This is a genomic window from Neobacillus sp. NPDC093182, assembly GCF_044754045.1.
In genome coordinates this window covers 57,070-101,991 of record NZ_JBIVOI010000022.1, presented here as the reverse complement: position 1 = coordinate 101,991, position 44,922 = coordinate 57,070, and the positions used below count along the sequence as shown (strand labels likewise).

The following is a 44,922-nucleotide window of genomic DNA, read 5'->3' as shown; positions in this document are numbered from 1 at the left end:
CAATGAACTACATCCCCAAAGGGGATAAAGTGGAGGAGCCGTATGCGATGACCCGCACGTACGGATCTGTGAGAGGCGCATGAAATATTTTCATGGCCTACTCTATTGCCATTTTTCAAAAAATAGACAATAATTTTTTGAAAAATTTAAGCTACTTTTAGGTTGAATAGATTAATATGTTTATATAAGTACTAATGTTTAATTTAGGAGGGGAAACTTTGGGAGAAGCTAATCTTGTCAAAACTATTTGCGGTTATTGCGGCACAGGCTGTGGTTTAGTGCTTGAAGTAAAAGATAACCGGATTATGAAAATTCGCGGTGACAAAGAGGCACCTGTAAACAAAGGGCAAACCTGTGTGAAGGGTGCATTTGCCTATGAATATGTACATTCGAACAATAGACTAATGAATCCGCTCATCCGAAAAGCCGGGCAATTAGTTGAAACAACATGGGATGAGGCGTACCAATTTATTGCAGACAAATTGTCTGGCATTAGAGATACGTGGGGATCAAATGCGATTTCGATGTTTGCTTGTGCGAGAACAACAAATGAGTCTAACTACATTACACAAAAGTTTATGAGAACAGTTATTGGCAGTAACAATATAGACGGATGTAACCGTACTTGACACGCTCCGAGTGTTGCCGGTCTGGCGACTGTATTTGGAAGCGGTTTCCCAACGAATACGTTAGAGGATTTTGATAGAGCAGAAGTATTGCTGCTAATGGGATCGAATACGACAGAGGCACATCCAATCATAGCAAACCGAATTAAAAAAGCTATAAAAAATGGTTTAAAGGTAATTGTTATTGATCCCAGAAAAATTGACATGGTTAAATTTGCTAATCGTCATTTGCAAATCAATGTCGGTACAGATATAGCACTGATTAATGCGTTCCTTCGAGTGATTATTAAAGAAAACTTATATAATGAAGAGTTTATTAAGCAATTTACAATTGATTTTGAGTCATTAAAAAAACATGTTGATCGGTACACACCTGAATATGCTGCTTCCATTACTGGCTTGAATGCAGAAGATATTGTAACGACAGCAAGGGAATATGCGACAGCAAATGGTTCGATGATCGCTTATACACTAGGAATTACAGAACATCATTGTGGTGTTAATAATGTCTTTGATATAGCGAATCTTGCACTATTGACAGGCAATATAGGTAAGCAGGGGACAGGTATTATGCCGTTACGCGGACAAAATAATGTACAAGGCGCAGGTGATATGGGATGTCTGCCAAACCAATTGGCAGGTGCGATGAGTTTAGTCAATGATGAGTTCCGTGAACGTTATGAGAAAGAATGGAATGTCACGCTAAATCCTAATGTAGGTGATACACAAACGAGAACCTTTGACAGACTCGAAAATGGTGAACTTAAGGCGCTTTATATCATAGGTGAAAATCCATTACTTGCGGATGTTCATATGAATCATACGAAGGAGTTAATGAAAAAGCTAGACTTGCTAATCGTTCAGGATATTTTCCTAACAGAAACTGCTAAAATGGCAGATGTTGTTCTTCCGGCTTGTTCATGGGGAGAGGTTGAAGGAACTTACACGAATACGGATAGGAGAATCCAAAGAGTCCGCAAAGCCGTTGAGCCTGGGCCAAATGTAAAAGAAGATTGGGTTATTTTATGTGAACTTTCAACGATTATGGGTTACCCAATGAACTATTCAAGCAGTGAAGAAATCTGGAATGAAGTGAGAAAACTTGCTTGGGAGATGTATGGCGGTATTTCTTATGAAAGACTTGAGAAAGAATACAGCATCCATTATCCATGTCCAACGGAGGACCATCCAGGGACATTTGTCATGCATGAGAGGTTTCACAATCAGGAGTCTAATGCTAAAAAATCACCATTTGTTCCAGTTGATTTCACACCGCCATTGGAGCTTCCGGATCAAGAGTATCCATTTACATTAACAACTGGAAGACGTTATGAGTCCTACAATACACATTCACAGACTCGCTATTATGCAGCAGGAGTTAAGGTGAAACAAACAGAAGAAACCGTTGATATTCATCCTGACGATGCACAGGCACTTGGGATCACTGACGGTGATGTGGTAGAAGTTCGATCAAGAAGAGGAGAGCTGAAGGTAAAGGCGAAAATTACGGATCAAGTCGTTCCAGGCCTTGTATTCATGAGCTTCCACTGGAGTGAAACACCTACGAATGTTCTAACATTAAATGAATATGACCCGATTTCAGGCACTGCTGAATATAAAGCATGTGCAGTAGCAATTTCAAGGGTCTAAGAAAGCACGGGATATTATGTCCTGTGCTTTTTGGTTGTGGGTTTCAGAATAGTAAATCAATTAGAAATACTATCGTAATATAATTCATAAAGGTGTAAACCAAATAACATATGCCTGTTCTTTGTTTTCGAAGTATCCATGATATGATGGACACAAGTTAGACTTCGGAGAAAAATCAGGAGGTACACACATAATGAATAAGTTTAGAACATTCATTGCAGTTGCTGCACTTTCTGTAACTGTAGGCGCTAATGTATTGGCAGCAGAAATTGTCGATGAAAAGAAGAATCCATCTAACATTTCTACTGAAAAAGAGAAAGTTATAAAACCTTTAGATATAACCATGGAGCAACCTACTGTTGAACAGGTTGTCCCAAAAGAAGAAAACTACACTGTAAAACCAAATGATACATTATCGGATATCGCTGCGACTAATCGAGTATCAATTGAAGATATAAAAGAGTGGAACGACTTGAACACGGATATCATTCATCCAGGTAAAGAGTTAATAATCGCAAACGGTAGTGATCGTAATGCAGTTGAGACTGAAATACTTGCTGATAATGAAATGATCTTAGCTGAAAAATCGGAAGCATCTAATGAGGGACAAGCTGTTGAAACCGCTGATCCGGTTATTCAAGAAGAACCTGTATCGCAAGAACCTGTTCCAGTTGACAGTCCAGAAGAAACAAAGGAAATTACCGTTACGGCTACTGCTTACACGGCTTCTTGTGAAGGATGTTCAGGGATAACTGCAACAGGAGTTAATATAAAAGATAACCCAGAAAAAAAGGTCATTTCGGTTGATCCATCTGTCATTCCGTTAGGAACAGAGGTATATGTCGAAGGTTATGGCTACGCAGTTGCTGCAGATACAGGCGGTGCGATTAAAGGAAATAAAATTGATGTATTTATCCCAGATAAACAAGACGCAATCAACTGGGGAAAACAACAAGTAGAAGTAAAAATATTAAACTAACCTGCCTTTACAAAGGCAGGTTTTCTTTTTTAATAAAACAAGCCGGGGATTAACCGGCATGTTTAACCAATTGCTTAACTTCTGTTGTTTTTCTTTGGTAGTAGAAATAGTTTAGTGCAAACGCAATGACATAGAATCCAATGAAGAAATAGAATGCTGTTACGTATGAACCTGTTGTATTAATACTCCATCCAAAAAGCTTAGGAATTAAGAAAGAACCATAAGCTGCAAATGCTGCAGAGAAACCAATAACAGGTGCTGCTTCTTTAGGTATGAAAATGGTTGGAATCATTTGGAACGTTGATCCAGAACCAATACCTGAAGCAAGGAATAAAACAAGGAATGAACCTAAGAAACCAGCAAACTCATTAAGGTTTAAGAAGTAAATAACTCCTGATGCACCAATGGCCATAACCACAAATACATAAGCTGTTACTCTAGCTCCGCCGAACTTATCAGCCAGCCAGCCGCCCACTGGTCTTGCTGCAGCTGCAACTAAAGCACCAAGGAAGGCAAGTGAAATATATTCAGGGAACTGTGATTTTAGCAGCAGCGGGAATGCCGCTGAATATCCAATAAAAGAACCAAATGTAGCGATATAAAGAACCGTCATAATCCATGTGTGTTTACGTTTAACGATAACAAACTGATCTGCAACGGATTGTTTCGCACCTGGTACGTTATCCATTTTAAAGTAAGCAAGTAATGTCATGATGACAATCGGTATTACCCAGATAAACGCTGCATTTTGTAACCATATTTGTTGACCATTTGCCAATACTTGACCTTTACCGGCAAATGCGAAAGCACCAGTTGTAACGATTAATGGTGTAACAAATTGTACAACTGAAACACCCATGTTTCCTAAACCGCCGTTAATTCCTAGAGCAGTACCTTTTTCTTTTTTCGGGAAGAAAAAGCTAATATTTGCTGAAGAAGAAGAGAAGTTACCTCCACCAAGACCACATAGTGCTGCTAACAATAACATAATTGAAAATGGAGTATCAGGGTTTTGAACGGCAAAGCCAATACCAATAGCTGGAATAGCTAATACGGCTGTAGAAATGACCGTCCAATTTTTCCCGCCTATTGAACCGACTGCAAAGGTATAAACAAATCGAAGGGTTGCTCCGACAAGTCCTGGGATTGCTGCTAACGTGAATAATTGTTCATCTGTAAAAGCGAAGCCAATATCATTTAATCTTATTGCAACTACGGACCAAATCTGCCAAACAATAAACGCAAGCATTAAAGAAGGAACGGAAATCCATAGATTACGCTTAGCGTGTTTTTTTCCTTCTGCATTCCAAAACTTTTCATCCTCAGGATTCCAATAATTAATTCGTGCCATTTTTAATCTCTCCCCTAAATTCACATTTGTTTTTAAAGTGGATGTTCTTTATGTTTTTACTATAAAACAGATGGTAACATCATTTTTGTGACGTACGTCACAAAAATAGTGAAGGAACTGTGAACTTGGGGTGAAAGTCAAAAAGTTGTAATAATTTACGGTTGGAATCAGCACTTTTTGAAAAAAAATAGACCCTCCGAAGAAGGTCTTATTTCTTTTGATCATCAACTTCATGAAACATAGCTACATAATTCTTTGTTTCACCGCTGTCATCTTTAATGGCAGTAATGGTTAACCATTCTTGATAGATTTCTTGATTTTTTCGTTTGTTCCAGATGAATCCTTCCCAGTAACCAGCATTGATCAAACTGTCCCACATCTTTTTATAAAAAGCATTATCATGTTCCCCTGATTGAAGTACACTAGGTGTTTTACCAACCACCTCAGCCATTGTGTATCCTGTGATTTTGGTAAAAGCCGGATTCACACTTTGGATAATTCCATTTTTATCTGTAACCGTTATACCATCGGTAGCATGATTGACAATTTTCGCAGAAATTTCCTGTTTTTCTCGATAGTAAAGCCAGACAACTAATATTGAACTTGCTAATGAAAATTCCGATAGCGACATGAAGCCAATTGCGTAGTGTCCAGTCCAATTAAAGAGAATGGTCAAAATGATTGGCGGAAAAAAGCCTCCAAGTCCGCCCATCGCTGAGACAATACCATTTACTATTCCTGCCTGTTTCGAAAAATACAGAGGGACTAATTTAAATATGGTACCATTTCCGAGTCCCGCACAAATAGCCACGAATAAACAGCCAAATGAATAAATTGGAAGAGATGGAGTAAAGGCCAATAGAAAACCAGCGAAAGTAAGTCCTGTAAAAACACCCATTAAAATAAAAAATGGATTTAATTTATCTCCAAGCCACCCGCCAATTGGCCTAAAAGCTGTGGCTAAGGCAATAAATCCTGCTGTCCGTAAACCAGCATCCACTTTCTCTAAATCAAAATGATTGACTAAGAAAGAAGGCAAATAGATCGTGAAGGCCACAAAGGACCCAAACGTTATGAAATAGAATAAACTTAAAAACCAAAGCTTTTCATTTTTATAAACTTCTTTAATTTGTTCTGTTAATGAGTTGTTTACCTTTCTCTCATTCTTATCACCAAAAAGAAAATTCAAGATAGCAAAGACCAAAACAACAATAAGGAATATTTGTATCGTCGTTCTCCATCCAAATGCATTTGCCAGGACGGGTGAAGCGAACGATGTAAGTGCCGTTCCAATATTCCCCGCACCATAAATTCCATTTATAAAGCCATGTTTTTCTTTTGGATAATATTTAGGCAGGGATGTTACTCCGATAGAAAATACTGCTCCGCCAATACCGAGCATTAATCCACCTAAAATCAACATGAATAGTGAGTTAGCAATGCTAAGAATCCCGATAGGCAGTAATAATATAATAAAGCTAATCGTAAAAATTGTTCTAGCACCAAACCGATTTGTCCAATATCCAATTGGAATTCTAAGTAAAGACCCAAGGATTACAGGTACTGCAGTGGCCATGGATATTTGCGTTGATGATAGCTTAATATCTGCTTGAATATATGGCATAAGCGATGAAATAAGCACCCAGACCATAAAACCAGCAACAAGGCTTGTGGTTTGAAGATATAATTGTTTTGCACCTTGAGACATTCGGAATCCCCCTTCATTTCCAATATGTGTAGTAGTTCCACAACAGTGGTATACAACGGAAGTTTTTCATACAAATAAGCTAATTTTGGTGAATTTTTCTTAGTGTATTATAGAACGATTTTGGATATTTAACTGTGAGTTATGACACTAAACTAATAATCTTGTATAAAATTGTTTTAAAAATGGAAAATAACTCCTCATTCGTGTAATATCATACTAAAATGACAAAACAAAGGGATGGTTTATAACATCAATAGGATAGGAGGGGAGTTTATGAAATTTCAAGAAAAAAAAACATTTGATGATCAGTTAGAGCTAATGAACAATCTATCAAAACGATTTTTCTCAAGAGCTCATCAGGTTGATATTGATGGAAGTTTTCCATTTGAAAATATTCAAGATTTAAAAGATACAGGGTATACCTCGTTAACCGTTCCTAAGAAGTATGGCGGGAAAGAAATTTCTCTATATGACATGCTGCGTTTTCAAGAAAAAATTGCTGAGGGGGATGGAGCGACGGCGCTATCCATTGGCTGGCATATGGGGATTATCAAAAACCTCTCAGAAAAAAATTCTTGGAAAGAAGATATTTTTAAAAAAATCTGTGAAGACGTTTTAAATGGTTCTTTGATCAATAGTGCAGCAACAGAGCCCAAAACAGGAAGTCCAACCCGTGGCGGCAGACCGGAAACTACTGCTCATAAAGAAGGAAATCAGTGGATTATAAATGGCAGGAAAACTTTTACCACGATGGCACCTGTTTTAGATTATTTCATTGTTAGTGCCACTTTAAAAGATACAAATCAGGCAGGAAACTTCCTTGTCCCCAGATCTACAAAGGGGATTGTAATTGAAGAAACGTGGGATAGTATTGCCTTAAGAGGGACAGGGAGTCATGATTTAATCTTGAAAAATGTATCCGTACCTGAAGAATATTATGTGGAACAGATTGGGATTGAAGGAAAGAAAGCAAGCGGATGGCTCCTGCATATTCCAGCTTGTTATCTTGGAATTGCAAAAGCAGCAAAAAAATATGCGATAGAATTTGCGTTAGACTATTCTCCTAATAGTATCGAGGGTTCAATCATTGAATTACCGAACGTTCGACAAAAGATAGGGGAGATGGAATTGAAATTGATGGAATCAGAGTATTTCCTGCATTCTGTTGCGAAGCAATGGGATGAATCTGAAGAGCAGGGCAGAGCGATGATGGGTCCCATCCTAGGAGCAGCAAAATTAACAGTTACAAATAACGCTATCACAGTAGTGGATTTGGCAATGAGATTAGTTGGGGCGAGAAGTTTATCATTGAAAAATCCTCTGCAGCGGTACTATCGTGATGTGAGAGCAGGACTTCACAACCCGCCGATGGATGACATGACCATCCAACTCTTAGCAAACAACGCCATCAACGCCATACGTAAATCCAAGTAATATTTTTTGATTAAATTGACCTCACCTTGAACATTTTAACTATAAGGGGTGAAGACAATGCCAAGAGGTAAGGAATTAAGTCAGCTTCCTAAGTCTAATACCAAAATAGACGTAGGCACAAATACGAGAGAGGTCCTTAGTAAAGGTTTTGACCAGCAAATTAAACCTCAGCCAAAAGACGTAGATAAGGAAAACGAAGACATGATATAGGCAGAATAGGACCTGCATAAAAAAATACCCCGCCTTTAGAGAAAAGGCGGGGTATTTTTTATTCTTCGATAAGTTCTCCAATTTCAACGACGGTTCGTTCTTCAAGCGGTCCTCTTAAGTGAACTGTTGCAGTTCTTCCATCCTCATTTAACTGGTCAATCCAAACAGAAGCTCCATTATATTTCACTTCAATATCTGCAGAAGACGATAGAATTTGCTTTACACGATTTACATTCATTTCTTTCACTCCTCTTTTCAATGTCATTTTATTTTTACCTTTTTGTGGGATTTAATGCGTTTAAATTGTAATCGCTATCTTCTATTATAAATAGTTCTAAAAGGATAACTTGTATTATATTCTGTAAAAGATAAGACTAAAATCATATTGCATGCTCGAAATTAACGGTTTATGATTACTTAGAAAAAGAATCCCTCAAAAAAATGAAACTTAATGAGCTTCTCACCGTCTTATATAAAAGAAGTTCAAATCATTCTGATGCTGAATGAAATAAATTTTAAGCTTTCAGATGAAATTGACCAAGCTTCCATAATATTAATTTCCTAGCTAACTATAGTGAAAATTGACGAAAAAAATTGGTTATTAATGGTAAGGGTTTTGTTTTTATTTTTATAGAAATGTGATATAGTTATTGAGGTTCGTTTACCGAAGGTTATTGGTAAGTGAGAGGAGAAATAGAAATGAAAAAGATTAGACTGCCAAATATAAAAAATAATGGATCAATTGCTTTCTTTGCAATTGCTGTTGTTTTATTCTGGCTAAAAACATATGCCGCTTATCAAATTGAATTTACACTTGGAATTGATAATAACTTACAAAAGTTTCTTTTATTCATTAACCCATTAAGTTCGGCACTGTTCTTTTTTGGTTTAGCATTACTATTCAAAAAGCGTATGAAATTAGTAATAATTATAACAAACTTTATTTTGTCGTTTTTATTGTACGCGAATATCGCTTATTACAGATTCTTTAGCGATTTTATTACGGTTCCAGTATTGATGTCGACGAAAACAAATGCAGGACAGCTGGGAGATAGTGCCCTTTCATTAATGTCTCCATTTGATTTCCTATACTTCTTAGATTTCTTTATTTTAATTGTTCTTGCTGCTACCGTTTTTAAGAAGGCAGCGGTAGAACATAAAAAGTCATTTAAAGTGGTCCTATTGTTTGCAGTAACTGTATTCTTATTTAATCTTGGTTTGGCTGAAAAGGATCGTCCACAGCTATTGAGCCGTTCTTTTGATCGAAATTACTTAGTAAAATATTTAGGTGCCTATAACTTTACCATCTACGATGTTATTCAAAACATTAAATCTTCAGGTCAGCGTGCACTCGCAGACAGCAGTGATATTACGGATGTTGAGAATTACCGGAAAGCTAATTTCGCAGCACCTAATCCTGAATATTTTGGTAAGGCCAAGGGAATGAATGTACTCTATATTGCAATGGAATCACTTCAGAGCTTTGCAATCGATTATAAAATGCCAGATGGTCAGGAAGTAACACCATTCTTAAATTCCTTAGTACATGGGAATGAGGCTTTTTACTTTGAAAACTTCTTCCATCAAACCGGTCAAGGGAAGACATCGGATGCAGAGTTCTTGATGGAAAATGGATTATATCCAATGGCTCAAGGTGCTGTATTTGTTAACAAAGCACAAAATACCTACCAGGCTATGCCGGCGATTTTAAAAGGCAATGGTTACTATTCTGCTTCGTTCCATGGAAATTATAAAACGTTCTGGAACCGAAACGTCATGTACAAGGCATTAGGATACGATCAATTTTTTGATGCGGAATATTATAATATGACTGAGGAAAATACAAAGAATTACGGTTTAAAGGATAAGCCATTTTTTACAGAATCAATGCCATTACTTAAGAGCTTACCGCAGCCGTTCTATACAAAGTTTTTAACCCTTTCAAACCACTTTCCATTTGAAATGGATCCAGAGGATACTGATTTTCCTGCTGGGGATACAGGCGATAAAGTGGTTGACCAGTATTTCCAAGCAGCGCACTATATGGATGAAGCGATTGAACAGTTCTTTAATGACCTAAAAGCCTCAGGTTTATACGATAATACAGTTATTGTTATGTACGGTGACCATTACGGTATTTCGGAAAATCACAACGAGGCAATGGCAAAAGTACTTGGTGTTGAGGAAATTACCCCAACGTTAAATGTGGGCTTACAGCGTGTTCCTTTATTTATACATGTTCCTGGAGTAAAAGGCGGCGTTCAGCAGCAATATGGAGGTCAGGCAGACGTTCGTTCAACCATCCTTCATTTATTAGGAATTGATACTAAGGACTATATGGAACTTGGCTCTGATTTATTATCTCCGGACCACAGGAACTGGGCATTATTTAGAAATGGTGATTTTGTTTCACCTGAGATTGTTCAAGTAAAAGGGAAATGCTACAGTAACGTTACAGGAGAATTACTCGAAGGTACTGATGCATGTAAGGAAATAGCGGATAAAGCTGCAGCAGAGCTCCAAATATCGGATGAGATTGTTTATAAAGACCTTTTACGCTTCTACCAGCCGGAGGGATATACTCCTATAAATCCAAACGACTTTGAATATTTAGCTCCAAAGGCTAAAAAAGAGGGTAAGGACACCGAAGGTACGACTGATACTGACAGTACAGAAGGTACTAGTGGAACAGAGACTGAAACAGAAGGTATAAAAACAAGCGAAACTGCAAATGAATAATAAATGAATATAAAAATAAAGAGGGGCTTTCATTGCTGATGAAAGCTTCTTTTTTTTATAAATTTGGTTGAATAAATATGTATCTTAAAGATTATGTTTATAATATAATGAATAGTAAAAAATTGCATGCTGCATGGAGTGGAGGAGATTGATATGAGGGATGTAAGGTTAATTAACATATTTGAACATCATATAGCACAAAAATACTTGAATCGATCTGGAATTGCCCATGCAATTGCTGTTGCCTATCATGCCTTTCATTTAGCGAAAGAACATCAGCTGGATATCGATACAGCGGCAAAAGCGGGGCTTCTGCATGATATGGGGCATTACACGTGGTATAAGAATGGAAAATGGGATTATGATTTATATAAACAAAATGACATACACCCGATAAAAGGGGCAGAGAGAGCACACAAATTATTAATCCGTCTCGGTGAAAATCCAGTAAAGGCAAAGAGTATTGCTCTAGCGATACTGTTTCATACCGATTCATTTTTACCATCAAACGATATTGTACGTACACCACTGCAGCAAATTGTAAAATGGGCTGATGAGAAAGACGAAGAAGAGGGTGGAATGCACCATTATCGAAGCATAGATTATGATCGTGCAAAACAAAGTATTATCCGTTTAGATGACTGGATTGATACTGAACAAGAAAATATGGCTGAACTTGATTGAATCAAACAAGCTGTGCTTCTGCACAGCTTGAAATTAGATATGTATTTATACTCGACGGAATCCTTCCTCTTGTAGAAACTCTTCTGCTTCACCGTAGGTATCAAAGCTTTCTTCAAGGTTAAGTCCAAAGTAAATATTCCAAGTATCGTTTTCATTGATTAAGATAAGATGATTTTTTTCCTCGTCTATCCAGCGTTCTTCAACCTGATTACCAATAATCGCTTCTTCTGCAGTTGACCTTTCTACAGGTAATAGGGATTCAATCGACTCCTTAATCAATTCCTTTAGTTCATCTGCAGAAAAGTCACGGATATTCACCATTCCTTTGTCATCTGTTTGATAAGAATCTAGGTTTCCTGCATAAACAAATCCGTTTCCATTTGGATGAAGATGATAGACGACATTTTTTTTGTCAGATGCGCTGTTTGGCAGCTGGAAATTAACACGTTTAAGTGAGACGTCTTTTCGTTCTAGTTCAGGAAATGTTCCAATTATCGCTAATTTTTCGTTAAAAGTAAGCATAGGTGCCTCCAATATTTTTCGTAATGTTACTATCATACAGATAGTTTAACTGAAGATACAACAAATTATTTAAAAAATGCTTCAGCGTATAGGCGCTGAAGCATTTTTAATTGAAGATAATTATTTAATTACCGCCACCAATGTAAGCTGATCCGACAATTATTAAAAGAATAAACAAAACAACAATTAAGACAAATGTGCTGTTGTTACCGCCACGTTGACCCATTCCTTCTCCACCTCCACCCTATACTACTTCAATTTATGAAAGAGCACGTTTGAAAGCTTGGACGAAGTTCATGGTTGTATTATTTTTTAATAAAAAAACATTGAACAGAAACTAAAGTCATGTTACCATTATGTAAATAAATAAAAACGATTTTTGGAGGAGCCTGTCACCAAGGGATAACTATGTCCCTAAGTGACAGGCTCTTTTTGTATTTTCAAAAATTGAAATGGAAAACAAATGAAAAAATCGAGAGGTGGAATGATAATGAAGAGCTGCACTTGAAAAACTAAAAGTTAATTGACAACCGAAGGGTTGGTATCTCAGAAATAAGGAGGTTTTGGTATGTCTTCTCTGCACTTAGCGATTGTAGCACCATTGATCCTTTCTATTTTTATTCCGCTATTTTACAGAATATTTCGTCATCTTCATACAGGATGGTTTGTGCTGCCGTTACCTATTATATTGTTCGTCTATTTCCTCACTTTCCTGCCAGAAACGATGAGGGGAAGATCATTAATTGAGATTATTAACTGGATCCCGACTTTAGGGATTAATTTTACAGCAAAAATCGATGGACTTGGGCTTTTATTTGCCCTGTTAATCACTGGTATTGGAGCCTTGGTTGTGCTTTATTCCATCTATTATTTAGCAAAGAATAAAGAAAAGCTCAACCACTTTTATGTATATTTACTGCTCTTCATGGGTGCCATGCTAGGAGTTGTCTTATCGGATAACTTAATTGTAATGTATGGATTTTGGGAGCTGACAAGCTTTTCATCTTTTCTATTAATCGGTTACTGGTACGAACGAGATAAATCCCGCTACGGTGCACAAAAATCGATGCTTATAACGGTATTTGGCGGGCTCGCGATGTTAGGAGGAATCATCCTTCTGTACATTATGACAGGAACCTTTAGTGTTACAGAATTGATATCTCAGACTAATGCTATTTATAACCACCCATTATTTGTACCTGCACTAGTTTGTATTTTACTTGGTGCTTTTACAAAATCTGCCCAATTCCCATTCTATATTTGGCTTCCGGATGCCATGGAAGCTCCTACACCCGTGAGTGCTTACTTACACTCTGCAACGATGGTCAAGGCAGGAATTTATTTAGCAGCACGATTTACTCCGGTGTTTGGAGAACATTTTCTTTGGTTCTGGCTAGTAACTGGTGTCGGAATACTTACCTTGATATGGGGTTCCGTATTTGCGGTAAAACAGACAGATTTAAAGGCGATTTTAGCCTTCTCCACCGTCAGCCAATTAGGTCTTATCATGTCATTGCTCGGTGCTGGAGCAGCAGCTCTTCATTATGAATTTTTGGATGAAAACATCTATACGGTTGCTGTAACGGCAGCTATTTTCCACTTAATCAACCATGCAACCTTTAAAGGAAGCCTGTTCATGGCAGCTGGAATCATCGACCATGAAACAGGGACAAGGGATATTCGTAAATTAGGCGGGTTAATGCATTTTATGCCGATTACGTTTACGATTTCTATTATTGGTGCATTCTCAATGGCAGGACTTCCGCCATTTAATGGGTTCTTAAGTAAAGAGATGTTTTTTACAGCGATGGTACATGTGACGGAGATGGATCTATTTAATCTTGAAACATGGGGGATATTATTCCCGGTGCTTGCTTGGATTGCCAGCATCTTTACTTTTGTTTATAGCATGATTCTTGTTTTCAAAACTTTTACTGGTAAGTATCAGCCGGACAAACTTGATAAAAAACCACATGAAGCTCCAATAGGATTACTGATTTCACCGGTTATATTAGTTTCACTAGTGATTATTTTCGGTCTTTTCCCCAACCTTTTATCTGATAGTCTCATCTCCCCAGCTATGGCTTCAATTCTACCAAGTCTACTAGGGGCGGGGGAAGAATATATGGTTCACATTTCATTCTGGCATGGACCTAACATTGAACTGTTTATGACACTTGGGGTAATTATTTTAGGAAGCGTCCTTTATAAAACGCAATCTAGATGGAAAAAAATCTATAAAGCGATTCCAGAGAGGCTCGCTCTTAATCGATTTTATGACTACTTAATAGAAGGGATACAATCAGCCTCCTATAAGTTAACAAAAACCTATATGAATGGATCGATCAGGTCATATCTCGTATATATCTTTGCATTCTTTATTGTTATTCTTGCAGCTGCGCTTATTGGAAAGAATGCCTTCTTGTTAGATACAAGCAATGTCTCCTCGATAGGAGTATACGAAGTCGCCCTAGCAATTCTTGTCGTGTTGGGATCGATTTGCATTCTTTTTGCTAAATCAAGAATGACTTCTATCATCCTGCTAGGTGCTGTTGGTTATACGGTTTCTTTATTCTATGTTCTCTTTAGAGCACCGGATTTAGCCTTAACTCAGCTTGTTATCGAAACGATTTCGGTCGCGTTATTCTTGGTGTGCTTCTATCATTTACCTAAATTGAGAAGGTTTGAGACAAGAATGAGATTTAGATTTACGAATGCGCTTATCTCTGTTGGGGTAGGTGCAGTGGTAATCTTAATCGCACTTTCAGCTCATAGTAATAAATTATTTGACTCAATATCACAGTACTATGTGGAGAATACGTATACAGAGGCTGCGGGTAAGAATATGGTAAACGTTATTTTAGTAGATTTCCGAGGCTTTGATACGCTCTTTGAAATTACGGTATTGGCCATTGCTTCTTTAGGAATCTTTGGCATGATCAAATTAAGATTGAACAGGAGGAAAGAAGAATGAGAAAAACAAACAATATCATACTTGAAACAGCCATAAAAGTTCTTCTTTTCTTTATTTTCCTGTACTCAGTCTACATTTTTACAGCTGGTCATTATTATCCCGGCGGCGGGTTTATAGGAGGGCTAATGACGGCCGGGGCGATTGTACTCTTATTAATTACGTATGATATCAAAACAGTGGAGGAATTATTGCCAGTAAACTACCGGATTCTCACGGCGATTGGGCTGCTATTTGCCATTGGAACAAGTGCGGGATCTCTCATTTTTGATGTTCCGTTTTTAACGCATGCATTTGGTGATGTTCATTTACCGCTTCTTGGTGAATTATCTCTTCATACAGCAACGCTTTTTGATTTAGGGGTGTACTTTGTTGTTGTCGGAGTGACAATGACCATTATTCAAACGATAGGGGAGGATGAATAATGGAAATCTTAATGGCATTTGTAATTGGAATTCTATTTATGACCGCCACCTATCTAATGCTTTCAAAAAGTCTATTACGTATTATCGTCGGTACTGGACTATTAAGTCATGGTGCTCATCTTCTTATTCTAACGATGGGTGGTTTGAAACGAGGAGCTGCTCCTATTTTAGGGGGAAATGCGGAGAACTATACAGATCCACTGCCTCAGGCCTTAATATTGACAGCGATTGTAATCAGCTTTGGTGTAACAGCGTTTTTCTTAGTATTGGCTTATCGAACCTATCAAGAGCTGGGGACTGATAATGTAGAAGAGATGAGGGGAACCGAGAAAGATGACTAACTTAATCATTTTACCTATATTAATCCCCTTATTTACTGGGGTAATATTAATTTTTCTGAATAAAAGAATTACAGCTCAGCGAGTTGTTTCAGCGATCTCTTCCATAAGTACAATGATTGCTGCTGGATTTATTGTACAAAAGGTACGCACTGATGGGATTCAATCGCTTAATGTGAGCAGCTGGGACGCTCCGTTTGGGATTACATTAGTATCTGACATGTTTTCAGCACTTTTAGTACTTACAACAAGCCTTATTTCGTTTGTTTGTTTACTTTACTCCTTTAAGTCGATAGGGGAAGAACGTGAAAAATATTACTACTATGCTGTGTTTAACTTTTTATTAGTAGGAGTGAACGGGGCTTTTACAACTGGAGATATCTTTAACCTTTTTGTATTTTTTGAGGTTATGCTTATGTCTTCCTATGTTTTGTTAGTACTGGGAGGAACTAAGTTACAACTAAGAGAATCCATTAAATATTTACTTGTCAATGTCATATCATCGGCATTATTTGTTATTGCGGTTGCCTATTTATATTCCGTAGTCGGCACGTTAAATATGGCTCATATTTCTAGTCGAATCAATGAAATTAGTGTAAATGGGATGCCAGGGATATTAACAGTTATTGCTGTCTTATTTTTAATTGTTTTTGGTTTAAAAGGAGCCATTTTTCCACTCTTCTTTTGGATGCCGGGATCCTATTACGCACCGCCTTCCCCTGTATTAGCACTTTTCGGTGCTTTATTGACAAAAGTAGGAGTTTATTCGATTACAAGAACATACACGCTATTCTTTTATCATGATATGGATACCTTTGGAATACTTTCCATTTTAGCGATTCTTTCCATTGTTTTCGGTGTTATTGGTGCAATTGCTTACTGGGATATCAAGAACATTATTATTTATAATATCATCATCGCTGTAGGTGTGATTCTTTTTGGGGTTTCTGTCTTGAATACAGCTTCTATAACAGGTGCTGTTTACTATTTGATTCACGATATGATTATTAAAGCAGCATTATTTCTGCTAATAGGGATTGTCATTTCGATTACGGGAACTAGTAATTTAAGAAATATCAGCGGGCTAAATACCCGTTATCCAGGTCTTGGCTGGACTTTCTTTATTGCTGCTTTAGCTCTAGCAGGAATTCCGCCATTGAGTGGTTTTGTTGGAAAGCTGCTTATTGTGCAAGGAGGATTTGAGGGAGAGAGCTTTATTGGCGGTTTCATTACATTGATGTCCAGTTTGCTCGTGCTTTTTTCGGTTATGAAAATCTTTATTAACGGTTTTTGGGGGAAGGACCGCACCTATCGTGGAGAGGAAAAAGCCCCTGTAAAACAACTGCTTATTGCTCCTGTCATTTTAATAGTAATTTCTGCTCTTTACGGAATTGGTACTGAATCCATATTGCCGTATATTTCTCAGGCAGCAGATACCTTATTAGATCCTAATTTATATATTGATGCTGTCTTAAAGGAGTGAATAAGTTTTGGCATTTCAAATTTTATTGAATGTGGTGTTAGCCTTTTTATGGATGTTTATAAAGGTTTCCTACGATCCCATTAGTTTTATAAAGGGCTATCTTTTTGGACTGCTTGTCATATTTGTGCTAAGACGTTACTTCCATAGCCGTTTTTATTTATTTCGATTATGGTCCTTTATAAAGCTGATTTTTATTTTTATAAAGGAACTAATTTTGTCCAATATAGCCATTGTGAAAATTGTATTAAAACCTAGATTAGATATGAGGCCAGCTATTTTTGCAATGGACACAGTTTTAACAAAGGATTGGCAAATCACTTTACTCTCAAGTTTAATAACATTAACGCCAGGTACATTAGTCATCGATGTTTCAGATGATAATAAAACTCTTTTCATTCATGCGATGAATATTGGGGAAGTAGAAGATGAAATTAACAGTATTAAAAAATCCTTTGAAAAGGCTATTTTGGAGGTGAGCAGGTAATGATTGAGGTTATTATTCGATTAGCTTTGTTATTCTGCTCCCTTTCGATGCTTGGATTAATTTATCGGGTTATAAAAGGTCCCAGTACAGCCGACCGAGTGATTGCATTAGATGCTATCGGTGTGAATCTTGTTGCCATTACAGCATTGATATCAATCGTTTTAAACTCTCATGCTTTTCTTGAAATCATCCTTTTAATTGGGATTCTTGCCTTTATCGGAACAGTGGCATTTGCTAAGTATTTGGAAAAGGGGGTTATTATCGAACGTGAGCGTAATCATTGATTTTTTCATTGGATTCTTTATCTTAATTGGATCTCTTTTTTGTCTCATTGCTACGATTGGAGTGATTAGACTTCCTGATGTTTATACGAGAAATCATGCTGCCTCAAAAGCTGCTACATTAGGGGTAATGTCTATTCTATTGGGAACATTTTTGTACTTTTATGCACTTGAAGGTCATTTTAATTCCAGGCTCCTCTTAGGTATTATCTTCCTTTTTATGACTTCTCCCGTTTCCGGCCATTTAATTAACAGAGCAGCCTATAATTCAGGAGTAAAACTTTGGGATAAAAGTGTAAGAGACGACTTGAAAGAATATAATAAAAAGGCAATGGAGAAATCATCTGTTGATTAATAACATTAAAAAAGTGTTCCGGATAATTGTTCGGAACACTTTTTTAATACCGATTTTCATTTTCATTTTGTACTTACACCAAACGATTCATTTCACATAACAATTAAACTATTAATAATGAATAAAAAATGAATTTAAGCATACCTATACTAACAACAACGATAGGGACTAGGTTTTTTGGGCTGTCTTTTCTTGTACCCCCACAAAATGTCCACTATGGTACGAATACTTTGGTAAATAAACCAAAACAATGGAGGTTAGATAATGACAACAACACTGATTGATATCGATAAGTTACTAGAATCTACAGAAAATCTAACATCTGAGAAAATCACAAAAAAATTAAAAAAAATAGAAATCGATAAATTATTAGCTCAAACAGAAGAATGGTCAAGATAAATAGCTAGGAAATAGAAAAAGCTCTCGGAAATTCGAGGGCTTTTTACTTTATTCTGATGAACCATTTTCATTTAAGTACCATTAAGAAATTTGTCGCTTTAAAGCGGAAAAATAATTTTATGTAATTCTATTGACTTTTAGTATGAAAAAATACTAGAATAACTTTTATAATATAATAAATTTTTAGAAAATTAAATGTAAAATTGGGGGATGTAATAATGAAAAAAGGTGCAAAAGTATTATCCTTTGCCTTAGCAGGGATGATGTTGCTTGCTGGGTGCGGCAGTAAAGAATCGGCGGGAGGAACGGAAAAAGAGGGGGAGAAGGTATTTAAAATTGGTATAAGCCAGTATGCAGCCCACCCTTCATTGGACGCAGCAACAGAAGGGTTTAAAAAGGCATTAGAAGAAAAAGGCCTTAAAGTGGAATTTGACGAACAAAATGCGCAAGGTGAAACCGCTAATGTTCAAACCATCTCTAATAATTTTGTTGGGGATAAAGTTGATCTTATTTTTGCAAATGCAACGCCAAGTGCCACTGGTGCTTTGAATGCAACAAAGGAAATTCCTATCATCTTTACTTCGGTAACTGACCCTGTGGGTGCGGGTTTAGTGAAGTCATTTGATCAGCCAGGTGAAAATATTACAGGTACAACGGATAATCATCCTGAAGGAACAGCAAAAACGATTAACTTCATTACAGAAGAAGTGAAAGCGAAAGAAATTGGTGTTATTTATAATTCTGGTGAACAAAACTCTGTTGTTCAAGTGGAAGAAGTGAAAAAGTTAGCAGAAGCAAAGGGCGCTAAGCTTGTGGAAGTTTCAGTCTCAACCTCTGCTGAAGTGAAACAAGCAGCTGAATCTTTAGTTGGACGTGTAGATGCTATCTATATTCCGACTGATAACACAGTTGTTTCTGCTCTTGAGTCAGTTATTTCGGTTGCAAACAGCAAGAAAATCCCTTTATTCGTTGGCGAGCTCGATTCAATGAAAAAAGGTGCAGTGGCAGCAAGTGGCTTTGATTATTTTGACCTAGGCTATCAATCAGGTTTAATGGCTGTTGAAATCCTAAGTGGAAATAAAAAGGCTTCTGAAATTCCAGTAGAATTGCCAAGCAGCTTAGCACTTATCATTAACAAGCAGGCTGCAGAAGCACAGGGACTTGAAGTAAAAGAAGAATGGAAAGAGCTTGGTGAGTTTTACGAAGGCGAATAATAAACATTAGTTATGCTAGGAGTCAACCCCCCAAATGGTTGACTCCTTCATAACTGTATAGGATTCAATTATTTTAGAACAAAGACTTAAAGAAAGGATGATCTCAATGTTTACAGCCATATTTGGATCATTTGAAGCAGGTATCATCTACGCGATTATGGCACTGGGCGTCTATCTTTCCTTTCGTATTCTGGATTTTCCGGATCTAACGGTAGATGGGAGTTTTGTTACAGGTGCAGCACTATCAGCAGTGTTAATTGCTGGTGGGGTTAACCCGTTTTTAGCCACCATACTGGCATTATTTGCAGGCTTTGCAGCAGGGTGTATGACGGGACTGCTGCACACCTTTGGAAAGATTAATAATTTACTATCAGGTATTTTAATGATGATTGCCCTTTATTCTATTAATCTTAGAATCATGGGTAGATCCAATATTCCTCTTTTGAATACAGAAACGTCTTTTACAAAAATTGGAGAATTTTTCGATAGTCTCGGTATTGATTCCTTTTTTAACAGCCTTTTAACAATGGTTGGTCTAGGAGACAGCCTTCCGGGCACATGGGGAATATTAATTTTTATGATTATCGTTACCTTTGTAATCAAAGGGCTTACGGATTTATTTTTACAAACGGAAATTGGTCTTGCTTTAAGAGCAACTGGTAACAATAAACAGATGATTCGCAGTTTCTCTGCCAATACAAATCTTCTTACCATCCTAGGTCTTGGGTTATCCAATGCACTGGTTGCCTTTTCTGGTGCCTTAATCGCACAGCAAGGTGGTTTTGCGGATGTGGGCATGGGAATAGGGATGATCGTCATTGGTCTAGCCTCTGTGATTATCGGTGAAGCCTTGTTTGGTACTAAGTCAATTGCAAGGGCTACTCTTGCGGTTATCGGAGGAGCCATCATCTACCGTATTGTTGTTACACTTGCATTAAGGGTGGAATTCCTTGACCCGGGTGATATGAAGGTAATTACAGCATTAATTGTTATTATTGCTTTAACTGCACCAAAATTAATTGAACACTCTAAAGAGAAAAAGCGTAAAGCCAAGAGAAGACAAGAAAAGATGAATATGTTACAGGCATCGGCTGAGCGAAAGGGTGAGAATCATGCTGCACTTAAATCAGATTCATAAGATTTTTAATGAAGGAACTCCTGATGAAAAAATTGCGATTGACCATATTAATCTAACATTAAAACCAGGTGATTTTGTAACCGTTATTGGCAGTAATGGTGCGGGAAAATCAACCTTAATGAATATCATTTCAGGTGTTTTAGTACCGGATGTGGGTGAAATCCACATTGACGGCAAAAACGTAACCGCGATGTCAGAATTCAAGCGTTCGAAAATGATAGGGCGTGTTTTTCAAGACCCAATGGCGGGAACGGCTCCTAGTATGACGATTGAAGAAAATTTGGCGATGGCATACTCACGTAATAAAACGAGGACCTTCAGAAGGGGAGTCACGAAAAAAAGGCGAGATTACTTTCGGGAGGTGCTTGAATCGTTGCACCTTGGTTTAGAAAACCGGTTAAGTGCAAAGGTAGGGCTGTTATCTGGAGGAGAACGGCAGGCATTATCTCTATTAATGGCGACATTCACAGAACCTGCCATACTATTGCTTGATGAACATACAGCGGCGCTGGATCCTTCTAGAGCGGAATTAATCACCAATCTAACACGTGAAATTGTTGCGAAATACCAACTGACGACCTTGATGGTCACTCATAATATGCAGCAAGCTATTGACCTTGGAAATCGCTTAATCATGATGGATAAAGGTCAAATCATATTAGAAGTAGATGCGGAAAACAAGAAAGATCTAACCATAGAAGGATTATTAGAGGAATTTAAACGAATTCGCGGAGTACAAATGGCCAGCGACCGTGCAGTTTTATCCTAAATATGAGTAAAAAACAGAAACAGTCATCAATGGCTGTTTTTTTCTTTATCAGCTAAAAGCGGTATTGCTTTAACGCCTGCTCTTGAGAGGACAGGTCTGTATCACTTAATATATATTCTGAATATTATTAATTAAACGATAATAGGAGGAATATAAATGAAAGAAAAACGCATAAAAGCCGAAGAACTTGTTAACGATTTTTTTCCTGTTAGGGATGTTGACTATATCGAAATATACACAAATAATGCGAAGCAAGCCTGTCACTTTTTTTGTACAGCATTTGGATTTAAGCCAGTTGCTTATTCCGGTCTTGAAACGGGAAATCGTGAAACCGTTTCCTATGTCCTCCAGCAAAGAAATATCCGTCTAGTCCTCACAGGCTCCTATAAAGAAGATACTCTGGTTGCTCAGTTTGTAAAAAAACATGGTGACGGTGTAAAAGACGTAGCTCTCTTAGTAGATGATGTGGATAAAGCATATAACGCTGCTGTAGAGCGTGGCGGCATTGCCCTCGTACCGCCATTTGAACTGAAGGATGAGAAGGGGACCATAAAAAAAGCCGTTCTCGGTACATATGGAGATACCATCCATACGTTAGTAGAACGCAAGAATTATCAGGGTGTTTTCATGCCAGGTTTTGACCCTTATTCCGTTTATCTGCCTATTGAAGATGCCGGCTTGATTGGGATTGATCATGTGGTCGGTAACGTTGAACATATGGAAGAATGGGTCGAATATTATTCTAAAGTAATGGGCTTTGTAGAGATGAAGCATTTCACAGATAAAGATATTACCACAGAGTATTCTGCGTTAATGTCGAAGGTTATGCACAATGGCGGCAGAATCAAGTTCCCAATTAATGAACCAGCCGAAGGGAAACGTAAATCACAAATTCAAGAGTATTTAGAATTCTACAATGGTCCTGGGGTACAGCACCTTGCGATTCTAACAGAGGATATTGTTTCAACTGTTTCGACCTTGAAAAAGAATGGAGTTGAGTTCCTAAATACACCAAGTACGTATTATGAGGATTTGGGGCAGCGAATCGGCAAAATTGATGAAGAGATCGAGAAGCTTCGAGAATTAAACATTCTTGTCGATCGTGATGATGAGGGTTACCTGCTACAAATATTCACTAAGCCAATCGTCGATCGACCTACATTATTCATCGAAATTATTCAGCGTAAGGGTGCGCGGGGATTTGGTGAAGGAAACTTCAAGGCATTATTTGAATCGATCGAAAGAGAACAGGCTCGAAGAGGAAACTTATAACGGGGAAGACTGCTAAGGAAGAAAAAGGGAGAGGTTTCTTCCTTTTTCTAAAAGTTAAATGGAAGAGGTGTGAAGGAATGGAAGTGTCACCAGACACACTTGAATGGAGAGACGCCTATAAGCTGCTAATTGGCTCCATTTTGCCGCGTCCGATAGCTTTTGTGTCAACCATGGATGAAAACGGGATCGCCAATGCAGCTCCCTTTAGTTTCTTTACTGCCATATGCGCCGACCCTATGCTGATCTGTTTCTCACCCATGAGAAGGGGTACGGATGGAGCAAAAAAAGATACGCTCGTAAATATAGAGAACACGAAGCAATTTGTCATCAATATTGTCAGTGAAAACATGGCGAAGCAGATGAATGATTGTGCGGTTGAATTTGCTCCAGAAGTGGATGAGCTGGACGAATCAGGTTTAACTAAAGAGCCAAGTCTTATCGTGAAGGTCCCTCGCATAAAGGAATCACTTATACATCTAGAGTGCGAGCTCTATCAAGTGCTGGATTTTGGTGACAAACCGGGCGCAGGGAGTCTCGTAATAGGTAAGGTTTTAAATATTCATGTTGAGGATGAATTATTTCAGAATGGGAGAATCGATACAGAAAAACTGCAGCCTATTGGCAGAATGGCAGGGAATACGTATACCAAACCATTAGGGAAAACGTTCGATATTACTAGGAAATAGGAAACTGGGTGACTATATGAGATTCGTAACCTTTGAAAAAAGTGATGGAACTGTAAGGTCGGGAGTGCTGTTAGATTCTGACCTTGTCATTGATATGCATGAAGCTACGAACGGGAAATTGCCAGGATGTATGATTGACTTTCTTGAGCAAAGTGAAAGTAATTTGAAAATAGCCAAGGGTCTTTTACAGTTATCCTTAGGTGATAAAGGTGCATATTCATTAAATGAAGTTAGGATGATTGCACCACTGCCACGCCCAAAAAGTTTCCGTGATTTCTATGCATTTGAACAGCATGTAAAATCCGCCAGGGAGAACAGGGGTCTGAAAATGATTCCGGAATGGTACCAAATTCCTGTTTTTTATTTTTCGAATCACCTGGCGATCATGGGGCCTGAAGACCAGATTACTAAGCCTGTCGAATGCAATTGGCTTGATTTTGAGCTTGAAGTTGCTTGCATTATTGGAAAGCAGGGGAGAAATATCTCTGCTGAAGAAGCAGAAGATTATATTTTTGGTTATTGTATTCTTAATGACTGGAGTGCACGGGATCTTCAAAGACAGGAAATGAAGGTAGGATTAGGACCTGCAAAGGGAAAGGATTTTGCAACCTCAATAGGACCATGGGTTATAACCAAGGACGAGATGGATCCATTAAGATCGGGAAAAGGCTTTGACATAAATATGAGGGCTAGGATTAACGGCAGTCTTCTTTCTGAAGGAAATATGAAGGATATTTACTATTCGTTCGGAGAAATGATTGAGAGGGCCTCAGCGGGCGTTACTCTCTATCCAGGGGAGATGATAGGATCTGGTACAGTTGGGACCGGATGTATCCTTGAGCTCGGTACAGAGGTGCATCGCTGGCTGCAGCCGGGTGACGAGGTTGAATTGGAGATTGATAAATTAGGTGTGTTAAAGAATTCAATTATTGGAGTGAGGTGAAATCATGTATTATCGGCAAATGGGCAGGATTCCTCATAAACGTCATACCATGTTTAAAAAAGACGATGGCAGTCTCTTTCGTGAGCAGGTAATGGGTACACGCGGCTTTTCAGGGACCCAGTCCATTCTCTATCACCATCACATGCCAACAGATGTAGTAAAAGCAGAACTGATTGGCAGCTACTTGCCAGAATATGAAGAACAAAAATCGTTAAAGCACCGCCTTTTTTTAACAAACAAAACGGTAAAAAAAGGTGATGCTCTCGAAGCGAGGGAATATATTTTAGGAAATCAAGATTTACTAATTGGTACAGCTTCAGTAAACGAACCAATGAAACGCTATTACCGGAATGGTGATGGAGATGAAATGCTGTATGTTCACTACGGCTCAGGCAAGCTTGAAACCATGTTTGGAACTTTATCTTATCGAGCAGGCGATTACTTATTAATTCCTATTGGAACCATTTATCGCATGATACCTGATGAAAAGGAAGAAACAAAACTGTTGTTCATAGAATCTTTTAGCCAAATTACAACGCCAAGACGGTATCGAAACGAATATGGACAACTGCTTGAGCACAGTCCTTTCTGTGAACGTGATTTTCGTGGTCCAGAAATACTAGAGACCTTTGACGATAAAGGAGAGTTTGAGATCGTAACAAAATCTCGGGGGGCGCTTCATTCTCATATTTTAGGACATCACCCTTTTGATGTCGTCGGCTGGGATGGATACCTCTACCCTTGGGCTTTTAACGTTGAGGATTTTGAACCTATAACGGGAAGAATTCATCAGCCCCCTCCAGTTCATCAAACTTTTGAGGGAAACAACTTTGTGGTATGTTCTTTTGTTCCTAGGCTATTTGACTACCATCCAGAAGCGATACCTGCCCCATATTATCATAGTAATGTGAATAGCGACGAATTACTCTATTATGTTAAAGGTAATTTTATGAGTCGTAAGGGCGTGCAGCTGGAGTCGATTACACTACATCCAAGCGGTATTCCACATGGTCCGCATCCTGGAAAGACAGAAGCCAGCATTGGAAAAAAAGAAACACTGGAACTAGCCGTTATGATTGATACCTTCCATCCGCTTAAAGTGGTTAAGTCGGCTAATGTAATAGAGGACCCAGATTATATGTTTTCATGGGTGGAAAAATAGCGATAACTTATTTAGAACAATCCAATCATAGGTTATTGGGTTGTTTTTTGTTGGATAAAAATAATAAGATAAACATTATATAAATAGTAAATGGTAGTATGGTTATATAAACTTTTTACAGTGGAGGTGAAAATCATGAATTTTGAATCTGTTCAATCGAAATTAAAAAATCATACACCTACTATTTTGGGAAGTGATAAATTTTCAAAATATGCTGTAATGGTACCGCTTATAGAAAAAGAGGATGGAATCCATGTTTTGTTTGAGGTACGGTCACTCCAGCTGCGAAGACAGCCTGGTGAAATTTGTTTCCCAGGGGGCAGAATTGATCCTCAGGATTTAGATGAGAAAAGTGCAGCGATTAGAGAAACAATTGAAGAATTGGGAATAAACAGAGAGAACTTAACGGAGGTATATCCGCTTGACTTCATGATTTCCCCTTTTGGAATGATGATTTATCCCTTTGCAGCAATGATGAAAAATCCAGAGGAAATCCAGCCAAATCCAGCGGAAGTGGGAGAAATATTCACAGTGCCTTTAACCTATTTTATGGAAAACAACCCGGATATTTACCATATTCATTTTAAAGTGGAGCCTGAGGAGAACTTTCCCTTTGATTTAATTGTCGGCGGAGAAAATTATAATTGGCGGACTAGGGCGCTCGATGAAATTTTTTACCGGTATGAAGAAAAAGCGATTTGGGGTCTTACAGCTAAAATCCTTTCGCATTTTATTGAAATAATCAAACAGTGAATGAGATAAGAATTTCACTGTTTTTTTTTTATTTGTCCTCCCCAGAAATACAAATGTCCTTTTTAGGAAGAAAAAAAGACTTGATTATTTTCTGAATAGGATTAAAATTAAGATTATACTTTTTGGGATAGGTGATGTTGTGATGAAGGTAGTAAAGTTTGGTGGATCCTCTTTAGCGTCAGGAGAACAAGTCGAAAAAGTTTTCCAGATTGTGATGTCTGATCCTGAGCGAAAGGTAGTTGTAGTATCTGCTCCTGGAAAGAGGTTTGCTGAAGATGAGAAGGTAACGGACTTGTTGATTGAGTGCGCTGAACTATGTTTGCAAGATAGCAACCCAGAGGAAAAGTTCAACGCCGTTATTTCTAGGTATGCCTCCATTGCAGCGGAGTTAGCTCTCCCTAATGAGATAATTAGTGAAATACATCACGATTTATCAGAGAGATTAAATGGAGACCGTAGTAAGCCTGACCGGTTTATGGATCTCGTAAAAGCTAGTGGTGAGGATAATAACGCTAAATTAGTAGCCGCATATTTTAGGGCGCGTGGCGTAGAGGCAACATATATAAATCCAAAAGACGCAGGACTGCTAGTCAGTGATGAGCCTGGCCATGCACAGGTATTACCTGAATCGTATGAGAAGTTATATTCATTACGTGAAATTCCAGGGATCATCATTTTTCCAGGATTTTTCGGCTATAGCAAACAAGGTGAAGTCTTTACGTTCTCACGAAGTGGCTCCGATATAACTGGTTCGATTTTAGCAAACGGTATTAAAGCAACTCTATATGAGAATTTCACGGATGTGGATGCTGTTTTTTCTGTTAATCCAAACCTCGTGCATCATCCAAAGGAAATCAAAGAGTTAACTTACCGCGAAATGCGAGAATTATCTTATGCAGGATTTACAGTGCTGCATGACGAGGCACTTGTACCGGCTTTCCGTGCAGGTATCCCAGTACAAATTAAGAACACGAACAATCCAGTTGCGCCTGGAACACGAATTGTGTATTCACGTGATAATACGAACGGACCTGTTGTGGGAATAGCAAGTGATAAAGGATTCTGCAGCATTTACGTTAGCAAATACTTAATGAATAGAGAAATTGGTTTTGGACGAAAGCTTTTGAGTATTTTGGAAGAGTATGGATTGTCGTATGAACACACACCTTCAGGGATTGATGATGTATCTGTCATTTTAAGAGAAGCCCAGCTCGACCCTGACATGGAAAATGAAATTATCTGGAGAATTGAGTCAGAGTTACATGCTGATGAGGTAAAAGTCCAGCATAGCCTTTCACTGATTATGGTGGTCGGTGAAGGAATGCGCCGAAATGTGGGAACAATGGCACGCGCCTCTAAAGCATTAGCGAAGGCAGAAGTCAATATTGAAATGATTAACCAAGGTTCATCCGAGGTTAGTATGATGTTCGGTGTAAAACAAGTTGATGAAAAAAGAGCAGTTCAAGCATTATACGATGAATTTTTCGCAGCAGTTCCCGTATAACAAGGAAAAAGCAGATCTAAAATTAATTTTTTAGACTGCTTTTTTTATGTAATTCAAATTATGATAATTGAGGCCGCTGATGACATTTCCTTAATTTTATTTTTGTTCGTACCCCAGCCCAAAGGGCAATGATTAGCCCTCCTCCTGTATCGGAAATTAAATCAATCATGGTATCATCATTTCCGCCGCCTTGTAACGTCATATTGAAAAATTGATCACAGCTAAACTCATAGATTTCCCATATTACACCGCCTAAAGCAGCGAAGGATAAGGTGAACAGGAAGATAATCCAAGGGGATATCTCCATCTCTGCATCTCGATGAACCAATCTTTCATATAACGCAATTCCAGCAAACGCAAGGATAGCACCACTAAGAAAGTGCACAAAGGTATCCCACCAGCCAAGACCATACCAACCTAGAATCGAGCCGCAGTATTGTGAACCGACCAAGAAAAGTAAATAGGAAATTACAATTGGCAAATTGAACTGGAGTTTGGTAAATAGGGCTAAGAGAAGTGGAACTGCCCCACAAACCATTCCACCTATGGCAACGGTTGATTTATAAGATTCCCCTTCCGAACGATAAAGAAAAAATAGTACAGCCATAAATGCCACATAGAGAAAACTTAGCAAAAGGACAAGCTTTCGATTCATTCATTTCACCTCAGGTAGAATCGGATTATTATGATTATATCCAGTTCTTAGCTATCTCACCCAAAGAACTAAAAGAAAAAGATAAAGCTTAGAGTATACAGATTATTGATAATATTCCATAAATATAATTCCTATTAATTTTGAATTGTTAAAACAAGAATTCGGAAATTAGAGAAGTCATAGAAGCATTTGCTGTTTCAAAAGTTGCGAATTGATTACAGAAACGGGATAAAAGAATTATATGGCTCTCTATGCGTATTTCATTTTTATCCATTCAAGGTGAAGGGACGGTTCGTCCTTTTGATTCATCATGGTATAAAGAAAGGACAAATGAACATCTTCAGTTAATTGAAGCATTTCGTGAAAGGGATAAAGAGAAAGCTGTTCAGATCATTAAAAAGCATGTAAATGAAAATTATAACCATCATACAAACTTTATGGAATATCTTTAAGTCTCAGGAAACTGGAGACTTTTTTTTATTTTAGATTGACTGAAAATTATATATTTTCAAATAAATCAATTGACTACTATCTCAACTGTTATTACAATGTACATATAGCAAAACTTGTTTTTGTATATAAAACACTTAAGGAGGATGGTAGTGCTATAAAATCTAATTTTGCCTTTCATACTTATTTGAAATTGAAAATGATACAAATGGGATGGTTGTAGTAAGGGGATGTCAATGGTTTAAAATTTGAGTGAATGGGAGTTGTTATTATTGAAAAAGTACTTATTATTTTTCGGTCTGATTACATTAGCCTTCATGCTTGCCGCATGTTCCGGCGAAAAGTCATCAGGAACTTCTGGGAAGAAAGATGGAGGAGTTGTAGAAATTAACTTTGGGGGCGGATTTGCAACAGAAGAGCCAATTTGGCTATTCGAGGCAGACCCATCGTTAGCTAAAAATCTTGGAAAAACGTATAAACTTAATCTCTCTCAATTTAGAGCAAATGCTGATAGATTAAATGCCTATCAAGCAGATCAAATTGATGGGGGAACATTAGGACAAGGTGCGGCCATTCTATCGAGCTCCCAAGGGGTTGAGATGAAAGTAGTAGCTGTTGTGTCCAAGGATACACCGGATGTAGGCTTTAATTCAGCTTTCATGACATTAAAAGATTCAGAAATTAATGACATTAAGGACCTTAAAGGGAAAACAATTGGGCTTTCCGACTTTAAATCCCCTACTGATATGTGGGTTCGAAGTGCATTGAGATCTGCAGGATTAGATCCGGATAAAGATGTGAAATATGCAATAACCCCAATTCCAGCCATGACAGAAGCAGTCAAATCAAAAAAAATTGATTTAGGAATGTTCCCGCAACCATTTGGTGCTGCTGCCGAAGAGAGTGGTGAGTTCAAAACCATTTTCACCTCTAAAACAGGAGTTCCGTTCGATGAAGATTTCCTCGTTATGTTTTTACATCCAGACTTTATTAAGGAAAATAAGCAAGCTGTAAAAGACTTCTTAGCTGACTATGCAAATATCGTAAAGTATTACCATGAAAATGGCCAAGAAGCAAGACAAAAGATCATTGATAAAACGAAAAAGGTCCAAGCTGACCCAAAAATCTATGTTAACATGACCGATAATAATCGTTCTGCCTATATTAACAGAGATGGTTGGGAGAAAGTTCAGGATCTAATGTTAAAAGATAAATGGATTGACAAAAAGATAGATCTCGATGATTTAATTGATACATCTTTGTTGCCATCTGAATAAGTAGTGCGGGGATAATTGTCCTCGCATTTATAAATAGGAGGAGTACAAATGACCAAAAAGCATGCTGCAATGGAAATTGAAAATTTGAGGAAGGTTTATTCCACTAAAAAGGAAGAAGTCGTTGCCATAAAAGATGTGAGTTTAACGATTCCTGAAGGGAAATTTGTTAGTATTGTCGGACCAAGCGGCTGTGGTAAGAGTACATTTTTACACATTGTTGGTGGATTTATTGAAAAATCTACTGGAAAAGTAAAAGTCAGAGGTAAAGAAGTCGAAAAGCCAGGTCCAGACAGAGGAATGATGTTTCAAGAGTCTGCACTGTTTCCATGGTTAAATGTATTTGATAATGTTGCTTGGGGATTAGATATTCAAGGGGTTGCAAAGAAGGAAAGAAATGAAATCGTTGAAAAGCATTTAAAATTGGTTCGATTATGGGACTTCCGAAATCAATTGCCTTCTCAATTATCTGGAGGAATGAGGCAGAGGGTTTCACTGGCACGAATACTTGCCTTTGATCCAGAAGTGTTATTGATGGACGAACCATTTGGTGCATTAGACGCGCAAACAAGAGAGGAAATGCAGGTTGAATTGCTCCGAATATGGAGTGAATCGAAGAAGAGTGTTCTATTTGTTACCCATGATATTGAAGAAGCCGTATTCTTAAGCGATACTGTTGTTGTTTTTTCCGGCAGACCAGCTGTAATTTCAGAGGTTATCGATATAAAGTTTCCTCGACCAAGAGATTTAAATCTCTATAAAACAGCTGAATTTAGAGATTATCGTAACCAAATTTGGGATCTGCTTCATCAAGAGCATCATAAACCAGTCCAAATTGTATCGGAGGTAGTCAATGGATAATAAACTTCTCCGAATGATTGCTGTTTTTGAGCTAATGGCGATATTTTTAATATGGGAACTTCTAGCAATCTTTCAATGGTTCCCAACCTATTTATCCAGCCCTATAGCTATTATTAAATCAATGGGTGAACTTTGGGTGGATGGAGATTTATTAAATCATATCGGCTCCAGTCTATTTAGATCTCTGATGGGCTTTTTGTTAGTTGTAATAGTGGGTGTTACGCTAGGAATCTTAGCAGGTTATTATCGTAGAGTGGGAACATTCTTTGATCCAATTGTAAACACGTTAAACCCTATACCAAAGATTGCGTTACTTCCTATCTTAATGGTTTGGTTTGGTATAACAGATACTACTCGGATATTAATTATCTTTTTAACAGCATTCTTTCCATGCTTTGTTGCTACAAGAGATGGGGTAAAATCCATCAAGCAAGTCTATCTTTGGTCAGGACAAAATATGGGAGCAAGCACGTTTCAATTATTAAGAAAAATTGTATTTCCAGTTACACTTCCTAAGATTTTTGATGGATTAAGAGTTTCATTAGGATTGACCTTTGTTATGATGTTTTCATCAGAAATCATTGGGGCTGCAAACGGTTTTGGATTAGGGTTCTTGATTCTTAATGCCGATCTTGGAGGAAGAACGGACTATATGTTTGCTGGTGTAGCATTTATCGGATTACTAGGATTTATCTTTGATAAACTATTACTTACAATTCGAAGCAAAGTATTATGGTGGGATGTTAATAAAGCATAATCACGGGTTGATAATAGAGGAACTTACTAGAGATTTGAAGAGGTGAAGAGATGATCCAAAAAATTTGGAATAAAGTAGTAGATTATCAATCTATTTTTATATTATTGATTGTATGGGAAGTGATTGCTGCACTTGGTATTATGCCAGAAAGGCTATTTCCATCCATGTTTGTTGTGATTGGGGTGGCATACGATCTCGCCATATCACCATTGCTTTGGGATAACTTGTCGGTAACAATGGTCCGTGTAATGAGTGGATTTACGATTGCCGCTGTGATTGGTGTCCCGCTGGGAATCATGATGAGCCGTTTTAATCTAATGAACAAATTAATGCAGCCGATGCTTTCAATTGGCTATCCCATACCAAGGGTAGCACTATACCCAATTCTTGTTTTTATGCTTGGTATTGGTTCAGGTTCTAAAATTTTCTTAATCGTTTTGGAGTGCTTATTTCCTATTATTATTAATACTTACTATGGTGCACTAAGGGTAAATCATATGTATGTATGGGCTTCACAAAATATGGGAGCTAATCATTTCAACATGTTTTGGAAGGTATTGCTGCCTGCATCAGCACCATCTATCTTTACGGGCTTGAGAATTGCCCTTCCTTTAGCTCTCATTATTTCAATATTGACAGAAATGATTAGTTCAACTGAAGGAATGGGATATTTATTAAGTTTTATGTCTTCATCACTTGTCCAAGAAAATGTATTAGCTTCCGTAATGCTGATTGCCATAATAGGCTATTTAATGAGTGTTATTCTCGATATAATACAGAAAAAGTTTATTTTTTGGCATTAACAAGAACGGGATATCGATAAACATTCCTCAATTGATGGAAGTGAATATCAATATCCCCCGCTATGCCTAACTATGTTGGTGATAACCAGAATAGGAAGATAGCTGGTCTGCATGTTTTAGCAATGCAGGAATAACCGTTTCCGTAATAAAATCACCTTTACAGACGGCCACAGGTGCTACGACATTGATTGCAGCAATAATATGACCCTGTTTATTTACAATTGGAGCAGCAACAGAAAATATTCCGTTTTCGAATTCTTCATCGCTTGTAGAATATCCTTTTTCCTTTATTTCTCTTAATTCTTTTTCCAGGGCAAGTAATTGTGTTTTTGTCTTGCCTGTATATGATTTTAATTCATTCCCATGAAGCATGGCAGATAATTTTTCTTCTCTTTGAAATGCAAGCAATACTTTCCCTAAAGCCGTAGCGTGTGCAGGAAGTCTTGAGCCAACGGTAACATTGACAGTAGATACACCTTTCCCAGGAACTCTTGCCACATAAGCCACTTCATTGCCATCAAGTATTCCGAGATGTGTTGATAATCCTGTTTCATCTCTGAGTTCTTCCAAATATGGTCGTGCTAAGTCTAACAAAGGCATTGTATTCAAATATGTGAACCCTAGTTCAAGAACTTTAGGTGTCAGTTCATATCTTTTCGTTAATTCATCCTGGCGAATATACCCTAAGGATTGAAGGGTGAACAAGATACGGTAAGGAGTTGTCCGACTAACATTAAGTTTATTGGCAATTTCAGATAGAGAAAGAGTAGGCATGTCTCCATTGAACATCTTTAGTATTTCTAATCCCCTAACAAGGGAATTGGATAAATATCGATCATTTTTATCTTCAGACATATAGATATCACTCCTAGTAAAACGGTAGTTGAGACAAATGGATTCGCTAGTTAATTAAAAGATTCGTTAATAGTATATAACATTTTCCTATTTAACGCCTTATTACAGATAGGAAAATTTGTTAGAAATATCAAGTAATCAGAAAATTCCATTGACTAATTGATAAAATGTTATATTATGTAAAAGTAAAACGGTGTTTTGTAGAAAAAACATAAATGTGTACAGGAGGTAGAATATGCCGTATCTATCGGTACAGGATTTATCCATTCATTATGAGATAGAAGGTAATGGAAAACCTATCATCATTCTCCATGGGATGGGGAACAACTCTCAATCCTGGAAAAAACAATTGGCAGGGCTAAGTGACAGTTATACGGTCATCGCTTGGGACGCACCTGGATATGGAAAAAGTTCAGATCCTAAAGAGGAATTGACAGAGTTTTGGCAGTTTGCAGATGTTTTAAAAGGCTTTATTGAAGCCCTAAACTATAAATCTGTAACTCTTTTAGGACATTCAATGGGCTCTGCGATTGCACTTGATTTTTGTTATCGTTTTCCTGAAATGGTGGACAGCCTAATTATCTCAGATGCAACTAGAGGGGCGGCTGCGTTAAGTGTTGAAGAAAATCAAAAGAAATTAGCAGCACGCCTAAATAATATTAATACATTAGACCCAAAGGAAATTGCTGCAAAAAGAGTGAAGGAACTTTTGTCTCCTAATCCTGACCTTGAAGTAAAGAAGGAAGCGGAAAGAATCATGTCTCAAGTCAGACCAATGGGATATCGCTCAGTGGCATATTCTCTATTTCATCTAGACCAAATGAATATGTTGTCCTCTATTATGACTAGGACACTAGTCATTTGTGGAGAATTGGATAAGGTAACCCCGGTAAGTGAGTCAGAGATTTTCCATAGTCATTTAAAGAATTCCGTGTTCGAAATCATACCAGGGACAGGCCATCTATGTTATCAAGAAGATCCAAACAACTTTAATAGAATTGTCCTGGATTTTCTTAAATAAATCTCACTATTTAGTACAGTAAGGGAGGTGTAAAACTATGACAAAAGATGATAAGGAACGTTATAATGCCAATGCATTAGTTAGAGGATTAGAAATATTAAAGTTGTTTGGTGAAGACCGTCCGACATTATCATTGGTTGAAATTGCAAAAGAATTAAATGTAAGTCGTACAGTACCATTTAGATTATTATTTACGCTTCAATCACTTGGATACCTAGCTCAAGATGAAGCAACTAAGCGATACAGTTTAACTCCTAAAGTTTTAGAAATAGGATTTTCATACTTAAGCAGTTTAAGGCTACCAGAAATTACACAGCCATATATTGAAAGTTTAAGAGATGAAACAGGAGCTTCCTGTCATCTGTCGATATTGGATGGACATGAAGTAGTTTATGTAGGGAGCGCCCCTGTTAGAGGCATTTCAGCCATTAATGTAAATATTGGACTTAGACTACCTGCTCATGCAACTGCAAATGGGAAGGTACAGCTTGCATACCAATCCAAGGAGCATTTAAATATGGTTTTATATGGCTCAAATCTTAAACCATATACAGATAGAACTCAAACTGATTTCCTAGATTTACAAGAAGAATTAGAAGGAATCCGTAACAAAGGTTATGCGATTACCAAAGGAGAATTAACGTTAGGGATCCAATCAGTTGCAGCACCAATATTTGATCGCTCAGGAAAAGTATTGGCTGCTGTTAATGTAGTCGCTACTGAAAATACATTCCATAATGAGTTTATTGAAAAGGTTGCACTGCCAAGGGTATTAGAAACATCAGCCCAATTGTCTAGCTATATGGGCTATCAATTGAAAAATTAGAAAAGTAGAAAAGGCTTGCAATTGCAAGTTTTTTTTTGTGCTTTAATCTAATCATGTTTTATATATAAAACATGATTTTGACAACAAAACAATTTATTCGTTTTGTATTGACATAATATTCTTGTAACTTTAAAATTAAGATAAGGAAAAACGGCGTTTCCTATATAAAACAATAATTATGTAAGGGGGAAATCAATGTTAAAGGGCAACAAAAGGTGGTTATATATTGCAGTTCCAATCTTTTTCTTTTGGTTTTTTGGACAAATTGATAAGTTAGGTATCTCAGTAATCCAAACGGATCCCACCTTCTTAGCAGACCTAGGTTTAACTGGTGCAGATAAAAACGCAAAAATTGGGTTCATTACATTCATCTTTACAGTTGCCTATGCTTTCTCGAATCTATTTTGGGGCTTTATTATTGATAGATTAGGAGCTAGAAAAACAGCTATCATGGGTCTCTGTGTTTGGACACTCACAATGATTTTTGGCGGGCTGGCAACTTCCTATGAGATGTTTCTTGTAAGCCGTGTGATCCTAGGATTTGGTGAAGGGATGATGATTCCTGTCTGTGGGAAATTTATATCCAATTGGTTTAACCATAGCGAACTTGGAAGAGCTCAATCTTCGTGGCTGGCTGGAAACTACTTTGGACCTGCATGCGGAGCAGTAATATTAAGCTTAGTAATCGCTACTTTTCATTGGGAAGCTGCATTTTTCTTTTTAGCTGGATTTAACCTTTTCATTGTCATTCCTATGTTTGTATTTCTAACAAGAGATACTCCAGAAGAACATCCCCGTATTGATCAAAAGGAGTTAGCGTATATTCGCACTCCTGATCCAAATGAAAAAATAAAGCCAAAGCTAAATTTTACGCACGATTATCGTTATTGGATTGTTTGGTTTGGAATGCTTATGTCTTCATTTTTATTTTTTGGAATCAGTATCTGGCTCCCTACTTATTTAGTAGAAGCAAAAGACTTCTCAAGAGAGGCCATGACTGGTATCACCTCATTATCTTGGCTGTTTGCACTAGGCTTCGTACTAGCTTGCGGATTTTTAGCGGACAAAACGAGGCGGCCAAGTTTACTTGCTACTATATTATTCAGTTTAACTGCAATTTTTCTAGCGTCGGCCATACTTGCTCCACATCCTGTTATAGCAGGAATTTGTATGGGTCTAGCAATGGGAACGCAGGGTGGAGTATTCCATTTAAGTAATCTATTTATTGTAAAATATTCTACACCAGCGACAGCAGGTCGTGCTGCAGGCTTAATGGGATTCACGAACATACTTGGTGGTTTTTCAAGCTATATTATGGGCTGGCTTCGTGATCTTTCAGGTGGGGACTTTGGACCTTCGATTGTGATGTTAATCGTGGCAGCAGGATTAGGTTTTGCAGCATATCTATTTACATTAAAAAAAGAAGCCACTGATGTTCGAAGTCTTAAAGTAAATTCTAATCGAGTAATTATTTAGAAAGCGGTTTCCAAAATAAAATGTTGTTTTGAATTTTCTCAATATTTTTAATTGACAATAAAAGTATTGAGATTTAAAATTGGTTTATATAGAAAACAATGTTTTATATTTAAAACAAAAAATTAATTTATAGGAGAGTGTTTTTGATGGCAGAAGAAAAATTTAATGTAGCAGAGTTTGAAAAGAAATATGTGGCTAGATTACAAAATCGCACGTTAGATTGGAACGTTTTAAAATTTCAAGAAGAAATTGATCCAAGATACAAAAGAGCTCAAATGAGATACATCGGTCGTGGAGCTACAGCTAATAATGATTCGAATGTGATAGCAGCTGAACACTTTACACTTAGCACGATGGTTCTTCCAGCTGGATGTATTGGTCCATTGCATTTGCATGATGATGTTGAAGAGGTTTTCTTTATTCTTAAGGGCAGCGTGAAAGCGCTTATTCAAGAGGTAGGGAAAGATGAAGTCCATGAGATTCGCTTAAATGAAAGAGATTGCATTAGCTCACCTCCAGGCGTATACCGCGGTATCCACAACGATGGCGACGAAGAAGCGTTAATGCTTGTCATGCTTGGAGCCGTTAAACCAAACCTGCCTACTTATGTAGAAGGCAGCCCGCTTGAAGAGCTTCGTATCCAACGCGCGAAAGAAAGAGAAGCTATTATCAACGGAAATAAATAAGATCTATTTTAAAAAACCTTCTTTGATGGGGATGGTCCTCTAACTTTCATTGGGATCATCCCTATTATGTTACAGATGTAATGATAGATGGATTAATGGAGGTGCAAATATGGTTGGTATTACACACTTAAGACATATTGGTTTAATTACCCCCGTCCTGCAAGAACAAGCAGATTTTTATGAGAAAATTTGGGGTTTAGATAAGGTAGCGCAAGACGAAAAAACCGTATATTTTCGTGGGGCTGGCCCTGAAAATCATATCTTAAGCTTACATTCAGGTGAAAAGAGAGGCCTACACCATATCGCTTTTGGGATGGTCGATAAAAATGCCGTTGATAGAGCAGCAGAATACCTTGCTTCCAAAGGAGTAAAAATAATAGCCGATCCTGGTTATCTAGATGAAGAAGGAAAAGGTTATGGTCTGCGGTTTGTTGATCCCGAAAATCGCTGTATCGAATTATCTGCATGGGTTGAGATGCATACAACCATTTGGAACAAGAAAAATGTTGACCCCGTTAAACTTAACCATGTCGTAATGAATACTACAGACCTTGATATGATTACCGATTTTTATACGAATATTATCGGCTTTAAAGTTACCGATTGGAGCGAACATCAGATGTCATTCCTTCGCTGTAACCGGAAGCACCATTCACTAGCATTCAATCAAGATAAACATGCTTCAGTAAACCATATCGCCTATGAAGTAGATACAGTTGATGAAGTTATGCGTGGAATTGCGAATGTAAGGAAGGCTGGCTATCAAGAGATTTGGGGACCAGGACGTCATGGCCCTGGTAATAATATTTTCTGTTACTTCCAGGATCCCGCAAAGTTTGTCATGGAATATACCTGTTATCTAGAGACGATTGAAGATGAAAGTGAATGGAGAGCTCGGGTTTGGAAACGTGTCCCTCATTTAATGGATCAATGGGGAATTGCTGGACCTCCAAAGCCAGAAACCCGCGCAGCGATGGGTGGAGAACCAGACCCTGGATGGGTAAACGTGAAAGCACTGCTCTAAAGGTTAGATAATAAGGGGTGTCGAAATGGACTTAGGTTTAAAAGGCAAAATAGTGGTCATTATGGGAGGAACATCAGGTGTTGGGTTAAAAGCAGCTGAATTGTTCCTCCAAGAAGGTGCTAAAGTAGCGATTTGTGGTAGAAATAGCGAGCGAAAAGAGAAAGCATTTGATTATCTTTTACAGTTTGGGTCAGCAGATTCTATCTATGCTGCAACCTGTGATGTTACGAATAAAGAAGATGTTAACGCATTTATAAACGGTGTTGCAGCTAACTTTGAGGGTATTGATATATTAGTAAATTCTGCTGGTCAAAGTGTAATGGGCTACTTTTTTGATGTCAGTGACGAACAATGGATGGAGCAAATTCAATTAAAATACTTCGCCATCATTTATGCTGTAAAAGCAGCCCACCCTTACCTCGTTAAGAGAGGCGGAGGAAGAATTATTAATATCAACGCAACTCTAGCCAAAGAGCCAGAACGTCATATGATTGCGACAGCAGCTACAAGAGCTGGGCTATTAAATTTAAGTAAAACTCTTTCTCAAGAGCTTGCTCCAGATAATATTCTAGTAAACTCAGTCAGCTTAGGTTTGATACGAACCGATCAATGGGAGCGTAGAAGAATGAAAAATGCTCCAGATATGGACCCTGAAGAATATTATGCTGATTTAGCAAAGAAGCGGAATATTCCATTAGGACGTGTTGGGGAAGCGGAAGAGGTTGCAAGTGTCATTCTGTTTTTAGCCTCGAAACAAGCAAGCTATGTATCTGGTTCCACTATAGAGACGGCGGGAGCACTCGGGAAAGCACTATAATACGGATAAAGGCAGGAGTAAATGATGAGTCCACAAGTTCAAATGGAATTTACAACGGCAGATGCTATTGTTCAAGAATTAGTCCGAGCGGGTGTAACCACAGCTTTCGGTATTGTCAGCATCCATAACATGCCGATTTATGATGCAATTCTTCGTGAAGGAAGCATTCACCTCGTTTGTTCGCGCGGTGAAAGCGGTGCGGTAAATATGGCTGATGGGTATGCCCGTGCCACAGGTAAATTGGGTGTAGTCATTACTAGTACGGGGACAGGGGCTGGAAATGCTGCAGGTTCACTTATCGAGGCTTGGGCAGCAGGCATACCTGTCCTGCATTTAACGGGTGAAGTGGCTTCCCCTTACTTAGGTACGGGAAGAGGGTATATTCACGAATGTAAGGATCAGTTGTCGATGATGGAAGGAGCCTGTAAAAAGGCAATTCGTTTAAGAAAACCGGAGCAAACAGCCGCTGTAGTTAGACAAGCGATTCAAGATGCATTAGCTGCTCCGTCTGGACCAGTTTCACTTGAAATTCCCATTGATTTTCAATCTGCAATTATTCCAAATCATCCTCTTGAAGAAGTCAGATTCGCAGCTCAAACGAATCATTTAGCTTTAGATTTACCCAAAGAAATTGTATCCAAAATCACTAATGCCCGCCGACCTGTTATTTGGGCAGGTGGAGGGGTCATTAGTGCAGACGCGTCACAGGAAGTGAAGCAATTAGCAGAATTGATTGGTGCAGCCGTTATTACAAGTCAATCAGGTAAAGGAAGTATACCAGAGGATCACGCTCAGTGTATCGGTCACTTTGCTGCATATGAGTTAACGAAAAAGTTATTAAAGGATTCTGATTTATTAATCAGTATTGGTGTAAGATTTAGAGGAAATGAAACGGCGAACTGGAAAGTAACTGTTCCGAAAGAACATATTGCTATTGATGCGGATTGGCAAGCGATTAATCGAAACTATGAAGTTACCAATGGGTTAGTAGGGGATGCCAAGCAAATCCTACATACAATCATTCAAGAACTATCTAAAAAAGAATTACAGCCTGACCCGGCTTATCTAGATGAAGTGCAATCGGTTCGTCAGGAATTGCGGGCAGCGTTACGAGCAACCCTTGGTCCATATGAACAAATTCTAGATGGCATGCGAAAAGTATTGCCACGAGATACTATATTAGTTCGTGACGTAACGGTCCAAGCAAATGTGTGGGGAAGCCGATTATTTGAAATCTATGAACCTCGTACATCTATTCATGCGTCTGGGGGAGGAATTGGTCAGGGGTTACCTACTGCCATTGGGGCACAAGTGGCTTTCAAAGACCGGCAAGTAGTGTTGATGGCCGGTGATGGCGGATTTATGGTGAATGTCGGCGAAATGGCAACAGCCGCTCAAGAAAACTTACCATTAATCGTGGTATTGTTCGATGATGCTGGCTACGGGGTGCTCCGGAATATTCAAGACGCTGCATATGGTCGGCAAGTTGCAGTCGATCTCTTAAGTCCTGATTTTGTACTGTTAGGTCAATCTATGGGATTTGAATCTACGAGAATCGGCTCTCCCGATGAATTTGTCTCCGCACTTGAAAATGCAGTTGGTACTAAAAAACCTACGATGATTGTGGTTGATATGGAAGCTGTCGGACCAATGGCTAAACCATTTGGAGGACCTCCAGGTGCAGCGGATGCATTCAAACCGAGAAAGCTTAAGGGGGGAATAGAATGATATCAACATATCCATTTGTTTCAGGTAAATACTTGATTGGCGGCAATTGGTATGAAGCGGCTAAAAAAACGAATGTCATTAATCCTGCAAATATAAATGAAATTGTCGGGGAAGTGGCTTTATGCTCTGTATCAGATGTTGACCATGCGATTACTACTGCTGAAAAGGCTTACGAATCCTGGTCCCGTAGTGATATTGAGGAACGGGCTAGCAATATGCACTTGGCGGCTGAAGAAATAAAAGCACTAGTTGAAGAGAATGTAACATTGCTAGTACGTGAGAATGGAAAAGTACTAGTGGAGGCAAAGAAAGATTTGCTGCGCTGTGTAGATATTATGCACCAAGCAGCAGATGAACTTCTTGAATGGTGGAAGCCTGAAGTATTGCCAGGTAATCAAAAGGTGCAAATCCGAAAACGTGCACGTGGTGTCACTGCCGTTATTTCACCATGGAACTCCCCAATGATTTTAACTTTTAAGCGAGTGATTCCGGCTGTGTTGACAGGAAACACGGTAGTGGTTAAGCCAGCTACAAATTGTCCTCTGACAATTATGTCATTTTTAAAGGTGGTAGCTTCCTATTTTCCTGCAGGAGTTATCAATGTCGTAACAGGTTCGGGCAGTGTGATTGGTGAGTCGCTTTGTTCTGACCCAAGAGTAAAGACGATTGCTTTCGTGGGCAGTACTGAAACTGGAAAAGAGATCATGCGTGCAGCTTCAGGTACAGTAAAGAACCTCTATATGGAACTGGGTGGAAATGACGCGGCCATTATTCTTGAGGATGCCAATCTTGATGAAGACAATATTAAACGTCTTCGATTCGGTGTACTTCGTGCTGCAGGCCAGGTATGCTCTGCGATTAAAAGGATATATGTACATGAATCAAGATATGAAGAGGTCATTGAAAAGTTAAAGAAAGAATTTCAAAGAATCAGGGTTGGCAACGGAATTCAGCCTGATGTTGAGATGGGACCATTAAATAATAAATCGCAATATGACTATGTTAAAGGGTTAATTGAACGTGCAGCAGATTCGGGTGCAACGATCATTTCAGCTGGAATTCAGATAGATCCTGAATCATGGGATCAAGGTTACTATATATTACCAACGATTATTACTGGTGCAAATCAAAATAGTGAAATTGTTCGTGCAGAACAATTTGGTCCTGTCATTCCTATTCTGTCTTACTCAAATTTAGACGAAGCCGTTCAGCTTGCAAATGATAGTGAATTCGGCTTAAGAGCGTCGGTTTGGACCGAGGATGAAGAACTGGCAATCCAATTAGCAGACCAATTAGAAGCAGGAGCTGTTTTTCATAATAACCATACCGTTTTCCAAGACCTCCATCTTGATTTCCCAGGTCTAAAAGAAAGTGGACTATCTCGTGAAGTAAGGCACTGTGGGTTAGAATATTTTGCAGATTCCTATGGGTTTGCCAACTGAGAAGGAGGACACTTCAGATGAAAATCGGATTAATCGGCGGCGGAAACATTGGCAAATTCCTACTTCAAAGTATAAATACCCATAAACTTCTGGAAGATTCCAAAATTATCGGTATATATACACGCAATCCAAAATCTGCTCAGCAGCTAGCAGCTGAATATGATACTGCAGTCTTTGAGAATATTGAATCACTTCTACAATCAGATGTAGATTTAGTAGTCGAGGCGGCTACAGTTGAAGTGGTAAAACAAAATGCTTCATCCATTCTAAGTAGCGGAAAGGATTTAGTGTTAAGCAGTGTGGGTGCTCTTAGTGATTTGAATTTCATTCGATCACTTGAGGAAATTTGTAAGGTTAATGGGAAGAAAATCCATCTCCCCTCGGGTGCAATTGGTGGTTTAGATGTATTAAAGGCAGCGAAATCCAATGGTGAACTCGAAAGTGTTTCGATTATTACAAGGAAGCCTCCTCAGGCTTTACCAGGCGCACCTTTGGATAAAAAGCAAGTACTTTTTGAGGGGTCAGCGAGAGAGGCAATTGAGCTATTTCCGAAAAACATCAATGTGTCAATCATTTTATCCCTTGCAGGCTTAGGACCAGATAAAACCAGAGTTAAAATTATATCCGACCCATGTATAAAAAAAAATAGTCATTGTATTAAAGCAAAAGGTTCATTTGGAGATCTAAGTATCAAGGTTGAGAATGATCCAATGCCGAACAATCCAAAAACAAGTTATTTGGCAGCACTAAGTGTTTTATCATCATTAAAAAATAAAGATGCGGTAATCCAAGTTGGCTAAAAAATATTATAAATAACATCCAGGGGCAAACGTTTGAATTACTTTTTCCCCTGAATGAGGCAGCACCAATCTATGTTTAGGGGGATTAGGCGTGTATAAAACGAACATAAATTTAGAAGAAATGTCTCAAAAGGAAGCAATTGAATACTTAAATGAAACCGTTCAACCTGAAACTGGGTCTATTCCTGCCTATCTTCTAGGTGATCCAACTATATATGATTTAGAGCACAAAAAAGTCTTTTTAAAAACTTGGATATTCATTGGACACGAATCAGAAATTCCGAACAAAAATGACTTCATCACTAGGGATGTGGCTGGCTATTCTGTGATTATATCACGGGGTTCTGATAATCAAATTCGTGGCTTGTATAATATGTGTACACACCGGGGAATGAAGCTTTGTCGCGCAGATGCTGGAAATAAATCATTATTTACTTGTCCTTACCACGGTTTTAATTTTAAAAATAATGGAGATTGTGTTGGTGTTCCACTACAAAAGGACATCTATGGGGATAGCCTAGATAAAACTCAGCTGGGTTTACATAAAATTAGAGTGGAGTCATACAAAGGGTTGTTATTTGGTACTTGGAATGATGAAGCAGAGTCTTTAGAGGCTTTTTTAGGGGACTTTAAATGGTATATTGATATTTTTGCAGGAAGAGCAGAAATGGAAGTAATGGGACCGCCGCAAAGATTTGTCATTCACTCTAATTGGAAAATCGGAGCAGATAACTTCGTAGGTGACTCCTATCATACGATGGTTACTCATGGATCTATTGCAAAATTAGGAATGGTACCAAGTGCAACATACTCGAAAAAAGGTTATCAAATCCACACAACCAATGGGCATGGTTTAAACCTGGGTACACCAAATCCAGACTTTGCCTTCCCAGAGGAATTAAAAGAAGAATTCAAATCCAATTTAACAGAAGAACAATATGAGGTTCTATCAAATCTTAAAAATATGATTGGAAACATCTTTCCTAACCTATCGTTTTTAATTTCACATACAAAAATTAAAGGACAGTTAATCTCTAATACCTCTATGCGAATTTGGAAACCTATTTCAGTAGATAAAATGGAAGTGATTACTTGGTTCTTAGTGGAGAAAAATGCCCCAGAGGATTGGAAAAGACGTTCAAGGGAATCATTTATTCTAACATTTAGCCCTTCTGGTATTTTTGAACAAGATGATACGGAAGTGTTTACTGATATTACTGCAGCAGCGTCTGGAACGATGCCATTAATGAAACAGCTTACATTTAACTATACGATGGGCTTGCACCGTAAACCAGTAACAGAATTCGTTGGCCCTGGAGTTGTATATGATGATAAATTCACAGAAGCAAATCAACGGAATTTTTATC

General features: G+C 38.1%; 45 protein-coding genes (1 of these 45 only partly in view). 38 read left to right on the top strand and 7 right to left on the bottom strand.

Annotated features, from left to right (window positions below; genetic code table 11):
* Positions 1–194: 194 nt before the first annotated feature.
* Positions 195–2,276: a formate dehydrogenase subunit alpha gene (gene fdhF / locus ACIQAA_RS29110; RefSeq protein WP_402626589.1), complete on the top strand. Its 2,082-nt coding sequence runs from the start codon at positions 195–197 to the stop codon at positions 2,274–2,276.
* 193 nt (positions 2,277–2,469) lie between these two features.
* A complete protein-coding gene (locus tag ACIQAA_RS29105) occupies positions 2,470–3,255 on the top strand; it encodes a 3D domain-containing protein (RefSeq protein ID WP_402626587.1) in 786 nt (261 codons plus the stop codon).
* 49 nt (positions 3,256–3,304) lie between these two features.
* Here the strand turns inward: ACIQAA_RS29105 and ACIQAA_RS29100 are convergent, their stop codons facing one another.
* Positions 3,305–4,606: an MFS transporter gene (locus tag ACIQAA_RS29100; RefSeq protein ID WP_402626585.1), complete on the bottom strand. Its 1,302-nt coding sequence runs from the start codon at positions 4,604–4,606 to the stop codon at positions 3,305–3,307.
* A gap of 208 nt (positions 4,607–4,814) precedes the next feature.
* The gene (locus ACIQAA_RS29095; protein WP_402626583.1) at positions 4,815–6,314 is read right to left on the bottom strand and encodes a nitrate/nitrite transporter; all 1,500 of its coding nucleotides are present in this window, start codon (positions 6,312–6,314) and stop codon (positions 4,815–4,817) included.
* Positions 6,315–6,587: 273 nt separating this feature from the next.
* Between ACIQAA_RS29095 and ACIQAA_RS29090 the strand changes: the two genes are divergently transcribed.
* Entirely contained in the window at positions 6,588–7,748 is a 1,161-nt protein-coding gene (locus ACIQAA_RS29090; protein WP_402626581.1) for an acyl-CoA dehydrogenase family protein, read from the top strand.
* A gap of 57 nt (positions 7,749–7,805) precedes the next feature.
* Positions 7,806–7,958 carry a hypothetical protein gene (locus ACIQAA_RS29085; RefSeq protein ID WP_402626580.1) on the top strand — a complete coding sequence of 51 codons (153 nt, stop codon included), beginning with the start codon at positions 7,806–7,808 and terminating at the stop codon, positions 7,956–7,958.
* A 58-nt stretch (positions 7,959–8,016) separates the two neighbouring features.
* Here the strand turns inward: ACIQAA_RS29085 and ACIQAA_RS29080 are convergent, their stop codons facing one another.
* Positions 8,017–8,196 carry a small, acid-soluble spore protein, H family gene (locus ACIQAA_RS29080; RefSeq protein WP_402626578.1) on the bottom strand — a complete coding sequence of 60 codons (180 nt, stop codon included), beginning with the start codon at positions 8,194–8,196 and terminating at the stop codon, positions 8,017–8,019.
* Between the two features lie 461 nt (positions 8,197–8,657).
* Between ACIQAA_RS29080 and ltaS the strand changes: the two genes are divergently transcribed.
* The gene (gene ltaS, locus ACIQAA_RS29075) at positions 8,658–10,697 is read left to right on the top strand and encodes a lipoteichoic acid synthase (protein ID WP_402626577.1); all 2,040 of its coding nucleotides are present in this window, start codon (positions 8,658–8,660) and stop codon (positions 10,695–10,697) included.
* Between the two features lie 153 nt (positions 10,698–10,850).
* Positions 10,851–11,381 carry an HD domain-containing protein gene (locus tag ACIQAA_RS29070; RefSeq protein ID WP_402626575.1) on the top strand — a complete coding sequence of 177 codons (531 nt, stop codon included), beginning with the start codon at positions 10,851–10,853 and terminating at the stop codon, positions 11,379–11,381.
* 45 nt (positions 11,382–11,426) lie between these two features.
* On the opposite strand, the gene ACIQAA_RS29065 is transcribed toward ACIQAA_RS29070, so the two are convergent.
* Positions 11,427–11,903 carry a hypothetical protein gene (locus ACIQAA_RS29065; RefSeq protein WP_402626574.1) on the bottom strand — a complete coding sequence of 159 codons (477 nt, stop codon included), beginning with the start codon at positions 11,901–11,903 and terminating at the stop codon, positions 11,427–11,429.
* 124 nt (positions 11,904–12,027) lie between these two features.
* Entirely contained in the window at positions 12,028–12,129 is a 102-nt protein-coding gene (locus ACIQAA_RS29060; protein WP_402626573.1) for a YjcZ family sporulation protein, read from the bottom strand.
* A 342-nt stretch (positions 12,130–12,471) separates the two neighbouring features.
* On the opposite strand from ACIQAA_RS29060, the gene ACIQAA_RS29055 reads away from it, so the two are divergent.
* The 17 genes from ACIQAA_RS29055 (at position 12,472) to ACIQAA_RS28975 (ending at position 28,080) form a co-directional block, all read left to right on the top strand.
* A complete protein-coding gene (locus tag ACIQAA_RS29055) occupies positions 12,472–14,877 on the top strand; it encodes a Na+/H+ antiporter subunit A (RefSeq protein WP_402626571.1) in 2,406 nt (801 codons plus the stop codon).
* Positions 14,874–15,299 (top strand): Na(+)/H(+) antiporter subunit B, encoded by a 426-nt coding sequence (locus ACIQAA_RS29050; RefSeq protein WP_402626569.1) that lies wholly within the window; start codon positions 14,874–14,876, stop codon positions 15,297–15,299. Before ACIQAA_RS29055 ends, ACIQAA_RS29050 begins: the two co-directional genes overlap by 4 nt.
* Positions 15,299–15,640: a Na(+)/H(+) antiporter subunit C gene (locus ACIQAA_RS29045; protein ID WP_179596048.1), complete on the top strand. Its 342-nt coding sequence runs from the start codon at positions 15,299–15,301 to the stop codon at positions 15,638–15,640. Before ACIQAA_RS29050 ends, ACIQAA_RS29045 begins: the two co-directional genes overlap by 1 nt.
* Entirely contained in the window at positions 15,633–17,120 is a 1,488-nt protein-coding gene (locus tag ACIQAA_RS29040) for a Na+/H+ antiporter subunit D (RefSeq protein ID WP_402626567.1), read from the top strand. The genes ACIQAA_RS29045 and ACIQAA_RS29040 overlap by 8 nt, the downstream gene beginning before the upstream one ends.
* A gap of 7 nt (positions 17,121–17,127) precedes the next feature.
* On the top strand, positions 17,128–17,604 hold the full coding sequence (locus ACIQAA_RS29035) for a Na+/H+ antiporter subunit E (protein ID WP_402626565.1): 477 nt from the start codon (positions 17,128–17,130) through the stop codon (positions 17,602–17,604).
* A complete protein-coding gene (locus ACIQAA_RS29030; protein WP_402626564.1) occupies positions 17,604–17,888 on the top strand; it encodes a Na(+)/H(+) antiporter subunit F1 in 285 nt (94 codons plus the stop codon). The genes ACIQAA_RS29035 and ACIQAA_RS29030 overlap by 1 nt, the downstream gene beginning before the upstream one ends.
* Positions 17,872–18,240 (top strand): monovalent cation/H(+) antiporter subunit G, encoded by a 369-nt coding sequence (mnhG, locus tag ACIQAA_RS29025; RefSeq protein ID WP_402626562.1) that lies wholly within the window; start codon positions 17,872–17,874, stop codon positions 18,238–18,240. The genes ACIQAA_RS29030 and mnhG overlap by 17 nt, the downstream gene beginning before the upstream one ends.
* A 264-nt stretch (positions 18,241–18,504) precedes the next feature.
* Positions 18,505–18,639, top strand: coding sequence for a hypothetical protein (locus ACIQAA_RS29020; RefSeq protein WP_402626560.1), 135 nt, complete (start codon positions 18,505–18,507; stop codon positions 18,637–18,639).
* A 218-nt stretch (positions 18,640–18,857) separates the two neighbouring features.
* Positions 18,858–19,853, top strand: a complete 996-nt coding sequence (locus tag ACIQAA_RS29015) for an ABC transporter substrate-binding protein (protein ID WP_402626558.1) — start codon at positions 18,858–18,860, stop codon at positions 19,851–19,853.
* A 106-nt stretch (positions 19,854–19,959) separates the two neighbouring features.
* Complete coding sequence (locus ACIQAA_RS29010) at positions 19,960–20,991, top strand: ABC transporter permease (protein WP_402626556.1); 1,032 nt, start codon at positions 19,960–19,962, stop codon at positions 20,989–20,991.
* Complete coding sequence (locus ACIQAA_RS29005) at positions 20,966–21,760, top strand: ABC transporter ATP-binding protein (RefSeq protein ID WP_402626554.1); 795 nt, start codon at positions 20,966–20,968, stop codon at positions 21,758–21,760. Before ACIQAA_RS29010 ends, ACIQAA_RS29005 begins: the two co-directional genes overlap by 26 nt.
* 156 nt (positions 21,761–21,916) lie before the next feature.
* A complete protein-coding gene (gene hppD, locus ACIQAA_RS29000) occupies positions 21,917–23,032 on the top strand; it encodes a 4-hydroxyphenylpyruvate dioxygenase (RefSeq protein ID WP_402626552.1) in 1,116 nt (371 codons plus the stop codon).
* Positions 23,033–23,109: 77 nt separating this feature from the next.
* The gene (locus ACIQAA_RS28995) at positions 23,110–23,718 is read left to right on the top strand and encodes a flavin reductase family protein (RefSeq protein ID WP_402626551.1); all 609 of its coding nucleotides are present in this window, start codon (positions 23,110–23,112) and stop codon (positions 23,716–23,718) included.
* Between the two features lie 16 nt (positions 23,719–23,734).
* Positions 23,735–24,661 (top strand): fumarylacetoacetate hydrolase family protein, encoded by a 927-nt coding sequence (locus ACIQAA_RS28990; protein ID WP_402626549.1) that lies wholly within the window; start codon positions 23,735–23,737, stop codon positions 24,659–24,661.
* A gap of 4 nt (positions 24,662–24,665) precedes the next feature.
* Positions 24,666–25,823, top strand: a complete 1,158-nt coding sequence (locus tag ACIQAA_RS28985; protein WP_402626547.1) for a homogentisate 1,2-dioxygenase — start codon at positions 24,666–24,668, stop codon at positions 25,821–25,823.
* Positions 25,824–25,958: 135 nt separating this feature from the next.
* Positions 25,959–26,576 (top strand): NUDIX hydrolase, encoded by a 618-nt coding sequence (locus ACIQAA_RS28980; protein WP_402626545.1) that lies wholly within the window; start codon positions 25,959–25,961, stop codon positions 26,574–26,576.
* A gap of 142 nt (positions 26,577–26,718) precedes the next feature.
* The gene (locus ACIQAA_RS28975) at positions 26,719–28,080 is read left to right on the top strand and encodes an aspartate kinase (RefSeq protein ID WP_402626543.1); all 1,362 of its coding nucleotides are present in this window, start codon (positions 26,719–26,721) and stop codon (positions 28,078–28,080) included.
* A gap of 58 nt (positions 28,081–28,138) precedes the next feature.
* Here ACIQAA_RS28975 and ACIQAA_RS28970 read toward each other — a convergent pair whose 3' ends face one another.
* Positions 28,139–28,735 carry a DUF2238 domain-containing protein gene (locus ACIQAA_RS28970; protein WP_402626541.1) on the bottom strand — a complete coding sequence of 199 codons (597 nt, stop codon included), beginning with the start codon at positions 28,733–28,735 and terminating at the stop codon, positions 28,139–28,141.
* 251 nt (positions 28,736–28,986) lie between these two features.
* Between ACIQAA_RS28970 and ACIQAA_RS28965 the strand changes: the two genes are divergently transcribed.
* The 5 genes from ACIQAA_RS28965 (at position 28,987) to ACIQAA_RS28945 (ending at position 32,880) form a co-directional block, all read left to right on the top strand.
* Positions 28,987–29,187, top strand: coding sequence for an FCD domain-containing protein (locus tag ACIQAA_RS28965; RefSeq protein ID WP_402626539.1), 201 nt, complete (start codon positions 28,987–28,989; stop codon positions 29,185–29,187).
* A 270-nt stretch (positions 29,188–29,457) separates the two neighbouring features.
* Positions 29,458–30,462, top strand: coding sequence for an ABC transporter substrate-binding protein (locus ACIQAA_RS28960; RefSeq protein WP_402626538.1), 1,005 nt, complete (start codon positions 29,458–29,460; stop codon positions 30,460–30,462).
* Positions 30,463–30,510: 48 nt separating this feature from the next.
* Positions 30,511–31,320 carry an ABC transporter ATP-binding protein gene (locus ACIQAA_RS28955; RefSeq protein ID WP_402626536.1) on the top strand — a complete coding sequence of 270 codons (810 nt, stop codon included), beginning with the start codon at positions 30,511–30,513 and terminating at the stop codon, positions 31,318–31,320.
* Complete coding sequence (locus ACIQAA_RS28950) at positions 31,313–32,077, top strand: ABC transporter permease (protein ID WP_402626534.1); 765 nt, start codon at positions 31,313–31,315, stop codon at positions 32,075–32,077. Before ACIQAA_RS28955 ends, ACIQAA_RS28950 begins: the two co-directional genes overlap by 8 nt.
* A 50-nt stretch (positions 32,078–32,127) precedes the next feature.
* Positions 32,128–32,880, top strand: coding sequence for an ABC transporter permease (locus ACIQAA_RS28945; RefSeq protein ID WP_402626533.1), 753 nt, complete (start codon positions 32,128–32,130; stop codon positions 32,878–32,880).
* A gap of 66 nt (positions 32,881–32,946) precedes the next feature.
* Here the strand turns inward: ACIQAA_RS28945 and ACIQAA_RS28940 are convergent, their stop codons facing one another.
* Entirely contained in the window at positions 32,947–33,735 is a 789-nt protein-coding gene (locus ACIQAA_RS28940; RefSeq protein ID WP_402626531.1) for an IclR family transcriptional regulator, read from the bottom strand.
* Between the two features lie 235 nt (positions 33,736–33,970).
* On the opposite strand from ACIQAA_RS28940, the gene ACIQAA_RS28935 reads away from it, so the two are divergent.
* From ACIQAA_RS28935 to ACIQAA_RS28890, 10 genes are all read left to right on the top strand, one after another.
* Complete coding sequence (locus ACIQAA_RS28935; RefSeq protein ID WP_402626530.1) at positions 33,971–34,756, top strand: alpha/beta fold hydrolase; 786 nt, start codon at positions 33,971–33,973, stop codon at positions 34,754–34,756.
* A gap of 37 nt (positions 34,757–34,793) precedes the next feature.
* A complete protein-coding gene (locus tag ACIQAA_RS28930; RefSeq protein WP_402626529.1) occupies positions 34,794–35,582 on the top strand; it encodes an IclR family transcriptional regulator in 789 nt (262 codons plus the stop codon).
* Between the two features lie 195 nt (positions 35,583–35,777).
* Complete coding sequence (locus ACIQAA_RS28925) at positions 35,778–37,058, top strand: MFS transporter (protein ID WP_402626528.1); 1,281 nt, start codon at positions 35,778–35,780, stop codon at positions 37,056–37,058.
* Positions 37,059–37,204: 146 nt separating this feature from the next.
* Positions 37,205–37,744, top strand: a complete 540-nt coding sequence (locus tag ACIQAA_RS28920; RefSeq protein WP_402626527.1) for a cupin domain-containing protein — start codon at positions 37,205–37,207, stop codon at positions 37,742–37,744.
* 109 nt (positions 37,745–37,853) lie between these two features.
* Complete coding sequence (locus ACIQAA_RS28915) at positions 37,854–38,768, top strand: VOC family protein (protein WP_402626526.1); 915 nt, start codon at positions 37,854–37,856, stop codon at positions 38,766–38,768.
* Positions 38,769–38,793: 25 nt separating this feature from the next.
* A complete protein-coding gene (locus ACIQAA_RS28910) occupies positions 38,794–39,585 on the top strand; it encodes an SDR family oxidoreductase (RefSeq protein ID WP_402626525.1) in 792 nt (263 codons plus the stop codon).
* Positions 39,586–39,609: 24 nt separating this feature from the next.
* Positions 39,610–41,313, top strand: a complete 1,704-nt coding sequence (locus ACIQAA_RS28905; RefSeq protein WP_402626524.1) for a thiamine pyrophosphate-binding protein — start codon at positions 39,610–39,612, stop codon at positions 41,311–41,313.
* Positions 41,310–42,755 carry an aldehyde dehydrogenase family protein gene (locus tag ACIQAA_RS28900; protein WP_402626523.1) on the top strand — a complete coding sequence of 482 codons (1,446 nt, stop codon included), beginning with the start codon at positions 41,310–41,312 and terminating at the stop codon, positions 42,753–42,755. Before ACIQAA_RS28905 ends, ACIQAA_RS28900 begins: the two co-directional genes overlap by 4 nt.
* Positions 42,756–42,772: 17 nt before the next feature.
* Positions 42,773–43,555, top strand: coding sequence for an aspartate dehydrogenase (gene nadX, locus ACIQAA_RS28895; protein ID WP_402626521.1), 783 nt, complete (start codon positions 42,773–42,775; stop codon positions 43,553–43,555).
* Between the two features lie 91 nt (positions 43,556–43,646).
* Positions 43,647–44,922, top strand: partial view of an aromatic ring-hydroxylating dioxygenase subunit alpha gene (locus ACIQAA_RS28890; RefSeq protein WP_402626519.1) — the 5' portion only. 29 nt of this gene lie beyond the right edge of the window; only the first 1,276 of its 1,305 coding nucleotides appear in the window; it begins with the start codon at positions 43,647–43,649; its stop codon lies beyond the right edge, outside the window.

Excerpts from the sequence above, each read along its gene's own strand:
- ACIQAA_RS29105 (WP_402626587.1), top strand. The coding sequence starts at position 2,470 with ATGAATAAGTTTAGAACATTCATTGCAGTTGCTGCACTTTCTGTAACT.
- ACIQAA_RS29100 (WP_402626585.1), bottom strand. The coding sequence starts at position 4,606 with ATGGCACGAATTAATTATTGGAATCCTGAGGATGAAAAGTTTTGGAAT.
- ACIQAA_RS29095 (WP_402626583.1), bottom strand. The coding sequence starts at position 6,314 with ATGTCTCAAGGTGCAAAACAATTATATCTTCAAACCACAAGCCTTGTT.
- ACIQAA_RS29090 (WP_402626581.1), top strand. The coding sequence starts at position 6,588 with ATGAAATTTCAAGAAAAAAAAACATTTGATGATCAGTTAGAGCTAATG.
- ACIQAA_RS29085 (WP_402626580.1), top strand. The coding sequence starts at position 7,806 with ATGCCAAGAGGTAAGGAATTAAGTCAGCTTCCTAAGTCTAATACCAAA.
- ACIQAA_RS29080 (WP_402626578.1), bottom strand. The coding sequence starts at position 8,196 with ATGAATGTAAATCGTGTAAAGCAAATTCTATCGTCTTCTGCAGATATT.
- ltaS (WP_402626577.1), top strand. The coding sequence starts at position 8,658 with ATGAAAAAGATTAGACTGCCAAATATAAAAAATAATGGATCAATTGCT.
- ACIQAA_RS29070 (WP_402626575.1), top strand. The coding sequence starts at position 10,851 with ATGAGGGATGTAAGGTTAATTAACATATTTGAACATCATATAGCACAA.
- ACIQAA_RS29065 (WP_402626574.1), bottom strand. The coding sequence starts at position 11,903 with ATGCTTACTTTTAACGAAAAATTAGCGATAATTGGAACATTTCCTGAA.
- ACIQAA_RS29060 (WP_402626573.1), bottom strand. The coding sequence starts at position 12,129 with ATGGGTCAACGTGGCGGTAACAACAGCACATTTGTCTTAATTGTTGTT.
- ACIQAA_RS29055 (WP_402626571.1), top strand. The coding sequence starts at position 12,472 with ATGTCTTCTCTGCACTTAGCGATTGTAGCACCATTGATCCTTTCTATT.
- ACIQAA_RS29050 (WP_402626569.1), top strand. The coding sequence starts at position 14,874 with ATGAGAAAAACAAACAATATCATACTTGAAACAGCCATAAAAGTTCTT.
- ACIQAA_RS29045 (WP_179596048.1), top strand. The coding sequence starts at position 15,299 with ATGGAAATCTTAATGGCATTTGTAATTGGAATTCTATTTATGACCGCC.
- ACIQAA_RS29040 (WP_402626567.1), top strand. The coding sequence starts at position 15,633 with ATGACTAACTTAATCATTTTACCTATATTAATCCCCTTATTTACTGGG.
- ACIQAA_RS29030 (WP_402626564.1), top strand. The coding sequence starts at position 17,604 with ATGATTGAGGTTATTATTCGATTAGCTTTGTTATTCTGCTCCCTTTCG.
- ACIQAA_RS29020 (WP_402626560.1), top strand. The coding sequence starts at position 18,505 with ATGACAACAACACTGATTGATATCGATAAGTTACTAGAATCTACAGAA.
- ACIQAA_RS29015 (WP_402626558.1), top strand. The coding sequence starts at position 18,858 with ATGAAAAAAGGTGCAAAAGTATTATCCTTTGCCTTAGCAGGGATGATG.
- ACIQAA_RS29010 (WP_402626556.1), top strand. The coding sequence starts at position 19,960 with ATGTTTACAGCCATATTTGGATCATTTGAAGCAGGTATCATCTACGCG.
- ACIQAA_RS29005 (WP_402626554.1), top strand. The coding sequence starts at position 20,966 with ATGCTGCACTTAAATCAGATTCATAAGATTTTTAATGAAGGAACTCCT.
- hppD (WP_402626552.1), top strand. The coding sequence starts at position 21,917 with ATGAAAGAAAAACGCATAAAAGCCGAAGAACTTGTTAACGATTTTTTT.
- ACIQAA_RS28995 (WP_402626551.1), top strand. The coding sequence starts at position 23,110 with ATGGAAGTGTCACCAGACACACTTGAATGGAGAGACGCCTATAAGCTG.
- ACIQAA_RS28990 (WP_402626549.1), top strand. The coding sequence starts at position 23,735 with ATGAGATTCGTAACCTTTGAAAAAAGTGATGGAACTGTAAGGTCGGGA.
- ACIQAA_RS28985 (WP_402626547.1), top strand. The coding sequence starts at position 24,666 with ATGTATTATCGGCAAATGGGCAGGATTCCTCATAAACGTCATACCATG.
- ACIQAA_RS28980 (WP_402626545.1), top strand. The coding sequence starts at position 25,959 with ATGAATTTTGAATCTGTTCAATCGAAATTAAAAAATCATACACCTACT.
- ACIQAA_RS28975 (WP_402626543.1), top strand. The coding sequence starts at position 26,719 with ATGAAGGTAGTAAAGTTTGGTGGATCCTCTTTAGCGTCAGGAGAACAA.
- ACIQAA_RS28970 (WP_402626541.1), bottom strand. The coding sequence starts at position 28,735 with ATGAATCGAAAGCTTGTCCTTTTGCTAAGTTTTCTCTATGTGGCATTT.
- ACIQAA_RS28965 (WP_402626539.1), top strand. The coding sequence starts at position 28,987 with ATGCGTATTTCATTTTTATCCATTCAAGGTGAAGGGACGGTTCGTCCT.
- ACIQAA_RS28955 (WP_402626536.1), top strand. The coding sequence starts at position 30,511 with ATGACCAAAAAGCATGCTGCAATGGAAATTGAAAATTTGAGGAAGGTT.
- ACIQAA_RS28950 (WP_402626534.1), top strand. The coding sequence starts at position 31,313 with ATGGATAATAAACTTCTCCGAATGATTGCTGTTTTTGAGCTAATGGCG.
- ACIQAA_RS28945 (WP_402626533.1), top strand. The coding sequence starts at position 32,128 with ATGATCCAAAAAATTTGGAATAAAGTAGTAGATTATCAATCTATTTTT.
- ACIQAA_RS28940 (WP_402626531.1), bottom strand. The coding sequence starts at position 33,735 with ATGTCTGAAGATAAAAATGATCGATATTTATCCAATTCCCTTGTTAGG.
- ACIQAA_RS28935 (WP_402626530.1), top strand. The coding sequence starts at position 33,971 with ATGCCGTATCTATCGGTACAGGATTTATCCATTCATTATGAGATAGAA.
- ACIQAA_RS28930 (WP_402626529.1), top strand. The coding sequence starts at position 34,794 with ATGACAAAAGATGATAAGGAACGTTATAATGCCAATGCATTAGTTAGA.
- ACIQAA_RS28925 (WP_402626528.1), top strand. The coding sequence starts at position 35,778 with ATGTTAAAGGGCAACAAAAGGTGGTTATATATTGCAGTTCCAATCTTT.
- ACIQAA_RS28920 (WP_402626527.1), top strand. The coding sequence starts at position 37,205 with ATGGCAGAAGAAAAATTTAATGTAGCAGAGTTTGAAAAGAAATATGTG.
- ACIQAA_RS28915 (WP_402626526.1), top strand. The coding sequence starts at position 37,854 with ATGGTTGGTATTACACACTTAAGACATATTGGTTTAATTACCCCCGTC.
- ACIQAA_RS28910 (WP_402626525.1), top strand. The coding sequence starts at position 38,794 with ATGGACTTAGGTTTAAAAGGCAAAATAGTGGTCATTATGGGAGGAACA.
- ACIQAA_RS28905 (WP_402626524.1), top strand. The coding sequence starts at position 39,610 with ATGAGTCCACAAGTTCAAATGGAATTTACAACGGCAGATGCTATTGTT.
- ACIQAA_RS28900 (WP_402626523.1), top strand. The coding sequence starts at position 41,310 with ATGATATCAACATATCCATTTGTTTCAGGTAAATACTTGATTGGCGGC.
- nadX (WP_402626521.1), top strand. The coding sequence starts at position 42,773 with ATGAAAATCGGATTAATCGGCGGCGGAAACATTGGCAAATTCCTACTT.